This is a genomic window from uncultured Stenotrophomonas sp. (assembly GCF_945952405.1).
Lineage (GTDB): Bacteria > Pseudomonadota > Gammaproteobacteria > Xanthomonadales > Xanthomonadaceae > Stenotrophomonas.
This window is the reverse complement of record NZ_CAMFIA010000020.1, coordinates 1-56,020: the sequence shown is the minus strand read 5'-3', so window position 1 is coordinate 56,020 and position 56,020 is coordinate 1. Positions and strand designations below refer to the sequence as shown.

The 56,020-nt window shown below is 69.0% G+C and carries 46 protein-coding genes (1 of these 46 cut by a window edge); 22 read left to right on the top strand and 24 right to left on the bottom strand.

Going from position 1 to position 56,020, the window contains the following annotated elements:
• The 5 genes in view from Q0P60_RS17050 to Q0P60_RS17030 are tightly spaced (at most 7 nt apart) and all read left to right on the top strand, a layout consistent with a single transcriptional unit that may run on beyond the window.
• Positions 1-309: the final stretch of a MoxR family ATPase gene (locus Q0P60_RS17050; protein WP_294996248.1), read on the top strand. The gene continues 675 nt to the left of window position 1, outside the view; the window shows 309 of its 984 coding nt (coding positions 676-984); its start codon lies beyond the left edge, outside the window; its stop codon occupies positions 307-309.
• Positions 310-316: 7 nt separating this feature from the next.
• Positions 317-1,213 carry a DUF58 domain-containing protein gene (locus tag Q0P60_RS17045; RefSeq protein ID WP_294996245.1) on the top strand — a complete coding sequence of 299 codons (897 nt, stop codon included), beginning with the start codon at positions 317-319 and terminating at the stop codon, positions 1,211-1,213.
• Entirely contained in the window at positions 1,210-2,331 is a 1,122-nt protein-coding gene (locus tag Q0P60_RS17040; RefSeq protein ID WP_294996244.1) for a BatA domain-containing protein, read from the top strand. Before Q0P60_RS17045 ends, Q0P60_RS17040 begins: the two co-directional genes overlap by 4 nt.
• Complete coding sequence (locus Q0P60_RS17035; protein ID WP_294996241.1) at positions 2,328-4,496, top strand: hypothetical protein; 2,169 nt, start codon at positions 2,328-2,330, stop codon at positions 4,494-4,496. Before Q0P60_RS17040 ends, Q0P60_RS17035 begins: the two co-directional genes overlap by 4 nt.
• Positions 4,493-6,301 carry a hypothetical protein gene (locus tag Q0P60_RS17030; RefSeq protein WP_294996238.1) on the top strand — a complete coding sequence of 603 codons (1,809 nt, stop codon included), beginning with the start codon at positions 4,493-4,495 and terminating at the stop codon, positions 6,299-6,301. Before Q0P60_RS17035 ends, Q0P60_RS17030 begins: the two co-directional genes overlap by 4 nt.
• A gap of 169 nt (positions 6,302-6,470) precedes the next feature.
• Here the strand turns inward: Q0P60_RS17030 and Q0P60_RS17025 are convergent, their stop codons facing one another.
• Both Q0P60_RS17025 and Q0P60_RS17020 read right to left on the bottom strand, forming a co-directional pair.
• Positions 6,471-7,148, bottom strand: a complete 678-nt coding sequence (locus tag Q0P60_RS17025) for a hypothetical protein (RefSeq protein ID WP_294996235.1) — start codon at positions 7,146-7,148, stop codon at positions 6,471-6,473.
• Positions 7,149-7,187: 39 nt separating this feature from the next.
• Positions 7,188-7,709 carry a hypothetical protein gene (locus Q0P60_RS17020; protein ID WP_294996232.1) on the bottom strand — a complete coding sequence of 174 codons (522 nt, stop codon included), beginning with the start codon at positions 7,707-7,709 and terminating at the stop codon, positions 7,188-7,190.
• A 218-nt stretch (positions 7,710-7,927) separates the two neighbouring features.
• Here Q0P60_RS17020 and Q0P60_RS17015 point away from each other — a divergent pair, with 218 nt between their 5' ends.
• The 3 genes from Q0P60_RS17015 (at position 7,928) to Q0P60_RS17005 (ending at position 11,831) form a co-directional block, all read left to right on the top strand.
• Positions 7,928-10,417, top strand: coding sequence for a DEAD/DEAH box helicase (locus Q0P60_RS17015; protein ID WP_294996229.1), 2,490 nt, complete (start codon positions 7,928-7,930; stop codon positions 10,415-10,417).
• On the top strand, positions 10,414-11,436 hold the full coding sequence (locus Q0P60_RS17010; protein ID WP_294996226.1) for a ribonuclease H-like domain-containing protein: 1,023 nt from the start codon (positions 10,414-10,416) through the stop codon (positions 11,434-11,436). Before Q0P60_RS17015 ends, Q0P60_RS17010 begins: the two co-directional genes overlap by 4 nt.
• A gap of 77 nt (positions 11,437-11,513) precedes the next feature.
• The gene (locus Q0P60_RS17005; RefSeq protein ID WP_294996223.1) at positions 11,514-11,831 is read left to right on the top strand and encodes an I78 family peptidase inhibitor; all 318 of its coding nucleotides are present in this window, start codon (positions 11,514-11,516) and stop codon (positions 11,829-11,831) included.
• Between the two features lie 67 nt (positions 11,832-11,898).
• On the opposite strand, the gene Q0P60_RS17000 is transcribed toward Q0P60_RS17005, so the two are convergent.
• Both Q0P60_RS17000 and Q0P60_RS16995 read right to left on the bottom strand, forming a co-directional pair.
• Positions 11,899-13,884: a M56 family metallopeptidase gene (locus tag Q0P60_RS17000; RefSeq protein WP_294996220.1), complete on the bottom strand. Its 1,986-nt coding sequence runs from the start codon at positions 13,882-13,884 to the stop codon at positions 11,899-11,901.
• Positions 13,885-13,887: 3 nt separating this feature from the next.
• On the bottom strand, positions 13,888-14,274 hold the full coding sequence (locus tag Q0P60_RS16995; protein ID WP_294996217.1) for a BlaI/MecI/CopY family transcriptional regulator: 387 nt from the start codon (positions 14,272-14,274) through the stop codon (positions 13,888-13,890).
• A gap of 190 nt (positions 14,275-14,464) precedes the next feature.
• Between Q0P60_RS16995 and Q0P60_RS16990 the strand changes: the two genes are divergently transcribed.
• Entirely contained in the window at positions 14,465-15,547 is a 1,083-nt protein-coding gene (locus Q0P60_RS16990) for a serine hydrolase domain-containing protein (RefSeq protein WP_294996214.1), read from the top strand.
• Between the two features lie 72 nt (positions 15,548-15,619).
• On the opposite strand, the gene Q0P60_RS16985 is transcribed toward Q0P60_RS16990, so the two are convergent.
• A complete protein-coding gene (locus Q0P60_RS16985; protein ID WP_294996212.1) occupies positions 15,620-16,726 on the bottom strand; it encodes an SDR family oxidoreductase in 1,107 nt (368 codons plus the stop codon).
• A 195-nt stretch (positions 16,727-16,921) separates the two neighbouring features.
• Here Q0P60_RS16985 and Q0P60_RS16980 point away from each other — a divergent pair, with 195 nt between their 5' ends.
• Positions 16,922-17,230, top strand: a complete 309-nt coding sequence (locus Q0P60_RS16980) for a hypothetical protein (protein WP_294996209.1) — start codon at positions 16,922-16,924, stop codon at positions 17,228-17,230.
• On the opposite strand, the gene Q0P60_RS16975 is transcribed toward Q0P60_RS16980, so the two are convergent.
• Positions 17,208-18,263 carry a DNA topoisomerase IB gene (locus Q0P60_RS16975; protein ID WP_294996206.1) on the bottom strand — a complete coding sequence of 352 codons (1,056 nt, stop codon included), beginning with the start codon at positions 18,261-18,263 and terminating at the stop codon, positions 17,208-17,210. The two genes, Q0P60_RS16980 and Q0P60_RS16975, sit on opposite strands and share 23 nt — an antisense overlap.
• 112 nt (positions 18,264-18,375) lie before the next feature.
• On the opposite strand from Q0P60_RS16975, the gene Q0P60_RS16970 reads away from it, so the two are divergent.
• From Q0P60_RS16970 to Q0P60_RS16960, 3 genes are all read left to right on the top strand, one after another.
• Positions 18,376-18,765 carry an I78 family peptidase inhibitor gene (locus Q0P60_RS16970; protein WP_294996203.1) on the top strand — a complete coding sequence of 130 codons (390 nt, stop codon included), beginning with the start codon at positions 18,376-18,378 and terminating at the stop codon, positions 18,763-18,765.
• A 358-nt stretch (positions 18,766-19,123) separates the two neighbouring features.
• Entirely contained in the window at positions 19,124-23,578 is a 4,455-nt protein-coding gene (gene gltB, locus Q0P60_RS16965; protein WP_294996200.1) for a glutamate synthase large subunit, read from the top strand.
• Positions 23,579-23,670: 92 nt separating this feature from the next.
• A complete protein-coding gene (locus Q0P60_RS16960) occupies positions 23,671-25,116 on the top strand; it encodes an FAD-dependent oxidoreductase (RefSeq protein WP_294996198.1) in 1,446 nt (481 codons plus the stop codon).
• A gap of 24 nt (positions 25,117-25,140) precedes the next feature.
• On the opposite strand, the gene Q0P60_RS16955 is transcribed toward Q0P60_RS16960, so the two are convergent.
• Complete coding sequence (locus Q0P60_RS16955) at positions 25,141-27,144, bottom strand: ATP-binding protein (RefSeq protein ID WP_345780346.1); 2,004 nt, start codon at positions 27,142-27,144, stop codon at positions 25,141-25,143.
• A gap of 161 nt (positions 27,145-27,305) precedes the next feature.
• Between Q0P60_RS16955 and Q0P60_RS16950 the strand changes: the two genes are divergently transcribed.
• On the top strand, positions 27,306-28,172 hold the full coding sequence (locus Q0P60_RS16950) for a methylglyoxal synthase (RefSeq protein WP_294996195.1): 867 nt from the start codon (positions 27,306-27,308) through the stop codon (positions 28,170-28,172).
• A 221-nt stretch (positions 28,173-28,393) separates the two neighbouring features.
• On the opposite strand, the gene Q0P60_RS16945 is transcribed toward Q0P60_RS16950, so the two are convergent.
• The 3 genes from Q0P60_RS16945 to ttcA are packed head-to-tail and all read right to left on the bottom strand — an operon-like array spanning position 28,394 to position 31,095.
• Positions 28,394-29,173: a SprT family zinc-dependent metalloprotease gene (locus tag Q0P60_RS16945; RefSeq protein ID WP_294996192.1), complete on the bottom strand. Its 780-nt coding sequence runs from the start codon at positions 29,171-29,173 to the stop codon at positions 28,394-28,396.
• A gap of 59 nt (positions 29,174-29,232) precedes the next feature.
• The gene (locus Q0P60_RS16940) at positions 29,233-30,138 is read right to left on the bottom strand and encodes a recombination-associated protein RdgC (RefSeq protein WP_294996189.1); all 906 of its coding nucleotides are present in this window, start codon (positions 30,136-30,138) and stop codon (positions 29,233-29,235) included.
• A 36-nt stretch (positions 30,139-30,174) separates the two neighbouring features.
• A complete protein-coding gene (ttcA, locus tag Q0P60_RS16935; protein WP_345780345.1) occupies positions 30,175-31,095 on the bottom strand; it encodes a tRNA 2-thiocytidine(32) synthetase TtcA in 921 nt (306 codons plus the stop codon).
• A gap of 91 nt (positions 31,096-31,186) precedes the next feature.
• Here ttcA and Q0P60_RS16930 point away from each other — a divergent pair, with 91 nt between their 5' ends.
• Positions 31,187-31,390, top strand: coding sequence for a YdcH family protein (locus Q0P60_RS16930; protein WP_294996183.1), 204 nt, complete (start codon positions 31,187-31,189; stop codon positions 31,388-31,390).
• A 126-nt stretch (positions 31,391-31,516) separates the two neighbouring features.
• Here the strand turns inward: Q0P60_RS16930 and plsB are convergent, their stop codons facing one another.
• From plsB to Q0P60_RS16905, 5 genes are all read right to left on the bottom strand, one after another.
• Positions 31,517-34,153 carry a glycerol-3-phosphate 1-O-acyltransferase PlsB gene (gene plsB, locus Q0P60_RS16925; protein ID WP_294996180.1) on the bottom strand — a complete coding sequence of 879 codons (2,637 nt, stop codon included), beginning with the start codon at positions 34,151-34,153 and terminating at the stop codon, positions 31,517-31,519.
• Positions 34,153-35,106, bottom strand: a complete 954-nt coding sequence (locus Q0P60_RS16920) for a hypothetical protein (protein ID WP_345780344.1) — start codon at positions 35,104-35,106, stop codon at positions 34,153-34,155. The genes plsB and Q0P60_RS16920 overlap by 1 nt, the downstream gene beginning before the upstream one ends.
• 287 nt (positions 35,107-35,393) lie before the next feature.
• On the bottom strand, positions 35,394-36,233 hold the full coding sequence (locus Q0P60_RS16915) for a serine protease (RefSeq protein WP_294996174.1): 840 nt from the start codon (positions 36,231-36,233) through the stop codon (positions 35,394-35,396).
• A gap of 219 nt (positions 36,234-36,452) precedes the next feature.
• Entirely contained in the window at positions 36,453-37,178 is a 726-nt protein-coding gene (pyrF, locus tag Q0P60_RS16910; protein ID WP_294996171.1) for an orotidine-5'-phosphate decarboxylase, read from the bottom strand.
• Positions 37,175-38,098 (bottom strand): 5'-nucleotidase, lipoprotein e(P4) family, encoded by a 924-nt coding sequence (locus tag Q0P60_RS16905; RefSeq protein WP_294996168.1) that lies wholly within the window; start codon positions 38,096-38,098, stop codon positions 37,175-37,177. Before Q0P60_RS16905 ends, pyrF begins: the two co-directional genes overlap by 4 nt.
• Before the next feature lie 101 nt (positions 38,099-38,199).
• On the opposite strand from Q0P60_RS16905, the gene Q0P60_RS16900 reads away from it, so the two are divergent.
• Positions 38,200-38,850: a DUF480 domain-containing protein gene (locus tag Q0P60_RS16900; protein WP_294996165.1), complete on the top strand. Its 651-nt coding sequence runs from the start codon at positions 38,200-38,202 to the stop codon at positions 38,848-38,850.
• 72 nt (positions 38,851-38,922) lie between these two features.
• On the opposite strand, the gene Q0P60_RS16895 is transcribed toward Q0P60_RS16900, so the two are convergent.
• Complete coding sequence (locus Q0P60_RS16895) at positions 38,923-39,450, bottom strand: GNAT family N-acetyltransferase (RefSeq protein ID WP_294996162.1); 528 nt, start codon at positions 39,448-39,450, stop codon at positions 38,923-38,925.
• 98 nt (positions 39,451-39,548) lie between these two features.
• Complete coding sequence (locus Q0P60_RS16890) at positions 39,549-41,525, bottom strand: UvrD-helicase domain-containing protein (protein ID WP_294996159.1); 1,977 nt, start codon at positions 41,523-41,525, stop codon at positions 39,549-39,551.
• A gap of 99 nt (positions 41,526-41,624) precedes the next feature.
• On the opposite strand from Q0P60_RS16890, the gene Q0P60_RS16885 reads away from it, so the two are divergent.
• The 3 genes from Q0P60_RS16885 to Q0P60_RS16875 are packed head-to-tail and all read left to right on the top strand — an operon-like array spanning position 41,625 to position 43,751.
• Positions 41,625-42,353: an SEL1-like repeat protein gene (locus Q0P60_RS16885; protein WP_294996156.1), complete on the top strand. Its 729-nt coding sequence runs from the start codon at positions 41,625-41,627 to the stop codon at positions 42,351-42,353.
• 39 nt (positions 42,354-42,392) lie between these two features.
• Positions 42,393-43,121 carry a sel1 repeat family protein gene (locus tag Q0P60_RS16880; protein WP_294996154.1) on the top strand — a complete coding sequence of 243 codons (729 nt, stop codon included), beginning with the start codon at positions 42,393-42,395 and terminating at the stop codon, positions 43,119-43,121.
• A gap of 9 nt (positions 43,122-43,130) precedes the next feature.
• Positions 43,131-43,751 (top strand): thymidine kinase, encoded by a 621-nt coding sequence (locus Q0P60_RS16875; RefSeq protein ID WP_294996151.1) that lies wholly within the window; start codon positions 43,131-43,133, stop codon positions 43,749-43,751.
• A 140-nt stretch (positions 43,752-43,891) separates the two neighbouring features.
• Here the strand turns inward: Q0P60_RS16875 and Q0P60_RS16870 are convergent, their stop codons facing one another.
• From Q0P60_RS16870 to Q0P60_RS16855, 4 genes are all read right to left on the bottom strand, one after another.
• Positions 43,892-45,496, bottom strand: a complete 1,605-nt coding sequence (locus Q0P60_RS16870; RefSeq protein ID WP_294996148.1) for a glucan biosynthesis protein D — start codon at positions 45,494-45,496, stop codon at positions 43,892-43,894.
• Positions 45,497-45,601: 105 nt separating this feature from the next.
• Entirely contained in the window at positions 45,602-46,414 is an 813-nt protein-coding gene (mutM, locus tag Q0P60_RS16865; RefSeq protein WP_294996145.1) for a bifunctional DNA-formamidopyrimidine glycosylase/DNA-(apurinic or apyrimidinic site) lyase, read from the bottom strand.
• Between the two features lie 19 nt (positions 46,415-46,433).
• Positions 46,434-46,766, bottom strand: coding sequence for a hypothetical protein (locus Q0P60_RS16860; protein WP_294996142.1), 333 nt, complete (start codon positions 46,764-46,766; stop codon positions 46,434-46,436).
• Positions 46,763-47,965: a fatty acid desaturase gene (locus Q0P60_RS16855; protein ID WP_294996139.1), complete on the bottom strand. Its 1,203-nt coding sequence runs from the start codon at positions 47,963-47,965 to the stop codon at positions 46,763-46,765. Before Q0P60_RS16855 ends, Q0P60_RS16860 begins: the two co-directional genes overlap by 4 nt.
• Positions 47,966-48,116: 151 nt before the next feature.
• On the opposite strand from Q0P60_RS16855, the gene Q0P60_RS16850 reads away from it, so the two are divergent.
• Positions 48,117-48,938 (top strand): ATP-binding cassette domain-containing protein, encoded by an 822-nt coding sequence (locus tag Q0P60_RS16850; protein WP_294996136.1) that lies wholly within the window; start codon positions 48,117-48,119, stop codon positions 48,936-48,938.
• A 199-nt stretch (positions 48,939-49,137) separates the two neighbouring features.
• Here the strand turns inward: Q0P60_RS16850 and Q0P60_RS16845 are convergent, their stop codons facing one another.
• Both Q0P60_RS16845 and Q0P60_RS16840 read right to left on the bottom strand, forming a co-directional pair.
• Positions 49,138-50,340 carry a DUF4785 domain-containing protein gene (locus Q0P60_RS16845; protein ID WP_294996133.1) on the bottom strand — a complete coding sequence of 401 codons (1,203 nt, stop codon included), beginning with the start codon at positions 50,338-50,340 and terminating at the stop codon, positions 49,138-49,140.
• An 11-nt stretch (positions 50,341-50,351) separates the two neighbouring features.
• Positions 50,352-51,230 (bottom strand): hypothetical protein, encoded by an 879-nt coding sequence (locus tag Q0P60_RS16840; protein ID WP_294996130.1) that lies wholly within the window; start codon positions 51,228-51,230, stop codon positions 50,352-50,354.
• 263 nt (positions 51,231-51,493) lie between these two features.
• Here Q0P60_RS16840 and Q0P60_RS16835 point away from each other — a divergent pair, with 263 nt between their 5' ends.
• Positions 51,494-52,333, top strand: coding sequence for a phosphatase PAP2 family protein (locus Q0P60_RS16835; protein WP_294996127.1), 840 nt, complete (start codon positions 51,494-51,496; stop codon positions 52,331-52,333).
• 107 nt (positions 52,334-52,440) lie between these two features.
• Here the strand turns inward: Q0P60_RS16835 and Q0P60_RS16830 are convergent, their stop codons facing one another.
• The gene (locus Q0P60_RS16830; protein ID WP_294996124.1) at positions 52,441-54,714 is read right to left on the bottom strand and encodes a TonB-dependent receptor; all 2,274 of its coding nucleotides are present in this window, start codon (positions 54,712-54,714) and stop codon (positions 52,441-52,443) included.
• A 158-nt stretch (positions 54,715-54,872) separates the two neighbouring features.
• Here Q0P60_RS16830 and Q0P60_RS16825 point away from each other — a divergent pair, with 158 nt between their 5' ends.
• A complete protein-coding gene (locus tag Q0P60_RS16825; RefSeq protein WP_294996121.1) occupies positions 54,873-55,886 on the top strand; it encodes a TIGR00266 family protein in 1,014 nt (337 codons plus the stop codon).
• Positions 55,887-56,020 lie beyond the last annotated feature (134 nt).

Here is a 56,020-nt window from a genome sequence, read left to right as displayed (position 1 = left end):
AGCCCTGATGTACTGGCCTGGATCACCCGCCTGGTACGTGCCAGCCGGCCGGGCGACGGTGCACCCGCCGCGATCAACCAGTGGGTGAAGTGGGGCGCCGGTCCGCGTGCCGGCCAGTCGCTGGTGCTTGCCGCCAAGGCACGCGCCCTGCTGCAGGGCCGCTTCGCCGCCACCCGCGAGGATGTGCAGGCCCTGGCCGCACCGGTGATGCGCCATCGCCTGCTGTTGTCGTTCGCCGCCGAGGCCGAGCAGAAGCGTGCCGACGATGTGGTCGCGGCCCTGCTGCAGGCCGTACCGTTCCCGGGTTGATCCAGGCGTGAGCGCGGGCACTCCGCTGACCCTGCCGCCGGAACTGCGGGCGCGCCTGCGCCTGCTGCGGTTGCGGCCGCGCCTGGCCAGCGGTGCAAGCGGCATCGGCCAGCACGCCAGCCGCAGCCGCGGAGCCGGCCTTGAGTTCGCCCAGTACCGTGCCTACGAGCCTGGCGACGAACTGCGCCAGATCGACTGGAAGCTGTATGCACGCTCGGATCGCTTCTTCGTTCGCGAGTCCGAGCGCGAAAGCCCGATCACGGTCTGGCTGCTGCTCGATGCCACCGCCTCGGCCGGCCAGGCCGATCGCGTGGCGTCCCAGCGCACCCGCCTGGACCACATGCGGGGCGTCGCCGCGTGCGTGGTCGAACTGGCCCTGCAGCAGGGCGACCGGTTCGGCCTGCTGGCGATCAATGGCGATGGACTGCAGCTGGTGCCCGCAGCGAACGGCGCACGCCAGCGTGACCGCGTGCACCTGCACCTTCATGCGCTGCAGACGCGCGGTGGCTGGCCTGCGGCCGATCGCCTGCGCCCGCTGTGGGAGCGCGTGCGTCCGGGCGACCTGCTGCTGGCGGTCGGTGATGGCTTCGACGAGGCCGGCATCGTGCTGCTGGAACAACTGGCCAGCGCACGCCGCGAAGTGGCCCTGCTGCAGATCCTGACCGCCGACGAACGCGACTTCCCGTTCGACGCCAGCCATCGCTTCCGCGATCCGGAGACCGGCGAGGAACTGCTGGGCGATGGCGCGGCGATCCGCAGCGACTACCTGCAGCGCTTCGCTGGCGCACGCAGCGCATTGCAGTCGCGCCTGCAGGCCAGCGGCATCGCCAGCGCCACCGGCTGGCTCGATCAGCCGCTGGACCAGCCACTGCAGGCGCTGTTCGGCCGCGGAGGCGATGCATGAACCTGCTGTTCCCGCTGGGGCTGGCCGCGCTGGCCGCCTGGCTGCTGCCGCTGCTGATCCACCTCGCCCGCCGTCATCCGTATACGCCGCTGGATTTCGCTGCACTGCGCTGGCTGCGTGCGCAGATCCGTCCGCGCCAGCGCATCCGCTTCGATGACTGGCCGTTGCTGCTGGTGCGCCTGCTGTTGCTGGCTGTGCTGGCATTGCTGCTGGCACGGCCAGCACTGACCGGCCCCGCGCCGGCCCCCGATGCGTGGACGGTGGTGGCACCAGGACTGGATGCCACGGCGCTGCGTGGCACGGCCAGGGAAGGCAACTGGCATTGGCTGGCGCCCGGCTTCCCGGCCATTGATCAGGCGCCTCCCACTTCCTCGGCCTCCCTGCCCAGCCTGCTGCGCGAACTGGATGCACAACTGCCTGCGGGCACCGCATTGACCGTGCACGTTCCCGATCCCCTGCCCGGCCTGGATGGCGCCCGCCTGCAGCTGTCGCGTGAGGTGCAATGGCACACGCAGCCGATGACGCTCACGCCGCAACCGAATGCCGCGGCGATGCCGCGTCTGCGCGCGCACAGCGATGCTTCGGCCGCCACCCAGCACTGGTTGAATGCACTGCAGCGCGCGTGGGGGGTGCAGGCACCGCCCTCGCCCTTGGCCGGGGATGCCGTGCCCGAGCGCGGCGAAATCGGCGTGTGGAGCCGCCGCGATGCACTGCCAGCAAACTGGCAGACGTGGCTGCGCGACGGCGGTCGTGTCATGACGGCCGGTAAGCCTGCTGCCAGCGCCAGCATCGTGCTGCGCGACGCCCAGGGCGCACCGCTGCTGTGGCAGCAACGCATCGGCCGCGGCTATCTGCTGGCGCTGCCGGGTGACTGGAATGCCAACAGCAACGCTGCGCTGCGCGATCCACAGTTCCCGCGTGCCCTGCTGCTGGCGCTGCAGCCGCCCCCGGCTCCGCGCCTGGGCGATGCACGTGACCAGGCACCGCACCGAACCGCATTGCCTGCTGCAACACCGCCGCTGCGAGAGCCGACGCCTTGGCTGTTGCTGACCCTCGTGCTGCTGTTCGCGCTGGAGCGCTGGATGGCCAGCAATAGCCGACGCAGGGTGGCCGCATGACCACTCTGCAGCACGCCTGGCACGGCGCGCGCCGCCGCCGTGCGCTCATCATCCTGTTACTGGGCCTGCCGTGGGCGCTGGCCGCAACGCTGCTGACGCTGCGTCTGGCAGGCTTCGATATCGCCTGCGTGGTTGGCACGGCCAGTCTGCTTGCGTGTGCGGCCTTCGCCACTGCGCGTGCCCGCCAGCTGGACCGGCAGTGGCTGCAGCGCCAGCTCGATGGCAGTGGTGCCAGCGAGGACAGTGCCGATCTGCTGTTCGCCGATGCCCCCACGCTCAATCCGCTGCAGCAGCGTCAGCGTGCGCATGTGCTGGCCACGCTGGAACGCGCGATGCCGGAACTGCGTCCGCGCTGGCCGCGTGGAGCACTGGCGCTGTGCTGGATTGCAGGCCTGGCCATTGTTGTGCTGGCACTCGGCTGGCCGCGTTCGAACCCCGCTTCCGCGCCTGCCCGTACGTCGGCGCCTGGCAGCACGGCTGCCGCGGGCCCGCTGCGCCTGCAGTCCACCCGCCTGCGTATCGACGCGCCGGCCTATACCGGCCAGGCCACGCTTACCCAGAATGCACTGGATGCCAAAGTCGCCGCCGACAGTCGGCTGTCCTGGTCGCTGCGCTTCGACCGCGCACCGGACAAGGCATGGCTGCAGTTCCACGATGGTCGCCGGTTGCCGCTGAGCGAGCACGAAGGGCAATGGCAGGCGCAGGATGTGGCACGCACCCCAGTGCTGTACCGCGTGGTGAGCGAACCGGCACTGGCAGAGACCCGCCTGCATCGGCTGGATGTGGTGGCCGACCGTGCACCCAGCGTGCGCGTACTCGAGCCCGCGGCCAGCCTGGTGCTGGGCACGCCCGGGCAACGCCAGTGGGCGCTGCGCTTCGAAGCGGGCGACGACTACGGTGTCGCGGCGCAGGCAACGCTGTCGATCACCACCACCCAGGGCAGCGGTGAGAACATCACCTTCGTGAAGCGCAGCGTCACGCTTGCCGGCAGCGGCGAAGCCACCGCGCGGCGTTTCACCCATACCCTTGATCTTGCTGCGCTGGGCGCACAGCCCGGCAACGATGTGATCGCCCAGCTGGAAGTGCGCGACAATCATGCACCCACGCCACAGACGGGGCGCAGCAGCAGCGTGATCCTGCGCCTGCCCAGCGCCGAAGTCGCGCTCGGTGCAGAGCTGGAAGGCCGCATCAAGAAAACCCTGCCTGCGTACTTCCGCAGCCAGCGGCAGATCATCATCGATGCCGAAGCGCTGATCCGGCAGCGACGCAGCCTGGCCGCCGAGGACTTCGTCAAGCGCAGCGATGCGATCGGCGTCGACCAGCGCATCCTGCGCCTGCGCTATGGCCAGTTCCTGGGTGAGGAAAGCGAAGGTGCGCCGAAGCCACCGCCGACCAGCGACCTGCCCACCAGCGATACGCCCACCGCAGACGACCACGATCACGACGACGATCACGACCATGGCGCCGATGGCGGGGCGCACGACGCGCATGGCCACGATCACGGCGGCAAGGCGGCCAATGCCGATACGCCACCGGTGTTCGGCAGCGCCACCGACGTGCTCTCGGAATACGGACACACCCATGACCACGCCGAGGCGGCCACCCTCCTCGATCCGCAGACCCGCGCCACGTTGAAGGCCGCGCTCGACCAGATGTGGTCGGCCGAAGGCGAGCTGCGCCAGGGCCGACCGGAGCAGGCATTGCCCTTCGCCTACAAGGCATTGGGCTTCATCAAGCAGGTGCAGCAGGCCGAGCGCATCTATCTGGCCCGTGTCGGACCGGAGCTGCCACCGATCGATGAAGGCCGCCGCCTCGGCGGTGACCGTGCCGGGCTGGCCAGTCGTGAACTGCCGCTGGCCGCCCGCACCCCGCCCGATCCGGCCATCGTTGAAGCCTGGCAGCGTCTCGGTGACGACACCGGCGCGCCGGATCTGGATGCGCTCGCGACCTGGCAGCAGCGCAACGCGGCCTACCTGCCCGATGCACTCGATCTGGCTGCGGCCATCGAGCAGCTGCGCATCGAGCCCGGCTGCCGTGATTGCCGCCAGCGCCTGCGCGCGCAGCTGTGGCGGGCGTTGCAGCGCCCGCTGCCGCAACCGATGCGGCGCCCTGCGGCCGATGCGATGGGCCAGCGCTACCTCGACGCGCTGGAGGCGCAGCCATGAACGCCTCCGCTGTGAACCTGTGGATTGCAGTGGCACTTGCTGTGGTCGTGGTCATCGCCAGCGTGCGCCAGTTGCGTGGAAACACCGCGCATCCTGGCCACCGGTGGATCGTGATCGCACTGCAGACCATCGTCGCCGCGCTGCTGTATTTCTGCCTGGTGCCGCCCACCCTCCAGCAACCTGCAGGCGGGATGGTGGTGCTCGGAACCGATGCCGGCACGGCCGGCGCACTCCCGGCCAGCGAAGGCCCGCTGTTGCTGTTGCCGGAAGCAACCGATATACCCGGCGCACAGCGCGTACCCGACCTGGCCACCGCGCTGCGCCAGCATCCGGCCGCCACGCTGACACTGGTCGGTGCTGGCCTGGTCGCACGTGATCGCGATGCGTTGTTGCCGCCGGATGTACGTTGGCAGGCCGCACCGGCGCCGCGCGGCTGGATCGCGCTGCAACCACCGGCCGATGTCGCTCCCGGTGCTCGTTTTGAAATCCAGGCACAGGCGCGTGGCGCGGCCAAGGCGAAAGCAGAGCTGCTCGACCCCGCCGACAGCGTGGTTGATCGCACGGACGTTGCCGAGGACGGGCGCGTGAAGCTCAGCGGCATCGCCCGCGCCGCAGGCCGCAGCGTGTTCCAGCTGCGGCTGCTCGATGCCGACGGCCATGTGGTGGACAGCGTGCCGGTGCCGCAGCAGACCCTGCCGGCATCGCCGCTGCGCCTGCTGGCGCGTGCCGGTGCACCGGGTCCGGAACTGAAGTACCTGCGGCGTTGGGCGGCCGATGCCGGCATCCGCGTGCAGGTGCAGGCCGATGCCGGGGCGGGCGTCAGCGTGGGAGATGGCGCGGTCGCGCTGGATGCGACGTCACTCGCGCGCAGCGATCTGCTGCTGCTGGACGAACGCAGCCTGGCCGCATTGAGTGCCGTCCAGCTGGCTGCCGTGCGGCAGGCGTTGCGCGAAGGACTGGGCGTGCTGGTACGCAGTGCGGGCGCACCTTCGGCCAACGCGCGCCAGCGCCTGCAGGATCTTGGTCTACCGGTGCAAGGCGATGGCAGCAGCCACGCCCTCGAACTTCCCGGCGACGGCGACAGCGCGGTCCTCGCCGCACGGCGTGGCCCGCTCGCCGCGGGTACGCTGCCGACCGGCTACGGCGAAGAGGCTGACCGCAGCTCGCACAATGCTCCCCTGCCTGCGCTGGAAGCACTCGCGCTGCAGGCACCGGGCAGCACCGCCCTGCTGCAGGATGGCTCGGGCAAGGCTGTCGGTGGCTGGCGCGCGGTCGGCAAGGGCCGCATCGGCCTGCTACCGCTGACCGACAGCTGGCGCTGGGTACTGGCCGGCCGCGATGACCGCCACGGCGAACTGTGGAGCGGCGTGGTGGCCATGCTGGCACGTGCACAGGGCAGCGCTGATGCGCTGTGGTCGCCACAGCCGATCGGCTGGGCCGGCGAACGACAGGCCCTGTGCGGGGTGCAGGCGCCGCTGCAGGCGTTCAACGCGCGCGGCGAAGGCCTGCCGCTGATGGTCGACGGCGCGGCCTCGACCCTGCGCTGCGCCGGCTGGTGGCCCACCGAAGCCGGCTGGCAGCGCCTGCAGTACGGCGACAGCACCGTGTGGCGCTATGTGTTCGACCCGAAGGATGCACCGACGCTACATCGGCAGGCGATGATCGATGCGACCACCCAGGTGCTTGCAGACGCGACCGCTGCCAGCACCCCGGCGACGCAGCCGGTTGCCGGATCACGCTGGCCGTGGTGGCTGGCGTTCGTGTTGTGCGCATCGCTGCTGTGGTGGCTGGAGCGGCGGCGCTGATCACGGGGTCGGATCACCGGGTCGCGGATCACCGGGTCGGATCACGGGGTCGGATCCCTTTCGCCTGCGAAAGGGCTCTGACCCCATCCATGGCACGCCGACCAAGGTCGGCCGCTACCGAGGGGCTCTGACCCCAACCATGCAGGCATCATCCACGCATGGCGTGGATCTACGGATGGCTGCCTGCGCGCCGGTACACGCCGTTGAAGCGCACGTTCATGCCACCACATTCGCTGTTGTCGGCCACGATCAGCACCTCGCCCAGCGAGTGCACGCGCACCCTGCAGGTGTCCTCGATGAACTCGACATCGGCGCCGCGCGGAAGCGCACGTGCCTCCACCTGGCCGATGTTCGGTCCATACGGGCGCTGTTCCGGCGTCGGATTGGCAGAGGGCCAGTAGGCATCGCCCGCCACCTGCAGCTGACCGCCCTGCACGGTGATGCGCAGGCCGTTGTCGCCGTCCTTCCAGTGGCCCGCCCAGTCCTGCAGCGACGGTACCGCCACCGGCAGGGGGTGCAGCTTGCGGCTATCCACCCAGCCGGCGCTGCCACCCACCTTGTTCGGGAAGAACGCGCAGCGATAGCGGCCCAGGTCGCTGCCGGTCACCACGGTATCGCCGTTGACCACATAGCTGCGCTGGCGGCAGGCCGGCTCGCCCTTGGCCGGGCAGCCGTCCATGTCGCCCAGCAGGTACAGGCGCGGCGCATCGACCACCCGTGCCAGGGCGAAGTGGCGCTGTTCGGACGGGAACGCGCCATTGCGGCAGGTGCCGTCGCCCGCGCTGCCGGCAGCAAAGGCGGACGCCGGCAGCAACACGGCCAGCAGGCAGAACGATCGCAGGGACATGGCAACGGTACCGGTGAAGGAGCCGGCAGGATAACCGGGCTACTTCACCGGCGGCGCACCACACCCGTCCTGCGTCTGGCAGAACCGCAGCGCACGCTGCTGTTGTTCGGCGCTGAGCTCCGGCGGCGGCCGCGCAACCGCAGACTGGATCTGGTCCGGCCCACCGGTGAGCTTGTTCAGGCCCCTGCCCGCCGCCATCACGCCCTTGACCACGCCCATCATGATGTAGCCGCCACTCAGGCTGACCTGCTCCGGCGACGGCGGCTCGCGCCAGTCACGGCTGAAGCGGTTGTCGCCGAACTTCACCGGGTTCTTGAAGCGGTACAGGTCCAGCGGCTGATCGTCTTCGGGCTTCAGCGCACGCACTTCCCCCAGCGTGGTCACGTTGTCCTGCGGCAGGCTCGTCGACACCGGTGCCGGCGTGGCCGCCGGCAGCTGCGCAGGAGGCGCCGGGGCGGGATCGGCCCCAGCCACCGGCGCGGTCTGCTGCGCCTGCGCGATGCCGGCCAGCAACAGGCCGGCCAGGAATGCTCCCTGCGTTCCACGTCGTGCCACCGCCATCCACCCTGTTGGTTGCGTCCAGCGCCTGAGGATACGGAAGCCGGCTTCAGATTTCGTTGCGGCGGCGGTGGGTTGTTCAGCGCCGGGCGCAACAACCGCGCCTGCGATCGGTGCAACCGCACTGAACGGTTCACTCCATCCCAGCGCCGTGTCTCACATCCTGAGACCTGAGTGTGGTGCCATGTCACCCCTCGTAAAACGTCCCGGCTCCACCCTCCATGGCCTACGAACTCGCCAAGCGCACCGCCGATGCGGAGCAGAAGCTCGCCACCCGCGATGGCCTGCCGGCCCGCGACGGCGCCCTGCTCAGCGCACGCCTGCAGCGCCGCTACCAGGACCGCATCACCGGCAGCTTCGCCATTCCCGGCCGTGAGGGCCGCTACGCGCCGCTGCCCGACTCGGTACCGCCGGCGCTGGCCGCGGCACTGAAGGCGCGTGGCATCGAGCAGCTGTACAGCCACCAGGCCGAGGCCTGGGAAGCCAGCCAGCGCGGCGAGCACGTCGCCATCGTCACCCCCACCGCCAGCGGCAAGTCACTGTGCTACACCCTGCCGGTGGTCAGTGCGGCCATGCAGGACAAGGCCAAGGCGCTGTACCTGTTCCCGACCAAGGCGCTGGCCCAGGACCAGGTGGCGGAGCTGCTGGAGCTCAACCGTGCCGGCGACCTCGGGGTGAGGGCCTTCACCTTCGACGGCGACACCCCCGGTGATGCACGCCAGGCGATCCGCCTGCACGGCGACATCGTGGTCTCCAACCCGGACATGCTGCACCAGGCCATCCTGCCGCATCACACCAAGTGGGCGCAGTTCTTCGAGAACCTGCGCTACATCGTCATCGACGAGGTGCACACCTACCGCGGCGTGTTCGGCAGCCACGTCACCAACGTGCTGCGCCGGCTCAAGCGCATCTGCGCGTTCTACGGCGTGCAACCGCAGTTCATCCTGTGCTCGGCCACCATCGGCAACCCGCAGGCACATGCCGAGGCGCTCATCGAGGCGCCGGTCACCGCCATCACCGAGTCCGGCGCGCCCAGCGGCCCGAAGCAGGTGCTGCTGTGGAACCCGCCGGTGATCAACCCGGACCTGGGCCTGCGCGCCTCGGCACGCTCGCAGAGCAACCGCATCGCGCGCATCGCGATCAAGTCCGGGCTGAAGACCCTGGTGTTCGCACAGACCCGGTTGATGGTCGAAGTGCTGACCAAGTACCTGAAGGACATCTTCGACCACGATCCGCGCAAGCCGCCGCGGATCCGTGCCTATCGTGGCGGTTACCTGCCCACCGAACGCCGCGAGACCGAGCGCGCGATGCGTGCCGGCAGCATCGACGGCATCGTCAGCACCTCGGCGCTGGAGCTGGGCGTGGACATCGGCAGCCTGGACGTGGTGATCCTCAACGGCTATCCCGGCAGCGTGGCCGCCACCTGGCAGCGTTTCGGCCGCGCTGGCCGCCGCCAGCAGCCGGCACTGGGGGTGATGGTGGCCAGCTCGCAGCCGCTGGACCAGTACGTGGTGCGCCATCCGGACTTCTTCGCCGAAGCCTCGCCCGAACATGCGCGCATCGCACCCGACCAGCCGCTGATCCTGTTCGACCACATCCGCTGCGCGGCATTCGAGCTGCCGTTCCGGGTCGGCGATGGTTTCGGCCCGATCGATCCGGAAGTGTTCCTGGAAGCGCTGGCGGAAACCGAGGTGATCCACCGCGAAGGCGAGCGCTGGGAGTGGATCGCCGACAGCTACCCGGCCAACGCGGTCAGCCTGCGTGCAGTGGCCGATGGCAACTTCGTGGTGGTCGACCGCAGTGATGGCCGCCAGCAGATCATCGCCGAAGTCGATTACTCCGCTGCCGCGCTCACCCTGTACGAAGGCGCCATCCACATGGTGCAGTCCACGCCGTACCAGGTGGAAACGCTGGACTGGGAGGGTCGCAAGGCCTACGTCACCCGCACCCATGTCGACTACTACACCGACAGCATCGACTTCACCAAGCTCAAGGTGCTGGACCGCTTCGATGGCGGCGTGGCCGGCCGCGGCGATTCGCACCACGGCGAGGTGCACGTGGTGCGCCGCGTCGCCGGCTACAAGAAGATCCGCTACTACACCCACGAGAACATCGGCTACGGCCCGGTCAACCTGCCCGATCAGGAGCTGCATACCACCGCGGTGTGGTGGCAGCTGCCGCAGGCCCTGTTGCTGCGCGCGTTCGCCAGCAGGCAGGACGCCCTGGATGGCTTCCTCGGTGCCGCCTATGCACTGCACATCGTCGCCACCGTGGCGGTGATGGCCGACGCCCGCGACCTGCAGAAATCGGTCGGCAACGGGGATGGCGCGTGGTTCGCCATCGCCGACCAGAGCGGCCGTGGCCAGCTGCGCGGCAGCAATGGCGACCCCGGCGTGGTGGAGCTGCTGCAGGAATTCGTGCCGACCGTGTACCTGTACGACAACTTCCCCGGCGGCGTCGGCCTCAGCGAACCGCTGTGGCAACGCCAGGCCGAACTGGTGCAGCGCGCGCGCGAGCTGGTGCAGCGCTGCGACTGCAAGGCCGGCTGCCCGGCCTGCGTGGGCCCGGTACTGGCCGCGCAGGAACAGGATGAGACCTCGCCGCGTGCGTTGGCACTGCGCGTGCTCGACCTGTTCGATGCCGACGCCTGCCAGCACGTCCCCGACGTGGTGGTGACCCCACGCGAGCCGATGGAGCTGCTGGCACCGTGAGCCTGAGCCTGGACAAGCTGCGCCTGCTGCGCAGGCAGGCCGGCGACGCCAAGGCGGTCACGCCGGCAGCGCCGGAGCCGCCCGCCACGCCGCCGGCTCCGGTGGCCGCCAACGATGCGCGGCAACCGCCCGCCGAGCGTTCGGTATTCGCCTGGGTCGAACAGGAAATCCGCCACAAGCCGACCGGCACCGCAGCCCCCACCGCGGCCCCCGCAACGCTGCGCCGTCCGGAAGTGGGCAGCCTGCATCGCCTGCTCGGCCTGCGCAGTCGTGGTGAGGCGACGCCGGTACGCGCCAGTGCACGCGATCGCCAGCTGCCGGGTGAGGAGATCGCACCCGGCCTGTTCCTGATCGAGTCGCTGCAGCCACAGCCGATTCCAGTGGCACCGCTGTCGCTCGCCTTCGCCCGGCGCGAGAACGAGCAGGTGAGCGCAGGTGACCTGCTGTTCTTCGATACCGAGACCACCGGCCTGGCCGGCGGCACCGGCACCCGCGCCTTCATGATCGGCGCTGCGGACTGGCATGCCTGCCCGCAACGCGGCGAAGGCCTGCGCATCCGCCAGCTGCTGATCTCGACGATGGCCGCAGAGGACGCGATGCTGGCGACCTTCGCCAGCTGGTTGCGGCCCAGCACCGTGTTCTGCAGCTACAACGGCCGCAGCTACGACGCGCCCCTGCTGAAGACACGCTACCGGCTGGCGCGCCAGCCCGACCCGATCAGCCCACGGGACCATGTGGACCTGCTCTATCCCACCCGCCGCCGCTATCGCGGCAGCTGGGAGAACTGCAAGCTGTCCACCATCGAACGCCAGCTGCTGCGCGTGGTGCGCGAGGATGACCTGCCAGGCTCGGAAGCACCGGGCGCGTGGCTGCGCTTCCTGCGCGGTGGTGACGCGATCAACCTGCGACGGGTTGCCGACCACAACCACCAGGACGTGGTGACGCTGGCCCTGCTGCTGCAACGGCTGGTGCAGGAGGAACAGCGTGAGCGCGAGACCCTGGCGCTGGTCGGGCAGTAGCGGCCGTGAGCCGCGTTGACACATCCTGACGGAAAGGGCGGTAACACTGCCCGCTCATCCACGCCTGGAGCCCAACAATGCGCCTGTCCCCCCTGATCCTGCTCGGCATTCTTCCGCTGGCCGCGTGCAGCCATGCCGGCAGCAGCACGGCCGATGCGTCCACGCCGCCGCCCGCAGCGGCCGAAGCTGCGCATGAGTGCCGGCCGGACACGCTCGAGGCGTTCACCGGCAAGCCGGCGGACGAGGCCACCGTGAAGCAGCTGGTCGCTGCCAGTGGCGCGCGCAACGCGCGGGTGGTCAAGCCGGGCATGGCGGTGACCATGGACTTCCGCCAGGACCGGGTGACCGTGCAGGTGGATGCGCAGAACCGGATCGAACGCGCCAGCTGCGGTTGATCGACCCGGGGGAGTGCCGGCCGCTGGCCGGCACCCCACCTTGCCGGCCAACGGCCGGCACTACCGCTCAGAGCCGCTCGGCCTTGCCGCTGGCCAGTGCGCGCGCGATCACCTGCAGCGTCTGCTCCGAGGTCTGTGCATGCACGCGTGCCTGGCGCTCGCCCAGCGCCGCCTGCTGGCTTCCCAGTGCGGCCTGGCGGCGGGCCAGTTCAGCCTGCTCCTTTGCCAGCCGGTTGATATCAGCACTGCGGCTGGACCGCGCGGCCTCGGAGCGGGCCTCCTGTATCGCACGCCGCGCCTCGGCGGCGGCCTCACGGGCAGCCTCGCGGGCAACGGCAGCGTCACTGCTCGCACCGCGCGCCGCCTTCGCCGCTTCCGCAGCGGCCTCGCGATTGATGTCGTGCGCGGCCATCGCGCTGCGTGCGGCCTCGGCGGCGACCAGCGCGATACGCTGCGCCTCCTCACCCTGCAGGCGGCCCATCTCGCCCATCTGCTTGCCCAGCTCGCCCTGCTGGCGACCCAGCGCACTCTGCTGCTGGCCCAGTTCACCCTGCTGGCGGCCCAGATCGGCCGCAACGCTGTAGGCGCGCTGCAGGCGCTGGATCAACATCGGGTCACGCACCACGTAGCGCTTGTCGCCCTGGCGGAACCACAGTGCCGGACCCTTGCCGAGCTGCTTGCGCGCCAGCGTCACGTCGTCCATGCCGCCATTGGCGAAGGCCGAATCACCATCGACCAGCACGAACGCCTGGCTGGGCGACTTGCCCAGGTCCAGCTGGCCATAGGTGGTGATGGACGTGGTGGAGGTCGTGGTGCTGTGGTGCGGCTCGTCGCTATCGCTGGCATCGTCGAAGGCGGCCACATCGGCCTCATCGGGACCGGCCGGTTCCTCGGCGTCGGCCGGTTCGGCCGGCGCCGCAGGGGCAACCGGCACCGCCGGAACCCGTGCGGACAGCGCAGGCGCCGGGGGGGCCTTCGGAGCAGGCGGCGGCAGCGCGGCCTTCGGTGCCGCCGGAGGCGCGGGCGGAGCCGGCGGCACCGGCGCAGCGACCAGACGCATCGGTGCCACGCCCACCACCACGATCACGGCGGTCAGCGCCATCGCCAGGATGCGCGGGCAGGCCCGGCGCGGCTGCAGTGAAAGCAGGCGACGCTTGAGGCTGGTGGTATCCGGCGCGGCACTGGCCACGCCCAGGTGCGGCTGCGGTGCCACGCCCAGCTGCAGCAGCAGGCGGCCATAGGCCTGGCGGCTGGCACCATGCTGGCCAACCACCGCCGCATCCACCGCTTCCTCGCGGGCCTGTGCGTATTCGCGCACCGACAGGCGCAGCAACGGATGGAAGAAGAACAGGTGCTGCGCCAGTGCCGGCAGCAGGCCCCACTGCAGGTCACGCCGCTGCAGGTGCTGCAGTTCATGGGTCAGCGCCAGGTCCAGCGCATCACCCTGCAGGGCGTTGTCGCCGGCCGGCAGCAGCAGCACCGGGCGGAACGGCCCGACCAGCTGTGGTGCGTCCACCTGCGCGCTCATCCACAGGCGCGGCACCGGGCGCACGCCGTGCGCATCCGAGGCCAGCTGCAGCGCCTGCACCAGCGCCTGGTCCTCGCAGGGATAAGAGGCGGCCAGCAGCGCGCGGCAACGCCGCCACTCACCGAAGGTGCGCACTGCCATCACCAGCACGCCGGACAACCACAGCGCGGCCAGCGCGACCGCCCACCAGGCCACCGGCGGCACGTCGGCCGCAGGCATCGGCATCGCCACCAGCAGCGGCGCCGAGGCGTCCACGGCCAGCGGATGGGCCATCTCGGTCATCACTTCGGTGGTGGTCATCGCCACCGCCTGCGGCGCCGGCAGCCAGGCCAGCTGCAACGGCTGACTCCAGAACAGGCCCAGTACGGCCTGCAGCGAGACCAGCCACCACAGGCGGCAACGTGTCGCCGCCGACAGTGACGGCAGCGCGCGGCACGCCCCGTACACCAGCGCCACCAGCAGCACGGTCTGCAGGCTGGTCCAGCCCAGCCGTTCCAGCATCGGGATCAGCATCGTGGTGTCCATGGCTCAGCCCTCGTGGCGACGCGATTGGAGTTGGGCGACCAGCGCTTCCAGTTCGGCCAGCTCGTTGTCGCTGACCTGCTGGCGCTGCGACAGGTAGGCCACGAACGGCGACACCGACCCCTGCAGGGTGTTGTCGACGAACTGGGCCACAGCGCCCTGCAGCACGCTTTCCGGGCCACGGGTGGCCTGGTAGCGGTAGACGCCGTCCTGCTGCTGGCGCTGAAGATACCCCTTCGCCCGCAGCCGCTCCATCATCGTCAGCACGGTGGAGCGGGCCAGCCCACGGGGCTCGGCGTAGCCACTGGCGACCTCGCCGACAGTGGCCGGCGCATGTTCATCGATGTACTGCAGCAGGGCCAGTTCCTGGTCCCCGATCGTCTTGCCACGCATGACACCACTCCCTTGACTACACGTGTCGCCACTGTCGGCGTGACGACAACTGTAGTCAACCCCCCGAAAGTCATGGGCCGACGAACGGTAGGGGGCCGGGCTGCTTAAACCTTTTTCCCCACCATCGCATCCGAACCTCGACGCCCCGCCGGAATTCCGCATGTTCCGCCCAACGCTTCGAGTCGTGCTCATGCTCATCAGCGCCCTGCCCCTCCCCGCCCTGTCCTTGCCCGCGGTATCCGCCAGCCAGGAACCGGCCAACGACCAGACCCGCCGCCTGGTCCGCCAGATCATGCTGGAGCAGCGTATTCCGGGGTTGCAGATCGCCGTGGTCAAGGAAGGGCAGATCGTGCTGTCCGAGGCCTACGGGCTGGCCAATGTCGAGAACGGCGTACCCGCTTCGCGCGACACCCGCTTCCCGCTCAATTCGGCCACCAAGGCGTTCACCGGCGTGGCCGTGGCGCAGCTGGCACAGCAGGGTCGGCTGGATCTGGATGCACCGGCTTCGCGTTACCTGGATGATCTGCCGGCCGCATGGCGGCAGGTGCGCGTGCGCCAGTTGCTGGCGCACACCTCGGGACTGCCGGATATCCTCGATGCGAATGGACTGCTCGGCGGTGGGTCCGAAGCGCAGGCCTGGGCGGCGGTCACCGCGCGGCCGGTCGAAGCAGCCCCCGGGCAGCGCTTCGCCTACAACCAGACCAACTACGTGCTGCTGGCACGGATCATCGCCAGGCAATCCGGCATGCCCTACGAGCGCTTCCTCGCCACCAGCCAGTTCAGCAGCGCGCGCATGGCGCGCACCACCTTCGGCGACAGCTATGACCTGATCCCGCAGATGGCAACGATGTACAGCCTGGCCCCGCGCGCCACCGACGCCGCTGATGCACCGGCGCGCCTGTCGCACTGGTTCTACGACATGCCGCCTTCGCTATGGGCCGGTGGCGGCATCCTCACCACCGCGGATGACACGGCGCGCTGGCTGCTCGCGGTGATGGATGGCCCGCTGTTGCAGGCATCTGCACGGCAACGCATGTGGACGCCCGAACGCCTGGCCGATGGCCGCGCCGGCCCGTGGGCCGGCGGATGGCCGGTGCTGCGTGCAGCACCCGATCTGCAGGTTGCCGGAATCGGCGGCGCACGCTCGGCCTTCCTGGTCTATCCCGAACGCGGCGTGGCAGTGGTGGTGCTGACCAATCTTGTCGGTGCCAATCCGCAGCAGTTCATTCCACGCATTGCCGATCTTTATGCGCCTGCGGTGACCGTGCCCTGAGGCTGCCGGCCAGCGGCCGGCACTACCGGAGCATCGGCCGCGCCGACGGCCATTTCCGGCAGAATCGGTGCGTCAGCCCCGCGGCCCCCCCATCACCGGCAGGATCACCCCGCTGATGTAGCTGGCGCAGGCCGGCGCGGCCAGGAACACATAGGCCGGAGACAGTTCCTCCGGCTGCGCAGGCCGGCCCATGTCGCTGTCCTTGCCGAATTCGGCGACATCCTCCGCCCGCTTGTCGGCCGGGTTCAACGGCGTCCACACCGGTCCGGGCGCCACGCAGTTGACCCGGATCCCACGCGGCAGCAGCTGGCTGGCCAATGCCTTGGTGAACGCATGGATCGCGCCCTTGGTCGCCGAATAGTCGACCAGCGCCTTGCTGCCGAACAGGCCCGTTTCCGACCCCGTGTTGATGATGCTGGCACCCTCGCCCAGATAGGGCAGTACCGCGCGCGCCATCTGGATGTAGCCGCCGATATTGGTCTGCAACGTCTCCTGCAGGTGTGCGTCTTCCAGGTCTTCCAGGCGCTCGCAGTGCAGCTGGAACGCGGCGTTGTTGACCAGGATGTCGATACCACCAAAGGCTTTGGCCACCTGCTTTACCGCCCGGTTGCAGAAGCGCGGATCGCGCACGTCACCCGCGATCACCAGGCAGCGGCCACCTTCCCGCTCCACGTGCTGGCGGGTGATGTCGGCGTCCTCGGCCTCGTCCAGGTGCAGTACCGCCACGTCGGCGCCTTCGCGTGCGAACAGCACCGCCACCGCGCGCCCGATGCCGGAATCGCCGCCGGTGATGATCGCGCGCAGGCCCTGCAGCTTGCCGCTGCCGACGTAGTCGGGGGCGAGGAAGCGAGGCGCGAGTTCCAACTCATGCTCATGACCGGGCTTGGCCAGCTGCTGGGCCGGCATCGCCTCCGGCTGCCGCCGCACACCCGCCTGGGTCGCCGGCTTCTTCGTGGTCTTCTTCGCTACCCGGGCATCCTTGGCCTTTTCCTGGTCCTGCAGGCGCCGCTGCCGGGCCGCGACGCGGGCCGCACGGGGATCGCCGGCTGCCGCCTTGCGGGTTGCGGTCTTCACCACCCGTGGGCGAGCGGGGTCGGCAGCCGCCTGGGTCGCGGTGCTGCCCTTCCGCACCTTGGGTGAGGCTTTGCGGCGGGCGGGGGTCTTCCTGGTGGTGGCCATGCAGGTCTCCTCGGGAGGCAAAGGGGCTGCCGGCCAGCGGCCGGCACTACCGGGGGCGGCATGCGCCGCTCGTGCAGTGTCTCCAGGCGAGCCGTCGGCTGCGGTGAGCGCTTCGTGTCCACGACGTGCACGGCATTCATTCCGCCACCACGCGCAGCACCGCACCCTGCACGCAACCACACGAGGATTGCCTTCATGAAACATGCCCTTGCCGCCGCCGCGCTCAGCGTTGCCCTCGCCGCCTGCAGCAGCACGCCGATGGCCCAGGTGCAGCCGATCGACGGCGTGATTTCCGGCCAGTGCCACAGCGACATGGTGCGGGGCGCGCTGGGCCTGGCCGCCTCGGAGGCCACCGTGGCACGGGCACGCGTGGACAGCGACAGCCTGCACGTGCGGGTGCTGCGCCACGATGGTCCGCGGGTGCCCCCGGCCAGCGAGGGCGGTGACCGCCTGACCATCGAGAAGGGCCGCACCAACAACATCATCGCGATCTACTGCGGCTGAGCCGGCGCGCCCTGCGCAGCACGCGCAGGCTCGCCTGTTCCCACTGGCGCGGCCCGCGCAGGCCGGCCAGCCTGGCCAGTTCGCCGCGCTCCCAGCCGGCGAACACGCAGGGGTCGATGTAGGCCTTGCGGCACACCGCCGGGGTATTGCCCAGCAATGCCGCCACCTCGCAGACCACGGCACGCTGCGCCTGCGCCAGGGCGCGCTGGCTGGCCGGTTCGGGCAGCGCGGTGGTGGCGAAGGCCTGCACTGCCGCTACGGTGCCGCCCCAGGTGCGGAAGTCCTTGGCGGTGAAATCCTCGCCCATCACCTCGCGCAGGTAATCGTTCACCGCGCCCGAATCCACCGGCTGCAGCGCTCCGTCGTCATCGCGGTACTGGAACAGCGCCTGTCCCGGCAGCTGCTGCAGGCGGCGCACCAGCAGTCCCAGCCGGCGGTCACCCACGGTCACCTCCTGCAGCTGCCCGGACTTGCCGCGGAAGCGCATGCGCACCCGACCACCGCGCAGCAGTTCCAGATGGCGGTTGCGCAGTGTGGTCAGTCCGAACGAGCGGTTCTGCTGCGCATAGGTCTCGTTGCCGACCCGCACCAGGGTATCGGCCAGCAGCGCGACCACCATCGCCAGCACCTTTTCCCGCGGGAAGCCCGGCCGCTTGAGATCGCGCGACAACCGCCGCCGCAGCGTGGGCAAGGCCTCGCCGAAGGCGATGATGCGGTCGAACTTGCCGGCGTCGCGCTCCTTCGCCCAGTCGGCGTGGTAGCGGTACTGCTTGCGGCCACGGGCGTCGCGGCCGGTGGCCTGCAGGTGGCCGCTGGCATGGGCGCAGATCCACACCGCGGTGTACGCCGGTGGAATGGCCAGCGCGCGGATACGCTGCAGGGTGGTGGCATCACGGACCGCGTGGCCGTCCGCATCGCGATAGCTGAAACCCTTGCCGGCGCGGCGGCGGCTGATGCCGGGCTGGGTGTCATCGACATAGCGCAGGCCGGCAGCGCGTGCCGCCTGGCGTTCGGGGGTGGAAGGCGTAGGCATGCCCGACAGTGTCGCGGTCGCGATGCCGCGATCCTGTCGATAACACAAGACAAACACGTGAGGGCCGGTTCGCCGCTATGCTCGGGTCTTCACAGCCCCTTCCGGAGTCATGATGTCGTTTCCGATTCGCGCCCGTTCGCTCTCCGCCCTGTTGCTGCCGGCCGTGCTGGCCCTGACCGCCTGCCAGGCACCGGCGCTGGATGAACAGGATTCGGCCACCGCCCATGCACAGCAGGCCGCCGAAGCCGCCAAGGCGCCGGCCGACGACGCCGGCAAGGCGACCGAGGCACCGCCGGCCGGCAACTGCGACGCCAGCCAGGTGCAGAGCCTGGTCGGCCAGACGTACACCGATGCGCTTGGCAAGCAGGCGCAGGAAGATGCCGGCGCCCACCAGGTGCGCGTGCTCAAGCCCAATGACGTGGCCACGATGGAGTTTCTGGGCGACCGCCTGAACATCGAAGTGGACGACAAGGGCCTGGTCAGCGGCGCGCGCTGCGGCTGAGCCCGAACCCGCGCCGGCACACGCGTGCCGGCGCTTTCTGTTGCACCTGCAACCGTGTATTGCGGCGCTGCAGCAACCTGTGATCTAGTCGAGGCATCCGGTGCCTCACGATGCGCTCCAGGAAGAGCACGGCGTGTGCGTCAGGGTGAGTGTGAAGACACTTGGCGTGCGGCCAGACAAGGCGCGCGCCGCCGCGCAGGCGAGTGCCTGCGCAAGGTGAGCAACGCCGTATGGGCGTGCGCCAGGCGGCTTCCCGAAAGGCCGCAGCATGCGCGGCACACTCCACCATGACGTACAGGTCGTGCTCTACAGAGCGGGGACGAGTGTCGCCGCCAACCCTATACGCATCGAGGTAGAGATGGCCCCCCGCAACCGCCAAGGGCTTTACGACCCGCGCTCCGAGCGCGATGCCTGTGGATTTGGCATGGTCGCCCAGCTCGACGATCAACCTTCGCGCCTGCTGGTGGATACCGCCATCGCCGCGCTTTCGCGCATGACCCACCGTGGCGGCGTCGCCGCCGATGGCCTCACCGGCGATGGCTGCGGCCTGCTGCTGCGGCGTCCCGATGCGTTCCTGAAACTGTTGGCTGCCGAAGCCGGCATCAACGTCGCCGCGCGCTTCGCCGCCGGCCTGGTATTCCTGCCGCACGATGCCGACGCCGCGCAGGCCTGCCGTGTGCAGTTGCAGGCACAGCTTGAGAAGGTCGGCTGCCGCGTGGCCGGCTGGCGCGAGGTGCCCACCGACGACAGCGTCTGCGGCCAGCTGGCGCGCGACACGCTGCCGCGCATCGAACAGGTGTTCGTCGATGCCGGTGTCGGCCAGGACGATGCCGGCTTCGCGCTGGCGCTGTTCCTGGCCCGTCGCCGCAGCGAACAGCAGCTGCGCGGGCATGCCGACTTCTATGTCACCACGCTCACCCCGGATGCGATCAGCTACAAGGGCATGGTGCTGCCGGACAAGCTCAGCCGCTTCTATCCGGACCTGCAGCGGCGCGAACTGGCCTCCAGCGCGATCGTGTTCCATCAGCGCTTCTCCACCAATACGCTGCCGCGCTGGCCGCTGGCCCATCCGTTCCGCATGCTCGCCCACAACGGCGAGATCAACACCATCGAAGGCAACCGCCGCTGGGCGCAGGCGCGCAGCAAGGTGTGGAAGACGCCGCGCTTCGACATCGCCGAATTCGATCCGGTGATCTCCATGCACGGTTCGGACTCGCAGAGCCTGGACAACATGCTGGAACTGATGGTCGCCGGTGGCATGGAGCTGATCCAGGCACTGCGCATCCTGGTACCACCGGCCACGCAGTCGCTGGAGTTCAAGGACCCGGACCTGGCCGCGTTCTACGAATTCCACGGCCTCAACAGCGAACCGTGGGACGGTCCGGCCGGCATCGTCGCCTGCGATGGCCGCTATGCGGTGTGCACGCTGGACCGCAACGGCCTGCGCCCGGCGCGCTGGATGCTGACCGCCGACCGCCACTTCCTGGTCGCCTCCGAAGCCGGCGTGTGGGAAGTGCCGACCGAGCGCGTGGTGCGCAAGGGCAAGCTCGGCCCGGGCGAAATGGTGGCCATCGATCTCAAGCGGGGCGACCTGCTCGACTCCGATGCGGTGGACCGCATCAACCGCGGCCGCGCGCCGTACAAGCAATGGCTGCAGCAGGGCGTGACCTACCTGCAGACCGAACTGATCGACCCGTCGCTGGTGGAAGAACCCTTCGATGAAGCCACCCTGCGCAGCTACCACAAGCTCTACCAGCTCAGCAGCGAAGAGGTGGAGCAGGTGCTGCGGCCGTTGGCCGAGACCGAGCAGGAAGCCACCGGTTCGATGGGCGACGACACGCCGATGGCGGTGCTCAGCCAGCGCAGCCGTCCGCTCTACGACTACTTCCGCCAGGCCTTCGCGCAGGTCACCAACCCGCCGATCGACCCGCTGCGCGAAGACTGTGCGATGTCGTTGTCCACCCAGCTTGGCAAGGAGACCAACATCTTCCATGCCGGCCCGGAGACGGTGAACCACGTCATCCTCAACTCGCCGGTGCTCAGCCAACGCAAGCTTCGGCAGCTGCTGAAGATGGACCAGTACGTGCAGGCCAACCGCCTGCTCGATCTGTCCTATGGCGAGGATGAAGGCCTGCGCGCCGGCATCGAGCGCATCTGCGCCGAAGCCGAGCAGGCCGCGCGCGACGGCATGGTGATGCTGCTGCTGTCCGACCGCTACCCGGTGGCCAGCCGGCCGATGGTGCATGCGCTGCTGGCCACCAGCGCCATCCATCACCACCTGTCGCGGCTGGGCCTGCGCTGCGACGTCAACCTGATTGTCGAGACCGGCACCGCGCGCGATCCGCACCACATGGCCTGCCTGCTCGGTTTCGGCGCGACCGCGGTCTACCCGTACCTGGCCTACCAGACGCTGTTCGATCTCGGCCGCCGCGGCATCCTCAAGCTGAGCAAGGGCGGCGAGCAGTCGCAGATCGGCCGCCGCTACCGCAAGGGTGTCTACAAGGGCCTGTCCAAGATCATCTCGAAGATGGGCATCTGCACCGTGGCCAGTTACCGCGGCGCGCAGCTGTTCGAGATCATCGGCCTGGAATCGGAGGTGGTGGACCTGTGCTTCCCGGATACGGCCTCGCGCATCGGCGGCGCCGGCTTCGCCCGGCTCGATGCCGATGCGCGCGAGCTGTGTGCGCAGGCGTGGGACGCGCAGCAGGAGGTGGATGTCGGCGGCCTGCTGAAGTACGTGCACGGCGGCGAATACCACATGTACAACCCGGACGTGGTGACCACCCTGCAGCGTGCCGCGCGCAGCGGCGACCCGCGCGCCTGGCAGCAGTACTGCGATGCCGTGCATGCGCGCCCGCCATCGGCGCTGCGCGACCTGCTGCAGCTGGTACCGGCCGCCTCGCCCACCCCGCTTGAGCAGGTGGCACCGGCCAGCGCCCTGTTCCCGCGCTTCGACACCGCCGCGATCAGCCTCGGCGCGCTGTCACCGGAAGCGCACGAGGCACTGGCCATCGCCATGAACCGCCTCGGCGGCCGCAGCAATTCCGGCGAAGGCGGCGAAGATCCCGCACGCTACGGCACCCCACGGCGCAGCAAGATCAAGCAGGTGGCGTCGGGCCGCTTTGGGGTCACCGCCGAATACCTGGTCAATGCCGAGGTGCTGCAGATCAAGGTCGCGCAGGGCGCCAAGCCCGGTGAGGGCGGCCAGCTGCCCGGCCACAAGGTCAACGAACTGATCGCACGGCTGCGGTATGCGCGGCCGGGCATCGGCCTGATCTCGCCGCCGCCGCACCACGACATCTATTCGATCGAAGACCTGGCGCAGCTGATCTACGACCTCAAGCAGGTCAACCCGACCGCGCTGGTGTCGGTGAAGCTGGTCAGCCACGCCGGGGTCGGCACGATCGCAGCCGGCGTGGTCAAGGCCGGCGCCGACCTGATCACCATCTCCGGCCACGACGGCGGCACCGGCGCCTCGCCGGTCAGCTCGATCCGCTATGCCGGCGTGCCGTGGGAACTGGGCGTGGCCGAAGCGCACCAGGCCCTGCTCGCCAACGACCTGCGTGGGCGTACGCTGCTGCAGACCGACGGTGGGCTGAAGACCGGCCTGGATGTGATCAAGGCGGCGCTGCTGGGCGCCGACAGCTTCGGCTTCGGCACGGCGCCGATGATCGTGCTGGGCTGCAAGTACCTGCGCATCTGCCATCTCAACAACTGCGCCACCGGCGTGGCCACCCAGGACGAACGGCTGCGCGAGAACCACTTCACCGGCCAGCCCGAGCGCGTGGAGAATTTCTTCCGCCTGCTGGCCGAGGAAGTGCGTGGCTGGCTGTCGTACCTGGGGGCGCGTTCGCTGGAGGAGATCGTCGGCCGCACCGATCTGCTGCGGCAGATCGAAGCTGCGCCGCGCGAAGGCGTGCGCGTGGACCTGTCGCGGCTGCTGGCCAACAGCCGCTATGAAGGCAGCCATTGCGCAGCACAGCGCCTGTACGAATCGCCGGACAGCCTGGCCACGCAGATGGATGGGCTGCTGGCCCCGGCCATCGAGCACAAGCGCGGCGGCGAGCACCGTTTCCTGATCCACAACACCGACCGCAGCATCGGTACCCGCCTGGCCGGCGCGGTGGCACGCGCACACGGCAACCAGGGCATGGCCGAATCGCCACTGGAACTGCGCTTCCGCGGCAGTGCCGGGCAGAGCTTCGGCGCCTTCAACGTCGGCGGCCTGCATCTGGAAGTGGAAGGCGAAGCCAACGACTACGTCGGTAAGGGCATGGCCGGCGGCCGCCTGGTGGTACGTCCGCCACGCGGCGCCCGCTTCGAGGCACGCAGCACCGCCATCATCGGCAACACCTGCCTGTACGGCGCCACCGGTGGCGAGCTGTTCGCCGCCGGCCGTGCCGGTGAGCGTTTCGCGGTGCGCAATTCCGGCGCGCTGGCGGTGGTGGAAGGGGCCGGCGACCACTGCTGCGAGTACATGACCGATGGCGTGGTGCTGGTGCTGGGCAAGGTCGGCCTGAACTTCGGCGCGGGCTTCACCGGTGGCCTGGCCTATGTGCTGGACGTCGACCGTGATTTCGTCGACCGCTACAACCACGAGCTGATCGATATCCATCGCGTCTCCGCCGAAGGCTTCGAGAACTACCGCCAGCACCTGCACCGCCTGATCGGCCGTCATCGCGAGCTGACCGGCAGCATCTGGGCACAGCAGATCCTGGACGAGTTCCGCGATTACATCGGCAGGTTCTGGCTGGTCAAACCCAAGGCCGCCAGCATCGAGTCGCTGACCGAAACCCTGCGCCGCGCGGCGTGATGCCCGGGGCGCCGCCCGCAACCGGCGCCCCGGCTTCCCCACCGCTGTCGTGCCGGCCACTGGCCGGCATCCGCAAACCCACAGAGCCCGCCATGAGCCGCAAGCACGCCTTCCAGTTCCTCGACCTGCCCCGCACCATGCCGCAGCGCATCCCGGTGGAACTGCGCACGTCCGGTGACTGGGGCGAGCTGTACGGGAAGTTCGGCAAGGAAGAGGCCCAGTACCAGGCCGGTCGCTGCCTGGACTGCGGCAACCCCTACTGCAGCTGGAAGTGCCCGGTGCACAACGCCATCCCCCAGTGGCTGCAGCTGGTGCAGGAGAACCGCATCCATGAGGCGGCCACGCTGTGCCACAGCACCAACCCGCTGCCGGAGGTGTGCGGCCGCGTGTGCCCGCAGGACCGCCTGTGCGAGGGCAGCTGCACGCTGGAGGAATTCGGTGCGGTCACCATCGGCGCGGTCGAGAAGTACATCGTCGATACCGCACTGGCCACCGGCTGGCGCCCCGACCTGGCAGCGGTGCAGCCCAGCGGCCACAGCGTGGCGGTGATCGGTGCCGGCCCGGCCGGCCTGGCCTGCGCCGACCGGCTGGCACGCGCCGGCATCACCGCGGTGGTCTACGACCGCTACGAGCAGATCGGCGGCCTGCTGCAGTTCGGCATTCCCAGCTTCAAGCTGGACAAGGACGTGATCCATCGCCGTCGCGACCTGCTCGAGGGCATGGGCGTGCAGTTCCGCCTTGGCGTCGAGATCGGCCGCGACCTCAGCGTGCAGCAGCTGCTGGAGGCCCACGATGCCGTGTTCGTCGGTACCGGTGCCTACCGCTACACCGATGGCGGTCTCGACGGCCAGGACCTGAAGGGCGTGCTGCCGGCACTGCCCTTCCTGGTGCAGAACAGCCGCATCGTCGGTGGCAATGATCCGCAGGGCCGGCCGATCGCCGGCTGGGAAGACCAGATCGCCCTGCCCGACCTCAATGGCAAGCGCGTCGTGGTGCTCGGCGGTGGCGACACCGGCATGGACTGCGTGCGCAGTGCGGTACGGCTGGGCGCGGCCAAGGTCACCTGTGCCTATCGCCGCGACGAGGCCAACATGCCCGGCAGCGCGCGCGAGGTCGCCAATGCACGCGAGGAAGGCGTGCGCTTCCTGTTCAACCGGCAACCGCTGTCGATCGAAGCCGGTGCCGACGATGAGGTGATCGGCGTGACCGTGGTCGAGACCCGCCTGGGCGAGCCCGATGCCAACGGCCGCCAGAATGCCGTGCCGATCGACGGCAGCGAATCGCTGCTGGAAGCGGATGTGGTGATCATTGCCTTCGGCTTCTCGCCGACCCTTCCGGCGTGGCTGGCCGAACTCGGCGTGGAAGGCCTGTCCAACGGTCGCATCGTTGCCGGCGGCAAGGACCGGTTGCCGTTCCAGACCGCTCACCCGCGCCTGTTCGCCGGCGGTGACGCCGTGCGTGGCGCCGACCTGGTGGTGACCGCCGTGGCCGAAGGCCGCGACGCCGCCGCCAGCATCGTGCGCCTGCTCGGTCGCTGAATCCTGCGCCAGCGCGGGCACGGCCTAGCGCGGCGGTGCCTCTGCGGGCGGGTCGCAGGCGTTCAGGTCCAGGTCCAGCCACACCGTGGTGCCCTCGCCGAGCGTGCTGCGCAGGCACAGCTCTGCGCCCATCGATGCGGCCAGTTCGCGGCAGATCGTCAGGCCCAGCCCGCTGCCACCGAAGCGGCGCGAGGTGGACGCGTCGGCCTGGGTGTACGCGGCAAACACCGCCTGTTGCCGTTCCGGGCAGATGCCAACGCCACTGTCGCTCACCTGCAGGCGCAGGCGCTGGCCATGCGGGTATTGCTGCAGCACCTGCAACTGCAGATCCACGCCACCACGCCGGGTGAACTTGAGCGCGTTGCCGATCAGGTTGAACAGGATCTGGCGCAGGCGCAGGCCATCGGCAAGCGATCCCGCCTGCACCCGTGGATCGAGCTCGACCCGCAGATGCAGCTCGTGGCGGGTCGCCGCCGGCAGCAGCAACTGCTGTGCCGCCCGCAGCAGTGCCGGCAGGTCGATTGGCTGCAGCTGCAACGGTGCCTGCTGCGGGTGCGGGCCGGCCAGCACAACGTCGAGGATCTGGCGCAACATCTGCGCAGCATCGTCGACAGCCTCCAGCGCCCCCTCCTGCCGCGCGCCCAGATCACTGCGCGCCAACCGTTCCAGCCCGCCCAGCAGGGTCTCCATCGGCATCGAGATCTGCCCGCTCATCGCGGTCAGGAAGCCGCTCTTTTCCAGCGCCGCCCGCTCGGCCGCACGACGTGCCTCGGCCAGCGCATCGGTACGTGACTGCATCTCGCTGATGTCGATCCAGTAGCCACTCCACTGCATGTCGCCGCCTTCGCAGGGCTGCGGATACCCCTGCGAGCGCACCCAGCGCCAGCCGTGCCGGGCGCGCGTACGGAAGCTGGCATCGATCGGGCCACCTGCCCGTGCGGCCGCATCGACAGCGTCCATCAAGCGAAGACGATCATCAGGATGGACCGCACCCAGCAGGTGCCGATGGTCGATCAGGGCGGTTTCCCTGCTGATGCCGAACAACGCCTGCACGTCCCCGACGATCTGCAGGAAGCGGTAGTGCCCGCTCGCGGAACGACGTACCTGGTAGACCACCGCAGGCAGGTTCGCGGTGACCTCGTACAGGCGCTGTGCGGCCATCTGCCGACGCTCGCTTTCGCGCTGCACGCGCCGGGCACCGAAGGCGTACACCAGCGCAAGCGCCAGCGGAATCAGCATCGGCGGCAGCCAGCGCCAGAGGGTCGGCGGCGGCGGGCGCCGCGGTTGCGGCGGCAACCAGGCCGCGCGGAGCGCTTCGCGCCGGCCCTCGGGAAGCTGCGACATGGCCTGTTCGAACGCGGCGATGGCCCCGGCGCAGGCGGGAACGGTGGCCAGCACCGGCGCATCGTCGATGCCCGCCGGCGCAGCGATCACCAGCGGCTCGCCGTAGTAGCGGCGCAGCGCAGCCTCGACCTCGCCGAGAGTGGCGACCACGGCGTCAGCCCTTCCAGACCCCAGCAACGCCAATGCATCCTCGATCGCAGCGGGTGGCAGCACCCTCGCGGCCGGCGCCTGCTCGGCCAGCAGCGCGGTCAACGACAGCGGATCGGGGCTGGCCACGCGGCCCGCACCCAGCCCCTCCACGCCCAGCAGTGGCGCTGCATCACGGCGCCGGACTATCACCTTCGGCAGCTGCAGGTAGGGCGGGCTGCTCACCCAGCCCGCCGGCACCTGCGACCGCGGCCAGCCCAGCAGTGCCTGGGTATCGGGCGGCACCGCGCCGTCGGCCATGGCCGCACCCGGCAGCGGCCGTGGCAGCAGTGGCCAGCGTTCGCGCAGCAGCGCCAGATACCCCGCGTTGGGCCCGCCGTGCTCGGCCTGTTCGCTGGAGGAGGACGATGCCGGGTCGTTGCGCCAGGCGATGCGCAGTGGCGTTTCACACACCGCGCTGGCTGCGGCCAGCGGCGACAGCAGGCAGGCCATGACCACAGCAGCGGCACGCAGGCCAGCAACGTTCACGATGGGCATCCTCATCTGGCGGACGGAAGTAGACGGCCGCGCAGCGCTACCGCTGCCTGTCACGCTAACGACGTGCAGGCAGGCGGCAATCAAGAACGTTGTAAAAGCCGCCCAGGAAAGCGGATAGCGACATACACTGCCGCCTTCACCCGTACCTGCGGAGCATCTCGATGCGCATCGGCCTGGCTGCCAACCGTCTCCACCACCACGACGCGCGCGCCGCCCTGTTCCGCTGGCTGCGTGCCAGCGAAGCCGGCCTGCGCGAACTGGGCGTGTCGCTGCACGCCGTTGGCCGCACCCATGACGCGATCGAGCGACAGGGCTTCCTGGCTGGATACGACGGCCTGCACCGCTATCCCTATGGGCGCGAGGGTGGCCTGATGAAGCTGGTCGCCGAGGTGGTCGGCATGGGCCCGGAGCGGACACTGGATGGTGCGATCTACCTGATCGACCCGGTCGATCCGTCCTCGGTCTTTCCCGAGGCAACCGCGCTGAAGCGGCAATGCGTGATCCACGGCAAGCCCTTCATTTCGACGGTGGCGACCGCACGCGACTGGATCGAGGTGGAGCGCCTCCATGCCGGCCTGGCCGCCGATGCCGGCGCCGATGACCTGCACGCCTTCGAAGGGCAGACACTGGCGCTGATCGCGCACGATGCGATGAAGCCGGCGATGCTGGCCTTCGCCGACGAGCACTTCGATGTGCTGGCCCGGTTCGGTGAGCGTGTAGCGACCGGCACCACCGGCCAGCGCCTGAATGAACTGGCCTGGAGCCGGGGCTGGCCCAGCGATACGCCGTGGGTGACGCGCTACCAGAGCGGCCCGATGGGCGGCGACGCGCAGATCGCCGACCGGGTGCTGGAAGGCCGCTGCCAGCGCGCGATCTTCTTCGAGGACCCGCATGTGGCGCGCCAGCATGAGGCGGATATCCAGCTGCTGGAACGCGCAGTGACCACGGTGACCGACCAGGCGGTGTGCATCACCGCACCGCGGGTGGCCGCCCGCTGGGCCACGGCGGCGGCGTTGCGCGCGGGGTGAGGGTTTCGGCCAACGGCCGATTCCGGTCTACTCCCACGGAACAAAGAAAGAAGAGCAGGAGCGGGTCGCGCTGCCGGGGCGGGGAATGTTCATCCGCTGCGCAGGGTCTTGCCTGCTGGACTGCTCGACCCACTCTCTGGAGGAAAGCCCCTTCTGTTGAAGGGGCGCGCCGAAGGCGGGGGTAGAGGAAAAATGCGTGGGCAACTGCTGTAGCGCCAGCGCTACAGCAGTTGCCGCAGCATCGCCTTCAGGCGCCGCCCTTCGAGCTGGAAATAATCGCGCTGCTCACGCCAGGCGGGGAAACGCTGTTCCACCTCGCTCCAGAACGCCGCTGAATGGTTGGGCTGGATCAGGTGGCAGAGTTCGTGCACCAGCACGTACTCGAATGCTTCCGAGCGCCCCAGCACCAGCGCCAGGTCCAGCGCCATGCTGCCGTCCGGAGCCAGCGAGCCCCACTGCGACGACATCACCTTCAACCGCAGGCGGCTGGGTGCGCGCGGCAGGCTGGGCAGGTATTTCGGCAACCAGCGCCCGACGTCGGCACGGGTCTGGGCTTCGTAGAACTCGCGCAGCAACCGCCGCAGGGTGGCATCGCCGCCGCGGGCCGGCCATTGCACGCAGGCGCCGTGCTCATCGATCTGCAGGCGCGCGTAGCGGCCCTCCTGCCAGCGCAGCGGCAGCAGTTCGCCGCGCAGCGGCAGCTCTCCGTCCACGCCCGGCTGCAGCGGGGCCGGCAGGCCCTGGCCCTGGTACTGGCGCAGCTGCAGTGCCAGCCAGTCACGATGCTGTTCGAGGAACCGTTCGCCCATCACCAGGCTGGCGCGCGGCGGCAGGGTCAGGCGCGCACCGCGCTCGTCCACGCTCAGCTTGATCCGGCGCGCACGCGGATCACGTACGCGCAGCACCTCGATCTCGGCATCTTCCAGGCGCAGGCGAACGGTGTCGCGCTGCACGGTGGCGGGCGGGGTCGGCGAGATCAGGCGGCGCAACAGGCGGCTCATGCAGCAAGCATAGCGCCGCTTCGGGCCGCTGGATGACCGGCGGCCCACGGGGTGCCTGTTCAGTCAGCCTTGCTGAGCTTGAAGGCTTCTTCCAGCAACAGGAACAGGCGGCGGATCTCGGCGCTCTGCAGGGCGAAGCGGGCGTCGAATTCGGCGCGGCGGCCGTCTTCGTCGGCATGTTCAAGCTGGTCCAGGGCGCCGTCGAGGAACTTCAGCTTGCGCACGATCAGGTCATCGCCGATGACGAAGGACAGGTTGTCCTCGAAGATCAGCGCCAGCTTGGTCACCTGCTTGCCGGCATCCAGGTGCTTGTCGATCTCGTCACAACGCAGCTCCTGGTGCTGGCACTTGACCACCGCCCCCCCCTCCACCGGGTCCTTCATCTCGCACTCTTCGCCCAGGGTCAGCCCGGTCGGCAGCGGCTCGCCGGCAATCCAGCCGGTCAGGATCGAACGCGGTGCGACTTCGGCATTCAGCGGCATCGCCGGGAAGCTGCCGAGCAGGCCGCGGATGTCGGACATGAAGTACTCGCCGGTCTTGCGGCTGGAGGTGTCCACCGCCACATAGCCGTGCTGCAGGTCGATGAAGGCGTCGTTGCGCGAGGACTTCACGAAGGCCCGCGGCAGCAGTTCATGCAGCAGGTCGTCCTTCATGCGCTTGCGCTCGCGGCCACCGGGGCGGCGGCCTTCCTTCTCCTCGATCTCCTCCAGCTTGCGCTCGAGCAGGTCGTTGACCACGGCGGCCGGCAGGATCTTGTCCTCACCGCCCACGGTCAGCCACAGGTGCTCGGCGATGCGGTGGGAGAGCAGCTCCTTCTCCTCGCGGCCGAACGGCGAGATGAAACCGCGCGAATTCATTTCCAGGGCGCCGACCGGCTTCAGCAGGGCGTGCGGCAGCAGGGTATCGACTTCGGAAAAATCGGTGGTGGTCGGGAAACGGAAGAACGTCAGGTTGCGAAAGAACATGGAATTCCGGATGGCAAAGAGGAAGGGCGACCGGCCTCAGGCGGCAGGCGTCTCGGGATCTGCATCGGCGTCGGCCGGGGAACCGGCCAGCCAGGCATGGGCGTCGGGCAGCGGCGCGTCGTCGCGACGGCCCAGCGCCATGAAGTCGAACAAGGTGGTGTCGGCCAGCTGCGAAGGCTTGACCTGGCCCATGGCACGCGCGATCTGCTCGATGCGGCCCGGGTGGTCCTTCTCCCACTGCTTCAGCATCAGGCCGACCTGGCGGCGCTGCAGGTTCTCCTGGCTGCCGCACAGGTTGCAGGGGATGATCGGGAACTGGCGTGCCTGCGCGTAGTCGACGATGTCGCTCTCGCGCACGTAGGCCAGCGGCCGGATCACCACGTGCTTGCCGTCATCGCTGCGCAGCTTCGGCGGCATGCCCGACAGCTTGGCGTGGTGGAACAGGTTCATGAAAAACGTGGCCACCATGTCGTCGCGGTGGTGGCCCAGCGCGATCTTGGTGAAGCCGTGGGTTTCGGCGTAGTTGTACAGCGCGCCACGACGCAGCCGCGAGCACAGCGAACACATGGTCTTGCCTTCCGGAATGACCCGGCTGACCACCGAATAGGTGTCCTGCTCGATGATGTGGTACGGCACGCCCAGCCCGGCCAGGTACTCCGGCAGCACGTGCTCGGGGAAGTCCGGCTGCTTCTGGTCCAGGTTCACCGCCACCAGCTCGAACGGCACCGGTGCCTTCTTCTGCAGCTGCAGCAGCACGTCCAGCAGGGTGTAGCTGTCCTTGCCGCCGGACAGGCAGACCATGACCTTGTCGCCCGCCTCGATCATGCCGAAGTCGGCAATCGCCTCGCCGACCTGGCGGCGCAGGCGCTTGGCCAGCTTGTGCTGCTCGCGCTCGGCCACGCGTGGATCGCGGGCGGCGCGCGGCAAGGGATCGGGAAGGGAGATCACGGCACTCATGGCCTCCATTCTACCGGCTCGGAGCGGCCCCGGCCGGCGATCGCAGGTTCCCTCTCCCGGCAGTCACCGTCGCTGTGTATGCTCGGAGGCTGTGGACACCTACAGCCCCGCCGAGATCGTCGAGCACCTCGTCGCCCTGCGCGCCGAGCACCGCCTGCTGGATGAACAGATCACCCGCATGGCGGCCAACGGCGAGGATGAACTGGAATCCAAGCGCCTGAAGCGGCGCAAGCTGCAGCTGAAGGACTGCATCGCCAAGCTGGAAAGCCTGCAGATTCCCGACGAGCCGGCATAACCCGTAGCCCATCGGTGGCGCATCCACAAGGCTGCCAACCTGGGTTGGCACGGGGGGAAGGTGTGCGGACCAAGGTCCGCACCCATCCACAAGGCGTGCACCCGCCGGGCAGGGCCCGGCGCTGCTTCAATCCTGCGGTGCCGGCTCGTCCGGGCGTGCCGCTTCCGGGCTGACCCGCTCGATGGTGTGGCGCAGTTCGCGCCCAAGGATGAACTTGGCATCCTTGGCCCACGCGTCCAGGCGCTCGTCGAACAGCAGCTTGCTGTTCTCGTCCGGCCATACCAGGCGCAGTTCGCGCAGCTTCTGGATGAAGCCACGGAACAGAGTGCGGTCGAAGAACTCCGGCGCGGCCGGGGCGTAGAGCAGGCTCAGGCGCTGCGCGGCCTGCTGGCACAGGCTTTCCAGCTCGGCCGCACCGAGCGTGCCGGGGCCGTTCTTCACCAGTACCGAGATCGCGATGTAGTAGCGCTCGAACGCCTGCTGCAGCGAGTGGCCGATCGCGCGCAGGCGGAACACCTCGTCGGTCTGCCCGGTGTTGCGCGCCAGGATGCCGCCATCGTCATCGTTGACGTTCTGCAGCAGGCCCTCGCGCACGAACACGTCGATGGTCTGGTCGATACGCTGGGCGAACTCGTCCTCGCTCCACGGCAGGAACAGCTCGGCCTGCAGGAACGGGTACACCGTGCGGCCCAGCTGCACCAGGCCGGTGCGGCTCATACGGCGGTTGTTCTGGAAGCAGCAGGCCACCCACGACGACGCCGTGAACAGGTGCAGCACGTTGTTGCGGAAGTAGCTCAGCAGCACCGCGGTGTCGCCGCTGACACTGAGCACATCACCCAGCGGATGCTTGACGCGGGTGAGGACGTTGATTTCCTCGGCGTGGGCGATGATCCGCTCCGGCGAGTGCGGGGTCACCGTCACCCGGTCCGAATACGGCATTTCGACCAGCAGCGTCTTGCACAGCTCGATCTGCGCGATCAGGTCGGCCTCGCCCATCGCATGCTTCGGCGTGGACAGCAGGGCCAGTGCCAGCAGGTTGATCGGGTTGACGTCGGCTGCACCGTTGATGCGCACCTGGATGCGTTCGGCCAGCGTATCCACCGTGGTCGACAGCCATGCCGGCTTCTCGTCCTCGGAAACCGCCTCGCCCTTCCACTCCGGGGCCTTCTCGGCCAGCACGTCGTTCAGCGCGATCGGCTCGCCGAAGTTCACCACCACCTGGCCGTAGTTCTGCTTGAGCACCTTGGGAATGCCCCACAGCAGCTGCCAGATCGATTCCTTTTCCTTCGGCCGGCCGGACAGTTCGTCCAGGTAGCTGCCGCCTTCCATCAGCTTCTCGTAGCCGATGTAGATGGGCTGGAACAGTACCGGCTTGCGCGGCTGGCGCAGGAACGCGCGCAGCGTCATCGAGATCATGCCGCCCTTGGGCTGCAGCAGGCGGCCGGTACGCGAGCGGCCCCCTTCGACGAAGTACTCCAGCGAGTAGCCACCGGCCACCAGCTGCGCCACGTACTCGCTGAGCACCGCCGAGTACAGCGCGTTGCCACGGATCGAGCGCCGGATGAAGAACGCGCCGCCCTTGCGCAGCAGGGTACCGACCACCGGCAGGTTCAGGTTGATGCCGGCCACGATATGCGGCGGCACGATGCCACGGTCGTACAGCAGGTAGGACAGCAGCAGGTAGTCCATGTGGCTGCGGTGGCTGGGCACGTAGACCACTTCGTGGCCCGGCGCGGCCGCCTTGAACTTGTCCAGGTGGTGCACCAGCACGCCCGCATAGATGCGGTTCCACACGTGGCTCAGCATGAAGCTGGCCGAACGCACCACCGGGCTGGAGTAGTCCGCGGCGATTTCCCAGGCGTAGGCGTGCGCCTTCTTCCAGGCATCGGCCGGCTTCGAGTTGTCGCGCTTTGCCTGTGCAGCGATCGCCTCGCGCACCGGTTCGGCCGCCAGCACCTGGTCCACCAGCAGGCGCCGGGTCGACAGGTCGGGACCGATCACCGATTCACGGATACGGCGGAAATGGGTACGCAGCACGCGCTGCAGCTTGCGCACCGTGCGCTCCGGCTCCAGGCCTTCATCCACGGTGCTGCGCAGCGAGATCGGCGGGGCGAAGCGGACGATGGTGCTGCGGCCGTTCAGCAGCACCGCCAGCAGGCGGCGGAAGCGGCCGACCAGTGCCCAGTTTTCCGAGAACAGCACCGCGAACCAGCCGCTCTGCTTGTCCGGCGCGCGGCCGACGAAGATCGACACCGGTACCAGGTGCACGTCCAGGTCATCGCGCACGCGATGCGCCTGCAGCACCTTGGCCAGCGAGTCGGAATGGGTCTTGGCGCCCCGCTGCTCGGGAATCAGCGAGTTGCTCGAGCTGCGCCGTGACAGCGCCAGGTAGGCGCGCTTGCGTCCGGTCGGGTCACCGGCCAGCGGCACCAGCGGCGACGGCAGGCCGGCCTGGCGGCAGGCCTTGTCCAGGATCAGCGCGTTGGACAGGCCGTAGTCCTCCAGCACGTACATGACCGGGCGGCCATCGTTGTACTGGCCCGGGTCTTCCGGTTCGATCTTCAGCGACAGCCACGGCTCGACCAGGCGACCCAGCAGCCGCGCCCACAGCGGGCGGCGACCGGCCGGGCGCGCGTGCGCGGGCGGCGGTACCGGGTTGGGGCCGGTACCGGTCGAGGGGGACGCCGGCACCGTATCGGCGGGCGTCGACTGGGATTCTTCGCCGGGGAACGGCAGCGGGTTCTGTTTCGACATCGGCGCCATTATGGCTTAGGCGGTGGCGTTGCCGCTTCCCCACCCTCGGCAGGGGCTTCGGGCGGTGCGGGTGCGGCGGCGGCACGGGCCGCGTCGGCCTTGCGCAGCAGGGCATCGGTATCGGCCAGGGTACGGGTCAGGTACCAGTGGCCCTCGCGCCGGCTCAGCGGCAGCTGCAGGCTCATCTCGCGGCCGGCGAGGTCGTAGTGCAGGCGAACCAGGGCGTTGTCGCCCTCCACCGAGAGCAGCTCGCCGCGCACGCTGCGCAGCGCGTCGTCCACGCCCAGCCCGTAGCTGCCCAGCACCGCCTTGAGGGTGTGGATGAACGGTGCCAGCTGCTGCAGGCTGCCTTCCATGCCGGCGGCCTGCAGGCCGGCCTCATCGTCGAAGCCGACCTTGGCGGCCGCGCCGACCAGCGCGGCGATGGTGCTGCGTGCACGGGCACGGTCACTGATCGGGGCGCCCTGCGCCCAGCCGGCAAGGGTTTCGACCAGCGCGATGTAGTGGGCCTGCTGGCCCGGGGTGTAGCCCTTCTGGTGGCGCAGGTACTGCACGCCGAAGTTGCCCATCGACTGTGCGGCCTGGCGCACCGCACTGGCCTGGCCGGCCAGCTGGCGGTCGAAGCTGCGCTGCAGCTCGGCGCCGGCGTTGGGTTTGCGCAATGCGGCCAGCATCGGCAGCAGCTGGTCGCCCAGCGGCAGCTCGGTCAGTGGCCACTGGCTGTGGCCCTCGGCCCAGGCCTGCTGCAGGCGCTGGTACTGGCCCGGCGGTACCGACAGCTTGGCGTAACCGACCAGATCATCTTCGGCCAGGCGCAGGGCCATCGCCTGCACCGCCGCGACCGGTTCGGCCGCCGGCCGGGCCGGATCGTTGGCCGCTTCGCGGCACGCCGCCACCGCCAGCAGCAGCATCGCCGCCAGCCCCCATCCACGCGCAGACCTTCCTCGCACTGCCACGCTCATTCACTCGGACTCCCCGGACCGGTCCGCATCTTGCGGCCTGCGACGTGACAGCGGCAAGCCGCGCGGTCACGGTTTCCAACCAATGGGGTCAGATCCCTTCTGCCGCAGGCAGAAGGGATCTGACCCCCGGCATAAAAAAAGAGCCGGGATCACGGGGATCACAGGCTCTTCAAGCCGGCACGAGGCCGGAGGACAGTGTTGTGGCACATGTCCGGTCCGAGGACCGGATGGCGGCGATCCTACGCTGCCATTCAAGTTAAGGCAACACTTCACGTAATGCGATTTATCTAGTTGATTTTATTGAATAAATCGCCCTGCCAGACCGCCTCAATGAAATCTACGGCATGTTTTTCGGCGATTCGGGCATAAACCCCCGGATAGCCGGCCAGCGCACAGCCCTCACCCCAGCTGACCACCCCGAACTGGGTCCAGCCTTCGCGCAGGCGCAGCAGCAACGGCCCCCCGGAATCGCCCTGGCAGCTGTCCACGCCCTCGCGACCCGCGCAGATCACCTTGCCGCGCGGCAGGGCATCGCCGTAGGCCTGCTGGCATTCGCTGAAGGCCACCCACGGCACCTGCACGGTCTGCAGCCGGGTCGGGTAGACCCGACCTTCGCCGATCTCGGTATCGCCCCAGCCGATCACGGTGAACGCGCGGCCCGGGGTGAGATAGCTGGCATCGGGGCGCAGCCGCAGCTGCACCGGCTGCACGCCCTCCAGGGGAGTGCTGAGCTGGATCAGTGCGACGTCATGCTCCAGCGAGTCGCCGCTGTTGAATGCCGGGTGCACGTGGATCGACCTGACGTTCGAAGGTCGCGCCGTCGGCTCGGTGGAAAGCGCGGTGACTCCGCCGAGAACGCCCAGGCCGGAGGGTTGCTCGCCCTGCACGCAGTGGGCCGCAGTCAACACCCACGACGGTGAGATCAGCGTACCGCCACAGAAGTGGCGTTCATGGTCGGAATCGCCGAGGCCGAGCGCCTGCAGGCTGACCATGAACGGGTACTGCCCCGGCTCTGCGTCCTCGCCACCAATGATGCGCGGCGCGTGATCCGGGGGCGGCACGGCGAGGGCCGGGGCGGCGAGCGCGGCCATCAACAGGCCGGCTGACAACGAGGTGCTTGAATGCATGTTCGTGTACTCCTCTATCGATGGTTGGAACCGGCAAGGCCGCGAACGGTGCCGGCACATCGATTGGGAAGCGACGAAGGCGTGTGCAGGCGCGAACCTGCGCACAGTTCCCGTGACACGGGCTGCTTGCGTCAGCAGGGCCGCCACACATGCGAACGCCATCCCACATGAGCCGGGATGGCGTTCATGGTGCCGGCGTGACCGGCGTCGACGGCGGGCTCAGCGGGCAGCCAGAGCCGACACGATTTCCTGCTGGATCGCCCGTGCGGCAGCCTGCGGATCAGCAGCCAGGCGGATCGGGCGACCGACCACGATGGCGTCGGCACCATCGGCAAAGGCCTGGGCCACGCCCACCGTGCGCTTCTGGTCGTCGCCGACCGGACCACCGGGGCGGATGCCCGGGCAGACGATCGAGAACCCGGCACCGGTGGCGGCACGGATCGGGCCGGCTTCCTGGCCCGAGGCGATCACGCCGTCGATGCCGGCGGCCTGTGCCGCCAGCGCGCGCTCGACCACCACGTCGACCGGTTCACGGTCGATGCCCATCTGCGCCAGGTCGGGGCGGCCCATCGAGGTCAGCACGGTCACCGCCAGCAGGCGCATGTCGCCGCTGTTGGCCGCCGCACAGGCCTCCATCATCGCCGGATGCCAGCCATGGATGGTGGCGTAGCTGACCGGCCACTGCGACAGGCGCTTGATCACCGCCGCGGCGGTGGCCGGGATGTCGAAGAACTTGAGGTCGACGAACACGCGCTTGTCGCGGCGGGCCAGCTCATCCAGCACCTGGAAGTACTCGCCCGAGGCAAGCAGTTCCATGCCGATCTTGTAGAACGCCACGCTGTCGCCCAAGCGGTCGACCCACTCCAGCGCCTGCGTGCGGTCGGGCACGTCCAGCGCGAAGATCAGGCGCTCGTCATCGCGCAGCGGCAGCGGCGCGCGGCTCACGGTGCGTAGTCCAGGGCTGCGCGCTTGGCGTCATGACGGGCCTGGCGCGACTGGGAGTAGTCGTTGTTGAACTGGGCCGGCTCGAAACCGCCGTAGGTCGGGTTCGGCAGCATCCACCAGCGCTCGCCGAACCAGTCGTGGTACTGCTGCTGCAGCGCGTCACGGCCTTCGTTGGTGTTGGCGGTCACTTCCACGAAGTCGCCCAGCTGGTCGCCGAACTGCATCAGCACGCGGTACTTCTGCCCGGCCAGGCGGCGGCGGCAGTTCTTCTCGCTGCCGGCCTGCTCGCAGCCTTCGACCACGGTGCCCAGGCCCAGGAATACGCTGTCGTCGGCCACCGGCAGGCCCTGCTCGCGCAGGTTGGCCAGGGTCGCCTCCTTCAGGTGCACGGCGCGGTTGGAGATGTACAGCAGGGTCACGCCCTTGGCGTTGGCGGCCTTGGCGAAATCGACCACGCCCGGAATGGCCTTGGCCTTCTTTTCGGCCACCCACTGGTCCCAGGTCATCTCATCGTATTCCTTGCCGTCGCGGACCAGGCGCGCCTGGTAGGGCGAGTTGTCCAGCACGGTCTCGTCCACGTCCAGCACCACGGCCGGCTTCAGGCCCTTGGCCTCGTTGCCGCGTTCTTCCGGCACCAGCGCGTCCCAGTGCGCTTCCTTCAGGGCGGCGTCAAGGCGGTCGGCGGCGGCACGGTAGGTCTGCTCGGTGATCGCCTTGTACTCCTGCGCGCGCTGCATCCACAGCACCGCATTGAGGTTGTCGTTGGCGGTCGCATCAAGCGCGCCATCGGCCTTGGCGGCGACGGCCGGCGCTTCCGGGGCAGCGGATTCTGCGGCAGGCGCATCCACGCGCTTGCAGGCGGACAGGCCCAGCGCCGCGGTGGCGAGCAGGGTCAGGGACAGGGAAACAGGACGACGCATGGATTCACCGGCAATCAGATATACCGGCGCATTTTACCGGCAAAGGCGGCGCCGGGACGGCTATGCTTGGCGGTTGACCCGTTGCCCTTCCGGAGGCCGCCATGACCGATTCCAGCCAGACCCCCGACGTCCCCCTGCTCGACGCCGTGCAGGCCCGCCTGCTGGGCTGCCTGGTGGAGAAGGAGGCGACCACCCCGGACACCTACCCGCTGACGGTCAATGCCGCGCAGTCGGCGGCCAACCAGAAGACCGCCCGCGAGCCGGTGATGAATGTCGATGCCGGCAGCGTGCAGCACGCCCTGCGCCAGCTGGAAGCGCTGGGCCTGGCCCGCCAGCACTTCTCCTCGCGCGCCGACCGCTACGAGCACCGCCTGCAGGCCGCGCTCGACCTGACCCGGCAGCAGACCGTGCTGCTGGCGCTGCTGCTGCTGCGCGGGCCGCAGACCCTGGGGGAACTGATCACGCGCAGCGAGCGCCTGCACCGCTTCGCCGACGCCGATGAGGCCCGCCACGCCATCGAGCGCCTGCAGCAGCGCGCGTTGCTGGTGGTGCTGCCACGCGCCAGCGGCCAGCGCGAAGACCGCTACATGCACCTGCTGTGCGGGGAGGTGGACGGCGCGGCGCTGGCAGCAAAGTACGCCAGCAGCGGCGCTGGCAGCGAGGCTGCCGATCCGGGCCTGGCCGAGCGCGTGGCCCAGCTGGAAGCCGCCGTGGCCGAACTGCAGGCGCAGCTGGCCGAACTACGCGGCTGACTGCCCCTGGTGGGTGCCGACTGCCCTGGTCGGTGCCGACCGTTGGTCGGCACACCGGCTTCCCGGCCGGCACTATCCCACCGGGGCCGCACCCGGGGTGGCATACAGCCGGCTCGGGCTGTCCACACCCGGCAGCTGGATCACCCCGCGTGCCTGCATGCCCAGGCCGAGCAGGATCTTTCCGGACACTACGTTGTCCAGGTCGGTGATGCCGTACAGATCCTGCAGGCCCAGCGCGCCTCGTGCATGCACGAACACCGCCCGTGCCGCCTCGCCGGCATAGCCCTGCCCGGCGAATTGCGACAGTACCGCATAGCCGATATCCGGCCCCGGCAGGCCATCGCGCCGTACCAGCCCGGCATTGCCCAGCCAGGCGCCGTCGGCGCGCCGCTCGATGGCGTACATCCCGTAACCCTGCAGTGCATAGGCCGGCAGCACCCGCACCGCGGCGTAGTCGCGCGCTTCCTGCTCCGTACGCACGCCACGATCGCCGATGAAGCGCACGAAGCCCGGATCATTCAACAGCGCCAGCATCTGCGCCGCATCGCGGTCGGGGTCGATCGCGCGCAGGCGCAGGCGTTCACTCTCGATCGGTTGCACCGGCGGATCTCCAATGGAAAATGCGATTGTGCAGCCGTGCGCTGGGGTCGGATCCCTTCGCGAAGCGAAGGGCTCTGACCCCGATCAGGCTACCCCGGTCAATCGAACAATGCCTCGATCGCCGCCAGACCCGCCGACGCCCGCTCCTTCTTGCGTGCCGCATCGGCCACCGGATCGGCGCCATCGCGCTGGATCTCCTCGGCCGGAATCTCCTCGAAGAACCGGCTCGGTTTCAGCCGCACGTGCTCACCGAACTTGCGGGTCAGCTTGCTGTAGCTCATCCACAGCTGGATCTTGGCGCGGGTGATGCCCACGTACAGCAGGCGCCGTTCTTCCTGCAGGTTCCCCTCGTCGAGGCTGACCTGGTGCGGCAGCACGCCATCCTCGCAGCCGACGATGAACACGTACGGGAATTCCAGGCCCTTGGAGGCATGCATGGTCATCATGCGCACCTGGTTGCCGCCCTCGTCCTTGTCGCTGCGTGACAGCAGCGCCAGCTGGCCGGCCAGATCGGCCGCAGTGGCACCGCGCGGCCCCCCCTCGAACCACTGCGCCAGTTCTTCGATGTTGTTGGCGCGGCGCTGGTAACTGGCCTCTTCCTTGGCCTGCTGGCGTAGTTCGCTGAGCAGGCCGGATTCCTTGGCGACCTTGCGGATCATGTCACCGGAGGTGACCTGCCGGGTCTGCGCACGCAGGTCGCGCAGGATGTCGGTGAAACGCGCCAGGCTGTTGGCGGCGCGGGGCGGCAGCTGCTGCAGGGCGCCGATCGCCTCGGCGGCCTGCGCCATCGGCATGTCCTTTTCCTGCGCCAGTTCGGCCAGCTTGGCCAGGGTGCCGGCACCGACATCACGCTTGGGCGACTGCACCGCACGCATGAACGCGGTGTCGTCGTCCGGGTTCACCAGCAGGCGCAGCCAGGCCAGCGTGTCCTTCACTTCCTGGCGTTCCAGGAACATGGTGCCGCCGGTCAGGTGGTACGGGATGCGCAACAGCTGCATCGCCTTTTCCAGCGGACGCGACTGGAAATTGCCGCGGAACAGGATGCAGAAATCACTCCACGGCACGTTGCGCGACTGCGCCACGAAGGCGATCTCGGCCGCGACCTTTTCCGCTTCATGCTCGCTGTTGCGGCATTCCCACACGCGGATGCGCTCGCCGTCGGCCTGGTCGCTCCACAGCTTCTTCAGGTGCTCGTGCGGGTTGTTGGCGATCAGCGCGTTGGCCGCGCGCAGCACGCGGTTGGAGCAACGGTAGTTCTGCTCCAGCTTGATGATCTCCAGCTTGGGGTAATCGCGCCCCATCTGCTGCAGGTTTTCCGGGTTGGCGCCGCGCCAGGCGTAGATCGACTGGTCATCGTCGCCCACGCAGGTGAAGTTGCCCTTCTCGCCGGCCAGCTGCTTGAGCAGGCGATACTGCGCGTCGTTGGTGTCCTGGCATTCGTCCACCAGCAGGTAGCCGATGCGCTCGCGCCAGGCCAGCGCGATCTCCGGGTTCTCTTCCAGGATCTGCACCGGCAGGCGGATCAGGTCGTCGAAGTCGACCGCGTTGAACGCGGTCAGACGCAGCTGGTAGCGCTCGTAGACACTGGCCGCTTCCTTCTCGCGGTTGCTGCGCGCGGCGGCCATCGCCTGCTCGGGCGACAGGCCGGCGTTCTTCGCGCGCGACACCAGGTTCTTCATGTCCTCGATGTCATCGGGCTTGGCCCCGTACATCAGGTCCTTGATCTGCGCGGCGGCATCGTCGGCATCGAAGATCGAGAAGCCACGCTTCAGGCCCACGGCGGCATGCTCGATCTGCAGGAACTTCAGGCCCAGCGCATGGAAGGTGCAGATCGTCACCTCGTCGGCATCCTGCTCGCGCAGGCGCTTGGCCACGCGCTCACGCATTTCCTTGGCCGACTTGTTGGTGAAGGTGATCGCGGCGATGCGGCGTGCCGGATAGCGGCCACTGCCGATCAGGTGGGCGATCTTCTCCACGATCACGCGCGTCTTGCCACTGCCCGCGCCGGCGAGCACCAGCAGCGGACCTTCGATGTGCAGGACGGCGGCAGCTTGGGGGGGATTGAGACCGTGCATGGGATGGGGATTGTAGCGGGGCCACGGGTGACGGACCTGACTTGCGCGCCCACCGTTCCTAAGCTATTGATTCGCCACCGGAGCATAGGAGCCTGGTGGATGCGCCCGACCGTCTCTCCCGCCCTGCTGGGCCCCCTGCTGTTGCTGCTGGCCGCACCGGCCGCCTACGGCGCCGGCTGCGCGCCCGATCGCGGCGCTGCGCTGCGCCCGGCCCTGATGACCCAGGGCTTCCTGCAGGCCCATCCGGACCTGCACTGGCGCGAACTGGGCCTGCAGTCCTGGCGCCAGGGCCGGCCCGATCACGCGCTGCTGCGCTTCAAGCGCGCGGCCGCCCATGCCGACAAGGTGTCGCAGTCACTGGTCGCGCGCATGTACCAGGAGGGCGTCGGTACCGGCGCCGATCCGGTGCTGGCCTACATCTGGATGGACCTGGCCGCCGAGCGCGGCTACCGCGACCTGCTGCTGGAACGCGAACGCTACTGGAACCGCCTGGACGCCACGCAGCAGCAACGGGTGCTGGCCGAAGGCCCGGCGCTGTACGCGACCTATGGCGATGCAACGGCCAAACCGCGCATGGAAGCCGCCATGCGGGTCGAACGCAGCCGCATGACCGGAAGCCGAACCGGCTGGGTCAGCTCGATGCTGCACGTGGAACTGTCCGATGGCCCGGAAGCAGGCTGGCCGACCCGTGGCGACGACTATTACCGCGATGCCTACTGGAATCCCGCGGCGTACTGGTGCATGCAGGACCAGATCTGGCAGCAGGAACACCGCGGCCGCCGTGTCGAGGTCGGCCCGCTCGGTCCCGTCGAGGATCCGCAGCCCTGACCTTCGTTTTTCCATCGTCATTGCCAGGAGGGCGATCACATGAAAGCGAAATACGCGCCACACTGCCTGCTGTTGGGCCTGTCGATGGCCACGGCCGTCGCAGCGGCGAACTGCCCGGTGGAGGCGCCGCGCCGGATCCCGCCCACCGTGCTGACCGGGGGCTTCTTCGATGCCCACCCCGACCTGTTCTGGCGCAGCATGGCCCAGCGCGCCGAACGGGACGGGAAGCCGGCCAAGGCGCTGGACTACTACAAGCGTTCGGCGCGCTACGCCGACAAGTTCTCCCAGGCCATGGTGGCGCGGTTGTACCAGGACGGCGCGGGGACCCCGGCCGACCCGGTGATGGCCTACATCTGGATGGACCTGGCCGCCGAGCGCATGTACCACGACTTCCTGGTGCTGCGGGAGCATTACTGGGCACGCCTGGACCCGCAGCAGCAGGCGCAGGCGATCGAGCGCGGCCAGCAGGTGTACGCCGATTATGGCGACCGCGTGGCCAAGCCCCGCATGGAGCGGGCCCTCGGCGAGGGGCGCCAGCAGATCACCGGCAGCCGCGTCGGCTACGTAAGCTCCGGCCTGGTGGTCGTGCAGCGCCGCGGCAACGAGCAGGGCATCGTCACCCCGGGCAGCATCGCCTACGACAACGACTACTGGAAGGCCGCCGACTACTGGTGCCTGCAGGACAACTACTGGCGGCCGGCGCTGACGCCCAGCGTCGAGGTCGGCGCGCCGGGCACGGTCCGCGACGGCAAGGCGGTGGGCGACTAGAATTGGCCGATGGCCAAGCTCTACTTCTACTACTCGGCGATGAACGCCGGCAAGACCACCACCCTGCTGCAGAGCGCGCACAACTACCGCGAACGCGGCATGCGGGTGGCGATCCTGACGCCGCGCCTGGACGACCGTGCCGGCGCCGGCACGGTCGCGTCCCGCATCGGCCTGCGCGCCGACGGCATGGCGTTCGATCGCGATACCGACCTGCAGCGCTGGGTCGAGCACGACCTGGCAACGAACGGGCCAATGGGCTGCGTGCTGGTGGACGAAGCCCAGTTCCTGAGCCGTGCCCAGGTCTGGCAGCTCAGCGAAGTGGTCGACCAGCTGCGCATTCCGGTGCTGTGCTACGGCCTGCGCACCGATTTCCGCGGCGAGCTGTTCGAAGGCAGCCAGTACCTGCTGGCCTGGGCCGACGAGATGCAGGAGATCAAGACCATCTGCCACAGCGGCAAGAAGGCGACCATGACGGTGCGCGTGGACGAGCATGGCCACGCGGTACAGGACGGCCCGCAGGTCGAGATCGGAGGCAACGACCGCTACGTCTCGGTCAGCCGCGCGGAGTTCAAGAAGATCACCCGCGGTGAAGGCCGCATCGAGCCGATGCAGGCACCGCTGCCACTGTAAGGGAGGCTTTCCCAGTAGATCCACGCCATGCGTGGATGAATCTCCCTCGAAGAGCATCCACGCATGGCGTGGATCTACTGCCGGTTGCGTGCGGGTCAGATCCGTTCTTCCACGAAAACGGATCCGACCCCATGCCCCTGTCAGTACAGCGTGCGCTCCGGCGCGCCGGCCGGCGGCGGCGTGTACTGGTACAGCCAGGTCTCGGTGAGGGTCTTGCCACCACTGCGCAGGAACAGGCGGATGTCGATCTGCTCGGTACTGCCTTCCGGCGGCACCAGGTCGAACATCGCGCGGTAGCCATTGATCTCGCGCAGCGGGCGCGCCGACACGATCTCGACCCGGCCGCGGCTGGCTTCCACCACTGCCTCGACCTCGGCCTTGTCGATCAACTTGGCCAGCTCGCCACCTTCGAAGTCCACCGCGAAGCGCCAGCTGAAGTACTCGCGCTTCTTGCCGACCACGCCGCCCAGGCCGGTGCGGCTGGCCACGCAGTGCGCCAGCGGCGGCCGTGCCGGCGGTTCGGCGCCCCAGTACAGGCGGTAGCCGACCAGCAGCTCCTGGCCCGGCTGCGGCTTTTCCTTCGGGTTCCAGAACGCCACGATGTTGTCGAAGGTCTCGTCCACGGTGGGAATCTCCACCAGCTGCACCGAGCCTTCGCCCCATTCGCCCTTCGGCTCCACCCACAGGCACGGGCGCTTCTCGTAGAACACGCCATCATCCTGGTAGTGGTCGAAGTTGCGGTCGCGCTGCAGCAGGCCGAAGCCCCGCGGGTTGCGGTCCACGAACATGTTGAAGCGCAGGTTGCGCGGGTTCAGCAGCGGCCGCCAGATCCACTCGCCGGCACCGGTCCACAGCGACAGGCCATCGGTGTCGTGGATCTCCGGCCGCCAGTCCCAGCCCATGCGGCGGTCGTTCTCGCCCACCTGGTACATGCTGGTGCACGGCGCGATGCCCAGCCGCTCGATCGCCTTGCGCGGGTACAGCGCACTGTCGATGTCCATCAGCAGCACATCGCCGTTGGTGATGGCGAAGCGGTAGGCGCCGGCCACGCTGGGCGAATCCAGCAGGCCATAGACCACGATCGTCTCCGAATCGGCCGACGGCTGTTCCAGGTAGTAGGCGATGAAGTCCGGGAATTCCTCCGGCTTGCCCATGCCGGTGTCGATCGCCAGGCCACGCGCGGACTGGCCGTACTGGCCTTCCTTGCCGACCGCGCGGAAGTAGCTGGCGCCGAGGAACGCGGCGAAGTCGCGATCGGTGTCCTTGCGGGTGTTCAGGCGGAACCCGGCAAAGCCCAGATCGGCCGGCAGCTCGCCGTCCTTGATGCCGCTCTTGCCGTAGTTGAACGCGGCACCGTCATAGGCCAGTTCCTGCGCCTTGCCATCGACCACGTCGAACATGCGCACCGGCGAATGGAAGTACAGGCCCAGATGGAAGAACTTGGCCTGGAACCTGCCCGGCTGGTCCGCCCACAACGCGTGGTCCTGGCGGTAGCCGATCGACTGGTACTGGTCCCAGTCCAGTCCTTCCAGGCGGCCCGGCAGTACCCGCTTGTGGCTCTTGTAGGGCGCCTGTGCCAGCGCGCGCGCCTGGCCCTTCAACGTGGCGAAGTCGAACGGCTGCGGCTGGCCGAGGCGGCGCAGGCCCATCTGGCCGCTCTTGCTGGCCGCGCAGGCGGGCAGGGACGGCAGGCCGAACGCAGCCAGGGCGAGGGAGGCATTGCGGATGAAGTCGCGTCGTTGCATGCAGGCGCGTCGGGCACAGTGGGAAGGTCGGCCATCATAGGCAGACAAACGTTAACGGGCAGCGGAGACGCCCCCTGCCCGTTCAGCTGCCGCTGGCCGCCCGCCTCAGCGCTGGCAGTGGCTGCACCAGACGCTGGCGCGCTGGCCGATGGTGGCGTGCTTCAAGGCACGCCCACAATTCGGGCAGGGCAGGCCGTCGCGGCCGTAGACCAGCAGCTCCTGCTCGAAGTAGCCCGGCGCGCCGTCCGGGCTGATGAAATCGCGCAGGGTGGTGCCGCCCCGGGTGATCGCATAACCGAGGATCTCCTTCACTGCATCGGCCAGCCGCTGGTAGCGCTCGCGCGAGATTTTCCCCGCTTCGCGCAATGGGCTGATGCCGGCCTTGAACAGGCTCTCGGCGGCGTAGATGTTGCCCACCCCCACCACCACCGCCTGGTCCATCAGGAAGGTCTTCACCGGCGCGCTGCGGCCACGGCTGCGCGCAAACAGGTAGTCGCCGTCGAAGGCCGCATCCAGCGGCTCCGGGCCCAGCCCCTGCAGCAGCGGATGGATCTCGCCGGCCGGCTGCCAGAGCAGGCTGCCGAAGCGGCGTGGATCGTTGAAGCGCAGCAGGCGGCCGTTGTCCAGGCTGATGTCCACATGATCGTGGGCGCGCAGCGGGGTATCACCGGGCAGCACGCGCAGGCTGCCAGACATGCCCAGGTGCAGCACTGCGCTGCCGATGGCGGTATCCAGCAGCAGGTACTTGGCCCGCCGGCGGATGTCCTCGATGCGTTGCCCCGGCAGCAGCTCGGCCACTTCCGGCGGAATCGGCCAGCGCAGGTCGGCGCGGCGCAGGATCACGCCGTGCACGCGGCGTCCCTGCAGGTGCGGCGCCAGGCCGCGACGGGTGGTTTCAACTTCGGGCAGTTCAGGCATGCGCCGATTCTACGCCCGCTCAGCGTGGCGGCGCGGCCAGCTCGCGGGCATCCAGGAAGCCGTCGGCGTTGGCATCCTGCCTGTGGAAGCGCTGCACGATCACCTGCCGCTGCTGCTCGCGGCTGATCGCCCTGCCCTTGCCACCGGGCAGCTCATCGGCGCTCAGCACGCCATCACCGTTGCGGTCCATGCGGTCGAAGGCGTACAGCATCCACTGCACGTACTCGGCCTCACTGACCTTGCCATCGCCATCGCGGTCCATCCGCTGCAGGTAGCTGGCGGTATCGGTCACCTGGGCCAGTACCGCGCCCGGAAGCAACACGGCCAGCAGGCACCAGCCCCCTGCCCTCATGCGCCCACCAGGCTGTAACCCTTCAGCCGCGCGGCATAGGCCTGCAACGCGGCGATGCCGCTTTCCTCGGCTTCGCGGCACCAGGCCTGCAACTGGTGCAGGCGCTCGGCGGCATCATGGCCGCGCGCTTCCAGCAACGCGGCCAACCGCCCGCGGTACTCGACCAGGGTGCGGATGCGTGGGCGTTGCGCCACCCATTCGCTGAGCTGGGCGCGGCTGTCCGGCTTCAGCCAGCGGCCGTCGTTGACCAGGCCACGGCGCAGCCGGCGCGGCAGCAGCCGGCGCAGCTTGGCCCCGGCGTGTGCCGCCTCCTCGCGCAGGGCCGGCATGAACACATTGCGCTGGTAGTCGGTCATCGCCTGGAACCGGTGCGACAGCAACGCCTTCAGGGTCTCGGCATCGGGCACGGCAATGTTCGGGCGCACGTCCATCGCCGGTGCCACCCGCAGCACCTTGGCCAGGCGCAGTGCCTGCAGCAGGCGGATCGCGCTCCAGCCGATGTCGAACTCCCAGCGCCGCATCGCGAAGCGTGCCGAACTGGGGAAAGCGTGGTGGTTGTTGTGCAGTTCCTCACCGCCGATCCAGAACCCCCACGGCGTCAGGTTGGTGGAGGTATCGGCCGATTCGTAGTTGCGGTAGCCCCACCAGTGGCCCAGGCCATTGACCACGCCGGCCGCCCAGAACGGGATCCATGCCATCTGGATCGCCCACAGGGCCACGCCGGGCAGGCCGAACAGCACGCTGTTGATCGCCAGCAGCAGCACCGGGCCCAGCGTGGCATGCGGGGTGTACAGGCGGCGCTCGATCGCATCGTCCGGGGTGCCGCGCCCGTACTGTTCGATGTCCGCGCGCATGCCGCGCGCTTCGCGGTACAGCTCCACGCCATGCCAGAACACCGTGCCGATGCCACGGGTGACCGGGCTGTGCGGATCGTCCTCGGTTTCCACCTTGGCGTGGTGCTTGCGATGGATGGCCACCCACTCACGGGTGATCATCGAGGTGGTCAGCCATAGCCAGAAGCGGAACACGTGGCCCAGCGCCGGGTGGAAATCGACCCCGCGGTGGGCCTGGCTGCGGTGCAGGTACAGGGTCACCGAGAAAATGGTGAGCTGGGTGAAGACCAGCAGCACCCCCAGCATGGCCCACCATCCCAGGCCGAGCACACCACCCGTCAACAGGGACATCAGGGCATCAGGCATGGCGGCGCTCCGGATCGACGCGGGGATGGCAGACATGATGGGCGCTTGCGTTGCAAACTGCACCCCTGCGGCGGTGTTTCGCATCGCCATCCGTGGCACCGTTCACAGTTGGGGACCTGAGTTGTCGAGCCTTGATCCGCGCGCCAGCGCCATGACCGTCGCCCCGCCCATGGCCGGGCTGCCGCCCTTGATCGAACTGGACCGCGCCACCGTGGTCCGTGGCCAGGTGAAGGTGCTGCACGGGCTCAGCCTGCGCATCGCGCAGGGCCAGCACACCGCCCTGCTCGGCCCCAACGGCTGCGGCAAGTCGACCTTCATCAAGCTGATCACCCGCGAGCTGTACCCGCTGGCCCAGGGGGACGGCGCGGTGGCGGTGAAGGTGCTGGGCCAGAACCGCTGGCAGGTGGACCGGCTGCGCTCGCAGCTGGGCATCGTCACCGGCGATCTCAGCAGCAACCTGGCCGACATGCCCGGGCTGACCGTGGAACAGGCGGTACTGTCCGGTTTCTTCGCCAGCTACGTGGTGCCGGCCTTCCGCGAGGTGACCGCCGACATGCGTGCGCGCGTCGGCGAGACGCTGGCGATGACCGGCGCCCTGTCCCTGCGCGAGCGCGCGTACGCCGAGCTGTCGGCCGGCGAGACCCGCCGCGTGCTGATCGCCCGCGCGCTGGTCAACCGGCCGCAGGCGCTGCTGCTGGACGAGCCTTCCACCGGCCTGGACCTGGTCGCCCGCGAGCAGCTGGTGGCGACCATGCGGGTGCTGGCACAGCAGGGCATCACCCTGGTGCTGGTGACCCATCACATCGAAGAGATCATTCCCGAGATCGAGCGGGTGGTGCTGCTGCGCGATGGTCGTGTACTGGCCGACGGCACCCGCGCCGAGCTGCTGCGCAGTGAACCGCTGTCGGCGGTGTTCGGTGGCGCGATCACCGTATGCGAGCAGGAAGGCCGGCTGACCGCCTACGCCGGCTAAGGCCGCCCCTCCTGTAGAGCCGAAGGTTGCGGCAGGAGCCGCAGCCAACGTCGCTTGCGACGGCCCGAAGGGTGCCGGTCAGGACGACCGGCATCGCCACGCTCGGCTGCGGTCCTGTAGGGTCGGGCCCACGCTCGGCTCTACAGAAGGCGCCTCGATGAGTGGCGGGCCCGGCAGCCGGGCCCGCCCTCGCCTTGGCTCAGAACCGCAGCGCCAGCGCGCGCGACTCGATCGGCGCCATCCGGCTCTGGTCCTGCAGCTGCAGGTCGCGCAGCTCGTACGGCGCACCGAAGCCGGCCGGCAAGGCCACCTGGTCGAACGGCAGCACCAGCTGGCCTGTGCCCGGGCCATCGAACCAGGCCGCCGCATGCGCCTGCGCGACCGGCTTCAGCTGGCCATCGCGACCGCTGGCGTACAGCGTGCCGCGCGCCTCGTAGCGGCCCGCGGCAGCCACCTGCAACGGCAGTGCCACCTGGCGGCTGGCCGGGTCCGGCGCGGCCTGGCCGCTGAAGCGGGCGGTCGGCCGGGCCACCGCGAAGGCGACCTTGCCGTCGCGCAGCACGCCGTTGGCCTGGGCGAACACCTGCAGTTCCCACAACCCCTGCACGCTGCCGGTATCGGCCGGGATCCGCACCTGCGCGCGCAACGTGCCATCGCTGGTGCGCAGCAGGCGCTGCGGCCAGCTGCGGCCGTCCGGTGCGACCAGCAGCGCTTCACCGCCCAGGCTGCCGCGGCGTGCAGCCAGCTGCGAAGCGCTGGCAGCATCATCCAGCAGCCGTGCCTGCAGCTGCAGGTTGCCACCGGCCAGCACCTGCGCCTGGTTCGCCTGCACTTCCAACCGCAGCGGACTGTTCGGCTCCAGCACCTGCACCACATAGCGGCCCTGCGCCTGCGCGCTCTGCAGCGTGTACGCGCCCACCGCACTGGCAGCGCCGGTGCGCAGCATGCTGCTGCCCTCGCTGACCGGCATGCCGGCCTCCTGCAGCGCGCGCGCATCGACACTGCGCGCGACACTGCTGCGCCCAGCCGGGTCACGCACCTGCAGCGAGGTGGCCGGCAGTGCCCGCGCGCCGTTGCCCGGGCTCAGCTGGATCACCGCATCGGCGGCGGTCAGCGGCAGGTCCAGGCCGCGTTGCAGCTGCGCGCCATCGACCTGCTGCCAATAGCTGCGGCTGACCGAAGCATACGGCGTGGCCGCCTGCAGCGGCTGCGCCGGGTCCAGTGCCCAGGCAAAGGCCAGCGGAGCATGCTCGCTTTCGTCTGCGGGCAGCGGTGCGGCAACCAGCGATGAAGGCACCTGGTCGCCACTGCCAGCGGCACGCAGGGGCTGCGCGGCCTGCGCCGCCGACAACGACAGCACCGCCAGCACGGCGCTGGCCAGAAGGGTTGAATGGATTGTCATGGTCGTCTCCCTCACTGGGCCAGGTCGTTGCGCAGCAGCGTGCCGAGGCCGAAGCACTCACGGCGGCTCTGGTTGTGGCTGAGCGGCTCGGCGCCCTGCGTGCGCTGCTTGTCGGTGAACCAGGTAGTGCCGGCGGCCTTCTGGCTGCTGCACTCCAGGAATCCATCGGAGCAGGACGACAGCCAGTTCTGGGTGAACTCCAGGCCGACGTTGGCGGCATAGCCACCGCAGTAGCTGTTGCTGTCCCATACCGCCGATTCGACATCGCTGCCGACCACCGCGCGGAATGGCTTGGGCAACGCCGGGCGGCCTGCGGTGCCGTACAGGTTCTGCGCGTTGTAGGTGGCCATGCTCGCCACCTGCTGCTGGCGCACCGCGTCGTTCTTGTAGCCCAGCAGCCAGCCCAGCGACGTTTCGAAGGTGTTGCCGTTGAGCACTGCATCGGCCAGCGGCGTGCCCGCCGATGACGGCGCCAGCGCGGTGACCTTGCGCACCGTGCGGATGATCTTCGGATAGCGGCTGTCGTAGGTCGGGTTGGACAGGATCCAGCGCACCACGTTGCCGCCGTTGGAGTGGGTGATCACCACCAGCTGGGTGATGCCACGGCTGTCGATGAAGCCGGTCAGCTGGTTGGCCAGGCAGCCGGCGGCCTCCGGCTTCCACATGTACTGGGTGAAGTCGCAGTTGATGACCACGTAGTTGCTGCTGTTCGGCAGGCCCTGGCGCACGGTCTCGATGATCGCCGGCTGCCAGTAGTCCTGGGTCGCGTTGGTCTGCGCACCGGTGCCATGCACGAAGGCCACGCCGACCACGTCGGCGGCCTGCGCCGGCGGTGTTGCAAGCCCGAGGAACAGGGCCAGGACGGTACTTCCTGTTGCGGTGCTGCGCATCGCTTCTCTCCCTCTGTCAGCGGATCCCCCCGACCCGGCTGGAACTGGACGGCCCGTGGCGCTCGCCGTGGTGCCGATGCTCGCGGCGCAGGCGCGTGAAAATCCGTGCGCTGCACCCGAATTCAGGAGATTGACGACATTTGATGACGGTTTTGCCCCGATCGGATGACCATGCCGGGTCTGGCTGTATGACCGATGGCCACTGCGATGCCTTGCATGGGCTGCGATCATGGCGCGTTGTTTTTTCCCCCGGAGCCTGCCCCATGTCGCTGATTTCCCACCCTGCCCGCCCGCTGCTCGGCCTCGCCGTTGCCGCGGCCCTGGCCGGTTGTGCCGCCACCGCCGCCAAGCCGACCGCCGTCGAAGCCAACATCACCACCAAGGCGGTGGGCTACCTGGACAAGGACGCGGTTCCGGCCAGCCTCGATCTGGTACCGGCGCCGCCGGTGGCCGGCTCTGCCGCCCTCGCCCTGGACGAACAGGTCAGCCGTGAGGCACGCGCACTGCGCGGCAGCCCGCGCTTCGCCCAAGCCGGTGTCGATGCCGAACTCGGCTTCCCGGAAGGCGCCAATCATTTCTCCTGCGCCGCCGACATCGACGTTGATGCGGTCAGGACGCCGGCGCTGTATCGCCTGCTGGAGCGCAGCCGGATCGACGCCAGTGCGGCCACCAAGGCGGCCAAGAACCACTACCAGCGACCGCGCCCGTTCATGGTCAACGGTGAACCGACCTGCTCGCCAAAGGATGAGGAAGGCCTGCGCAGGAATGGCTCCTACCCGTCCGGCCACACCTCGATCGGCTGGGCCTGGGCACTGATCCTGTCGGAGATCGCACCCGACCGCGCCGATGCCATCCAGGCCCGCGGCCGCAATTACGGCGAGAGCCGCCTGGTGTGCAACGTGCACTGGCAGAGCGACATCCTCGAAGGCCGCTTCATGGGGGCCGCCGCCGTCGCCCGCCTGCACGACAACGCCGCGTTCAACAAGGACCTGCTGGCCGCGCGCAAGGAGATCGCCGCCGCACGCAAGGCCGGGCTGCACTCCAGCCGCGACTGCGCCACCGAGAACGCCGTGCTGAAGGTGCGCCCGCAGAGCGCGCTGTAGGTGGTTCGGGGTCAGATCCCTTTCCCCCGGAAAGGGATCTGACCCCAGCTCGCAGAAGGGCCGGCATTGCGCCGGCCCTTCTTCATTGCATTGCCTCGGTCAGCGCATCAGAACTTGGCGGTGAACTCCACGCCCCAGGTGCGCGGCTCGTTGAGGAAACCGGTCAGGTTGTTGAAGTCGATCGCACCGACCACGCGGGTCTGGTTGGTCAGGTTGCGACCGAACACCGCCACGTCGTACTGGCCGTAATCCCAGTTGTAACCCAGGCGCAGGCCCCCCTCCAGCGAGCTGCGGCTGCGGAACTCCGGCGACTCGTAGATGAAGAAGTTCACCGGGCTGCGGTAGGCCCAGTCGGTGTAGGCGTACAGCTCGCTGCCATCGGTCAGCGGGAAGCCGACACGCAGCGTCATGTTGTGGATCCACTTCGGCGCCTGCGGCAGCGGGTTGCCGTTGACCAGCGCATACGGCTTGCCGCCGATCATGGTGATCGGATCGGTGACCGTGCAGCCACCGCCACAGATCGCCACCGCCAGGTTCTTGTCCTTGATCTCGGTGTCGTTGTAGCTGCTGCCGAAGGTCAGCAGGACGTTGTCGGCCAGGTAGGCCTCCAGGTCCAGCTCCACGCCCTGGCCGATGGTCTTGTCGGCGTTGAGCAGGGTGGCGGTGTTGTTGGTACCGCCCACCGCGATCAGCTGCTGGCCATCCACGTTGTAGCGGAACACGCTCAGGCCCAGGCGCGCGCGACGCTCGAACAGGTCGGCCTTGATGCCGGCCTCGTACGAGATCACCTTCTCCGAGTCGGCCTGCGACAGGCCCGGCGCGAAGGCCAGGCGGCCCTGGATCGACGGCGCGCGGAAGCCCTTGGCGACGCGGGCGTAGGCGTTGATGTTGTCGGTCAGCTTGTACACGCCGCTGACATCCCAGCTGACGTCGTTGACGTCGGTGTTGGCCAGGTACGGGCCGCTGACCGGGGTACCGAACGGAAGAACGGCCTGCAGCACGCTGGCGCTGAAGTCCTTCTTGTCCTGGGTGTAGCGCACGCCGGCACGCAGCTTGAAGCGGTCGGTGACATCGAAGTCACCCGAAGCGAACACCGCCCACGCCTTGTTGCGCTGGTTCTGCACCACGTGGCCGGTCTGCGGGTTGCCCGGCTTGAGCGAGTCGTAGTTGAAGTTGTTGATGGTCACGTCTTCATCGAAGTAGAAGACGCCGGCCTGCCAGTCGAAGCGGCCCCATTCGTTGGACTCGATGCGGAATTCCTGGGTCCACTGGCGGTGGTGCGGCAGGCCATCGGCCGATTCGGAAGAGAACGGGATGAAGCCCGGGCCATAGTTGCCGGCGCCCAGCGAGGCATCGCCGTAGCCACCGTCGATATCACCCCGGTTGAGCGACTCGGCGGTCTCGTAACCGGTGATCGAATGCAGGGTGACCGAACCGAGGTTCCACTGCAGGCGCGCGCTGCCGCCCCAGGTCTTCAGGTCGGAGAAATTGACACCATCGTTGGCCACCTTGTCACGGTCGAAGTTCTCGACCAGCGCGTTGCTGCCCTTCTGGATGATGTTGGCGCGGAACAGGCGGGCGGTGCCGTTGAGCTTGCGCTTGTGCAGGTTGAACAGCGCTTCGAAATCGTCGCCTTCGTACAGGAACTGCACGCGGCCGGCGGCCTCGTCATAGCCTTCAAAACCGCTGTTCGGCGCACCGGCACGGGTGTTGTCGACCCAGTCATCGCGGCGCTGGTAGATCGCCGAGACGCGTGCCGACCAGCGATCGGTCAGCGGGCCGCCGTAGGCGCCCTGCACGTTCCAGCTGTTGTAGCTGCCGTAGCCGACGCGGATGTAGCCGTCGGCATCCTGCGACGGGCGCGCCGAATCGAACTTGACCACGCCGGCCGGGGTGTTGCGGCCAAACAGGGTGCCCTGCGGGCCACGCAGCACTTCCACGTTGGCCAGGTCGAACAGCGGGAAGCCCTTCAGCAGCGGGCTTTCCTGCACCACATCGTCATACACCAGCGAGACCGGCTGCGAGGCATTGAGGTCGAAGTCGGTGTTGCCCAGGCCGCGGATGTAGAAGCGCGGGAAGGCGCGCCCGTAGGACGACTCGATGTTGAGGCTGGGCACGCGCGCGGCCAGGAAGCGGATGTCATCGCCGGCCGAGCCGAGCACATCCAGCTTCTCGCCCTGGATCGCGGTGACCGCGACCGGCACGTCCTTGGCGTTCTCGACGCGGCGCTGCGCGGTCACCTGCAGGGTGTCGAGGGCAACCGGATCCTTGGCAGCGGGGGTTTCCTGGGCGGCTGCTACCAGCGGCAGCAGGGCGGAAAGAGCGGCAACGAGGGGGCGCGCGACCGGAAATCGGCCACGGGAAGTGCGGGTCGGGGACATGGCGGTAGGCTGTGTTTGGAGGGGTGGTAAAACGGCGCTACCAGATAATTGTTGCAATACAGCACCTCCCCCGCAAATCGCCGCCGTTCATGGCCCCATCGCCGCCAAGCCGGCACGCTCGCTAGACTCGGGGTTTTCCAGCCTGCGGAGCCGCCTCGATGACCCAGTGGTACTTCCATGCCTCCGCCCAGGCCGAGCGCGTCGGCCCGCTGGATGACCTGGCCGCGCGCCGCTATGCGCAGGCCAACCCGCGTGCCCTGGCCTGGTGCCAGGGCATGAGCGGATGGACGCCGATCGCGGAGGTGAGCGAACTGCAGTCGCCGGCCACCGGCATGCCGGGCACGCCGCCGCCGGTCCCGGCCACCCCCAGCGGCCGCGCCGACGACATCGAATTCCGCATCGTCGGCCATGAGATGCAGTTCGTGGAAATCGAGCTTGACCCTGGCGAGAGCGCCATTGCCGAGGCCGGCGCGCTGATGTTCAAGGACGCGACCGTGCAGATGGATACCGTGTTCGGCGCCGCCACCGGCGACCAGAGCGGCTTCATGGGCAAGGTGATGGCCGCCGGCAAGCGCGTGCTGACCGGCGAGAGCCTGTTCGCCACCGTCTACACGCAGAGCGGCCACGGCAAGGGCAAGGTCGCCTTTGCCGCGCCCTACCCCGGCACCGTGCTGGCGATGAAGCTGGACCAGCATGGCGGTCGCCTGATCTGCCAGAAGGACAGCTTCCTGGCCGGCGCGCGCGGCGTGCAGATCGGCGTGCAGTTCCAGCGCAAGATCATGACCGGCCTGTTTGGCGGCGAAGGGTTCATCATGCAGAAGCTCGAAGGCGACGGCTGGGTGTTCATCCATGCCGGTGGCTGCGTGGTCGAGCGCGAGCTGGCCGCGGGCGAACGCCTGGATGTCGATACCGGCTGCGTGGTGGCCTACCACCCCAGTGTGGAGATGGACGTGCGCCGCGTCACCGGCATCAAGAGCATGTTGTTCGGCGGCGAGGGCGTGTTCCTGGCCACGCTCACCGGCCCCGGCAAGGTCTGGCTGCAGTCGCTGCCGTTCTCGCGCCTGGCCGGCCGCATGTGGATGGCGGCCCCCCAGGGCGGTGGCCAGAACCGCGGCGAAGGCTCGGTGCTGGGCGGCCTGGGCCGGATGCTGGACGGCGACAACCGCTTTTGACCCGCCCTCGCGGGTCGTGCCGGATGCACCTTGCGCCCGGTAGTGCCGGCCGCTGGCCGGCAGCCTCATGCACCTCGCGCCCGGTAGTGCCGGCCGCTGGCCGGCAGCCTCATGCACCTTGCACCCGGTAGTGC

What these genes read in the sequence shown, in the direction of transcription:
- Q0P60_RS16885 (WP_294996156.1), top strand. Translation starts at nt 41,625, where the DNA reads ATGCGCCCGACCGTCTCTCCCGCCCTGCTGGGCCCCCTGCTGTTGCTG.
- Q0P60_RS16915 (WP_294996174.1), bottom strand. Translation starts at nt 36,233, where the DNA reads ATGCATTCAAGCACCTCGTTGTCAGCCGGCCTGTTGATGGCCGCGCTC.
- Q0P60_RS17035 (WP_294996241.1), top strand. Translation starts at nt 2,328, where the DNA reads ATGACCACTCTGCAGCACGCCTGGCACGGCGCGCGCCGCCGCCGTGCG.
- Q0P60_RS16945 (WP_294996192.1), bottom strand. Translation starts at nt 29,173, where the DNA reads ATGAGCCGCCTGTTGCGCCGCCTGATCTCGCCGACCCCGCCCGCCACC.
- Q0P60_RS16880 (WP_294996154.1), top strand. Translation starts at nt 42,393, where the DNA reads ATGAAAGCGAAATACGCGCCACACTGCCTGCTGTTGGGCCTGTCGATG.
- Q0P60_RS16990 (WP_294996214.1), top strand. Translation starts at nt 14,465, where the DNA reads ATGCTCATCAGCGCCCTGCCCCTCCCCGCCCTGTCCTTGCCCGCGGTA.
- Q0P60_RS16955 (WP_345780346.1), bottom strand. Translation starts at nt 27,144, where the DNA reads ATGCCCATCGTGAACGTTGCTGGCCTGCGTGCCGCTGCTGTGGTCATG.
- Q0P60_RS16835 (WP_294996127.1), top strand. Translation starts at nt 51,494, where the DNA reads ATGTCGCTGATTTCCCACCCTGCCCGCCCGCTGCTCGGCCTCGCCGTT.
- Q0P60_RS16830 (WP_294996124.1), bottom strand. Translation starts at nt 54,714, where the DNA reads ATGTCCCCGACCCGCACTTCCCGTGGCCGATTTCCGGTCGCGCGCCCC.
- Q0P60_RS16960 (WP_294996198.1), top strand. Translation starts at nt 23,671, where the DNA reads ATGAGCCGCAAGCACGCCTTCCAGTTCCTCGACCTGCCCCGCACCATG.
- Q0P60_RS17020 (WP_294996232.1), bottom strand. Translation starts at nt 7,709, where the DNA reads ATGGCGGTGGCACGACGTGGAACGCAGGGAGCATTCCTGGCCGGCCTG.
- Q0P60_RS16975 (WP_294996206.1), bottom strand. Translation starts at nt 18,263, where the DNA reads ATGCCTACGCCTTCCACCCCCGAACGCCAGGCGGCACGCGCTGCCGGC.
- Q0P60_RS16950 (WP_294996195.1), top strand. Translation starts at nt 27,306, where the DNA reads ATGCGCATCGGCCTGGCTGCCAACCGTCTCCACCACCACGACGCGCGC.
- Q0P60_RS17030 (WP_294996238.1), top strand. Translation starts at nt 4,493, where the DNA reads ATGAACGCCTCCGCTGTGAACCTGTGGATTGCAGTGGCACTTGCTGTG.
- Q0P60_RS17000 (WP_294996220.1), bottom strand. Translation starts at nt 13,884, where the DNA reads ATGGACACCACGATGCTGATCCCGATGCTGGAACGGCTGGGCTGGACC.
- Q0P60_RS16845 (WP_294996133.1), bottom strand. Translation starts at nt 50,340, where the DNA reads ATGACAATCCATTCAACCCTTCTGGCCAGCGCCGTGCTGGCGGTGCTG.
- Q0P60_RS17005 (WP_294996223.1), top strand. Translation starts at nt 11,514, where the DNA reads ATGCGCCTGTCCCCCCTGATCCTGCTCGGCATTCTTCCGCTGGCCGCG.
- gltB (WP_294996200.1), top strand. Translation starts at nt 19,124, where the DNA reads ATGGCCCCCCGCAACCGCCAAGGGCTTTACGACCCGCGCTCCGAGCGC.
- ttcA (WP_345780345.1), bottom strand. Translation starts at nt 31,095, where the DNA reads ATGAGTGCCGTGATCTCCCTTCCCGATCCCTTGCCGCGCGCCGCCCGC.
- Q0P60_RS16985 (WP_294996212.1), bottom strand. Translation starts at nt 16,726, where the DNA reads ATGGCCACCACCAGGAAGACCCCCGCCCGCCGCAAAGCCTCACCCAAG.
- Q0P60_RS16905 (WP_294996168.1), bottom strand. Translation starts at nt 38,098, where the DNA reads ATGCGTCGTCCTGTTTCCCTGTCCCTGACCCTGCTCGCCACCGCGGCG.
- Q0P60_RS16860 (WP_294996142.1), bottom strand. Translation starts at nt 46,766, where the DNA reads ATGAGGGCAGGGGGCTGGTGCCTGCTGGCCGTGTTGCTTCCGGGCGCG.
- Q0P60_RS17015 (WP_294996229.1), top strand. Translation starts at nt 7,928, where the DNA reads ATGGCCTACGAACTCGCCAAGCGCACCGCCGATGCGGAGCAGAAGCTC.
- plsB (WP_294996180.1), bottom strand. Translation starts at nt 34,153, where the DNA reads ATGGCGCCGATGTCGAAACAGAACCCGCTGCCGTTCCCCGGCGAAGAA.
- Q0P60_RS17040 (WP_294996244.1), top strand. Translation starts at nt 1,210, where the DNA reads ATGAACCTGCTGTTCCCGCTGGGGCTGGCCGCGCTGGCCGCCTGGCTG.
- Q0P60_RS16900 (WP_294996165.1), top strand. Translation starts at nt 38,200, where the DNA reads ATGACCGATTCCAGCCAGACCCCCGACGTCCCCCTGCTCGACGCCGTG.
- Q0P60_RS16970 (WP_294996203.1), top strand. Translation starts at nt 18,376, where the DNA reads ATGTCGTTTCCGATTCGCGCCCGTTCGCTCTCCGCCCTGTTGCTGCCG.
- Q0P60_RS16840 (WP_294996130.1), bottom strand. Translation starts at nt 51,230, where the DNA reads ATGCGCAGCACCGCAACAGGAAGTACCGTCCTGGCCCTGTTCCTCGGG.
- Q0P60_RS16850 (WP_294996136.1), top strand. Translation starts at nt 48,117, where the DNA reads ATGACCGTCGCCCCGCCCATGGCCGGGCTGCCGCCCTTGATCGAACTG.
- Q0P60_RS16875 (WP_294996151.1), top strand. Translation starts at nt 43,131, where the DNA reads ATGGCCAAGCTCTACTTCTACTACTCGGCGATGAACGCCGGCAAGACC.
- Q0P60_RS16920 (WP_345780344.1), bottom strand. Translation starts at nt 35,106, where the DNA reads ATGAGCGTGGCAGTGCGAGGAAGGTCTGCGCGTGGATGGGGGCTGGCG.
- Q0P60_RS16995 (WP_294996217.1), bottom strand. Translation starts at nt 14,274, where the DNA reads ATGCGTGGCAAGACGATCGGGGACCAGGAACTGGCCCTGCTGCAGTAC.
- Q0P60_RS17025 (WP_294996235.1), bottom strand. Translation starts at nt 7,148, where the DNA reads ATGTCCCTGCGATCGTTCTGCCTGCTGGCCGTGTTGCTGCCGGCGTCC.
- Q0P60_RS16890 (WP_294996159.1), bottom strand. Translation starts at nt 41,525, where the DNA reads ATGCACGGTCTCAATCCCCCCCAAGCTGCCGCCGTCCTGCACATCGAA.
- Q0P60_RS16940 (WP_294996189.1), bottom strand. Translation starts at nt 30,138, where the DNA reads ATGTTCTTTCGCAACCTGACGTTCTTCCGTTTCCCGACCACCACCGAT.
- Q0P60_RS16855 (WP_294996139.1), bottom strand. Translation starts at nt 47,965, where the DNA reads ATGCCTGATGCCCTGATGTCCCTGTTGACGGGTGGTGTGCTCGGCCTG.
- mutM (WP_294996145.1), bottom strand. Translation starts at nt 46,414, where the DNA reads ATGCCTGAACTGCCCGAAGTTGAAACCACCCGTCGCGGCCTGGCGCCG.
- Q0P60_RS16825 (WP_294996121.1), top strand. Translation starts at nt 54,873, where the DNA reads ATGACCCAGTGGTACTTCCATGCCTCCGCCCAGGCCGAGCGCGTCGGC.
- Q0P60_RS16870 (WP_294996148.1), bottom strand. Translation starts at nt 45,496, where the DNA reads ATGCAACGACGCGACTTCATCCGCAATGCCTCCCTCGCCCTGGCTGCG.
- Q0P60_RS16980 (WP_294996209.1), top strand. Translation starts at nt 16,922, where the DNA reads ATGAAACATGCCCTTGCCGCCGCCGCGCTCAGCGTTGCCCTCGCCGCC.